We start from the raw sequence: 57,671 nt of genomic DNA on the forward strand, positions 1-57,671 counted from the left end.
TGTCATTAAAGGTCGTTACGGGAAGCAGCTTGATATCTCCCAGCTTTTCAATCTGCATTTCATCTACTTTAGGGGCATCAAATAGCAAGGCTAAATCCAGATGACGCTCTAATACTTGTCTTGCTATTTGATCTTTACCCATCGACTCAGCGCGCCACGAAAGGCCCGGTAAGGCGTGCTGAATGTTAATAAAGCCTTGTAGTAAAAAGGCATCCCAAACATTCGCTGTTGCAGCTATAGACAACTGTATAGCCTGTTCTGCGCTAACAGCAACCTCCTGCTTTGCACGCTGCAACGCGGTCAACATAGCTTCAGCATGAGGCAATAGGCGCTCGCCTGACGCCGTTAGCTGTATGTTATTGCGATAGCGGCTAAACAAGTTTACACCTAGCTGTTGTTCCAGCTGACGGATGCGAAAGCTAACGGCAGACTGAGTTAAATATAGATTTTCAGCGGCTTTACCAAAATGTCGTGTGCGTTGAACTTCAATAAAGGTCTTAAGCAGTTCGGTATCCAAATCGAATCCTTTTATAAATTTATGGTGTCGATAAAAAATTTTTGTTTTACGACAGTAATTTTGTTAACCATACTCCGCACAGTTTAAACAGGCTGGCTTGATATTCAACGAGATTAGAGGAAAAAAGTGATGCAGCAAAGTTTTGTCGCTAACCGTCGCTTTTTCGATGACGGTAATTTCCCAAAAGGATTTACGCGGTCCGGGCGCTTTACTCTGGCAGAAGGCAACATGCTAGAGAAACATGGGGTGGCAATGCAGGATCTGGAGCAGGGTAAACGTGCGCCAGTGAATGATGAAGAGCAACGTTTCATTGCAGTGTGTAAAGGCGAAGAGCCTGCTACTTCAGCGTTTGAAAAAACCTGGATGAAGTATAAACAGCGATTGGCGGAGAAGCGTAAGTTTCATACCGTGTTTGGTAAGAAACGTATTGCTGATGGCAGTGACGATTTTTCTTACGTCGAAACAGACTCCGACTAACTAGCTTAAAGCCCCTCTGACAGGGGCTTTTTTGTTAGTGCGAGTCTGCAAACACTAACTGGAGGCTGGAACTGCGGTGAGTTTAGTGCGCTTGTGCTTCTGCTCAAGCAAAAATTGTTTAAACCCATCTTCTGATAGGGGCTTACTGTAGTAATAGCCCTGTATTACGTCACAGCGCAGTTTACGCAGTATCTCAAGCTGGGTTTCAAGTTCAACCCCTTCGGCAACCACACTCAAGCTCAGGTTATGCGCTATCGTCATGATGGTATCTACCATATTACGACCACGAGCGGTGTTCATATCGTCGATAAAGGCTTTGTCAATTTTAAGAGTATTAAGCGGAAATTGCTTTAGGTAAGCTAATGAGGAATAGCCAGTTCCAAAATCGTCCATGGCAAGATGAATGCCTCGTGCCCTTAGTTTTTTCATTACCTCAATGGCTTGAGGTGGCGATTGCATAACTGTTCCTTCAGTTATTTCCAGTTCCAAATGGTAGGAAGGGAGCTCTGTTTGCTGCAGCGTGTCATCAATTAGTTCACATAAAAAAGGCAGACTAAACTGGCGTGAAGATAAATTAACCGCTACCCGTCCCTGAAATAAACCTTGATCAATCCAGCTTTTAACCGCAAGACACGCTTTACGTAGAACGACTTCGCCAATCTCAATAATTTGGCCGGTTTCTTCGGCCACAGGAATGAAGTTGGCCGGGCTTATAATACCGCCTTTTGGTGTAATAAATCGTACCAGTGCTTCCATGCCAACAAGCTGTCCACTGAGAATATCCATTTTGGGTTGGTAGTAAACAACAAAATGATCCTCTTTTAAGCCGTGACGGATTAAATTTTCTAGCTGTAACCGTTTAACCGCCTGCTTGTTCATTGAGTCATTAAAAAATAAATAGCGGTTTGCGCCCTGGCTTTTGGCATGGTACATAGCCGTGTCAGCGTTACGCAGCAACGCTTGTGGATCTGCGCCATCGTCGGGGAACAAGACTATCCCTACGCTACTGGTAATGGCGAGTTCATGCTGAGAAACCAATAATGGTTGATTAATTTGCATCAACAACTCTTTGGCCAGTGTGGTGATTTGATGCAGGTCATTAGTTTGATCGAGTAAGATAGCAAATTCATCCCCACCTAACCGATATAGCTTGTTGTGGTAACTGCTGTAGCCAGTAAGCCGATTTGATAACTTGCACAGTAAGTTGTCACCTAGTTCGTGTCCAAGTGAGTCATTGATTTTTTTAAAGTTGTCTAAATCGAACACCAACAGTGCGTGTTCTGTTTCTGCCTTAACCAGTTCAGCGAGTTTTTGCATAAACAACGCTCTGTTTGGTAAACCAGTGAGTGTATCAGTACTAACAAGCTGCTTGAGTTCTGCTTCTTGTTGCTTACGTTCGGTAATATCAGAGAATACAGCGACGTACTGGTTGACATTGCCTTGCTCATCTTTAATTTGAGCAAAGGTCAACTCTGCCTGATACAACTCGCCATTGACATGTTGTTCCTGAATTTCGCCGCTCCAGGTGCCTGTTATTAACATTTGCTGGCGAATATCTTGCATAAAACGGCTGGGGTAAAGACTTAGCTCAAAGCGTTGATTAAGGCTTTGTTCCCGGCTTTTACCTGTGATTTTACTGAATGATGGATTCACTTCGAGGATTTGAAAATCGGTGTTACAAATCACTACGGCATCAGAAATTGTTTGTAAGCAACGGGCAAATAATTGCAATTGCTCTTCAGTTTGCTTGATCTGGTGAATATTTTTTAAGGTACCGGTCATTCTGCTGGGTTTACCATTGGCCGTAAAGGCGACTGCTTTACCTCTATCCAGTACCCATGTCCAACTGTTGTCTGCGGTTTTAAGCCGGTAAGTTGCTTCAAAATGACCGGTTTTACCATCAAGGTGATTTTGCAGCAGCTCTGCAACCCGTGATAGGTCTTGTGGATGAATTTGGGCTTTATTCGGTGGAAAGTCTTGTGCACGTGGGCGCAGTTCAACGGGATCTAACCAAGAGCTAGATCGATATAACTCGCCGGAGCTTATTTTCCAGTCCCAGAGTTCGTCACCGCTGCCCCACATAGACAAACGCAAACGCTCTTCACTATGCTCAAGTTTAAGCTGATAGCGTCGCATTTTAATGATACTGACATGCGCCAGTATCAGGGCCGCGAATGAAAACAGCAACACAAGTGTCAGTGTGTAATTTTGTGAATAATCCCAGCCGATGGCGTATAAACCAAAAGAAAAAGTGCCCAATAAAAAGGCACTGATTACTATGGTTATTTTTGTTTTTAATATCACTTATAACAACTACGTGACGATAACTACACTCACGTTATATAACTTTACTATTAGTGTCAAAAGCAATTTGTGTTTTCTGTAATTGTTGTTTTAGGCTGGCTGCATCACAAAATTGTAGATGGCTATGTTTCGGTTTACCATCGGTTGCCAGAAAAATTGCATCGTAATCGGGTAGCAATAACTGCTGCAAAAATTCAATAAATTTTGTCAATGTAAGTTGGCGCATCGCATCAATAATGCGATCGCTTAGTGCAAAACTATAATCTTGTTGCCCCAGCGCCAGCCAATAGCGTTTAGCCCTTGCACCCAAGCTGGTATCACGTTCATTAAGCTGAGCTAACACACCCTGTTTAATTTCGATAAATTCTTCCTGGGTCAATGCCTTTGTATCCGCCAGAAAAGAGCGAAAAAATGTTACCGTAGCCTCATACAGTTTTTCGCAGTCTGCATTAGGTGACTGAATATAAAATGCTATACCAGGCAACGTATTTATTGGCACATAACCGGTACCTACCAGATAGCCCAGTTGCAGTTCGGTTCTTAATTGATGGAAGTACTCTGGGGACAACACATGGTTTGCTAACATAAAGAGTGCCATTTGCTCCGGGGTGGCCTCTGGTGCCGGTAAATAAATGACTAATGCATGATCGTTATGATCGACATCCTGATTTAACCAAACGGGGCCGTGCCCCTGTATGTTAAATGCTGGATTGGTCAGTTTAGGCCCGGTACTAACGAGTTGAGATTGCCATTGCGTTAGCATTTTTTCTAACTGCAGTGCATGGTCATTCGTCCAGTTGCCCAGCAGTAAGCTTTCAATATGCACCTGGCGTAATAATTGCTGATGAAACGCGATAAATTGCTCAAAGCTCAGCTGTTCTAATGCATCAGCTAGCAAATCTATTTCTGGGTTTAAGGGCTGTAAAACAGCCGAAAGTTGGCTGAATAACCGTGCTACCGGCTTGTTTTTAGTGCTGTTGCGCCAATGACGACCCAGCTGACGCTTTAATTCTTCAAAACGCGGTTCAGAAAAGTGTTGGTGCAACATCTGGCCAAGTAAGTCTTGCAGCAAGCGTAATTGATTGGCTGCCAACCCGCTGGTATGAAGGCTAATACCCTGGCGTTGTACATGCAGATGATACATAAGTCCTATGGTGGTAGCGGCGTAAAACTGCTGGTTAATATTATCCTGAAACAGTTCTACCCATAATCGTGTCGCGGCAAGCTGTTTGCAGTCGCCGATGCTGCCCGGCAGACTTAATTGCACGAAAATATGGCCTTTTGGACTGGCAAAATCTGTGTCAGCTTTGTACCACACGCTTAACACGTCAGTTTCTCTGATACAGCGAGGACTGTCCATGTGTTCGGTATCTGTTAATAATGAAATGTCACCGTCGATATAAGGGTTAGGTGGGGGGAGCTGCAGCTGGGGTATGGGCTTAGCCATATCAAGTTGCTTTAACAGCTCGGCGGGTAAGGGCATGACGCTATAGGGCGTGTTATACCAACGGGCTTGCTGATCAGTTTGTACGCCAGGCGCAATTAGCATTAAACGCATATTGCTACTGGTTAAATAGCTCAGTATTTGTTGATAAAGTGCCTCTGTGGGCAGTTCCATCCTGTAGTCGCCAAAAATGATATCTTCTACCGGATAGTGCTGCATGCTAACCGATAAATGGTTAGCCGTTTGCAGTGCTGTTGCAGGTTCCTGGTACAAATAGGCCCAGCGCAATAGCTTTTGTCGCTCTGCAAACAGTGCTTCAGGAAGAGGCTGTGCTTTAAGAGCGGCCAGCGCGCTAAATAAGGTTGATAATATGTCATCGCGGGCGTTAAGGCCTTTTTCAGTAAGTTCAAAGGCGATGGTAAAGTCTTTGTAATTGCTTCCATCAATACCCCCACCGGCGCTGAGTTGGTTAACTAAATCTTGTTCTTTTAAGCAACTTAACAGTGAGCCAGGGCCTTCATCACCCAGTAAATGTGCGATAAAGCTAATCAATTTATGCTTATACCAGCGCTGAATATCCGGCATGGCGAAACTAACCACAAGTTTTTGCGTGTCTCTATGTGGCTGAATATTGAGTTGAACGGCCTGATGTTCAGGCAAGTACAACGGCACATCTAATGCGGTTTTTGCGGGTAAATGCGCAGGCAGGGCGCTGAAATACTGTTCAACCAGACGTTGTTGCAGAGCTAGCTCAAGGGATGATACCAGTGTCAACGTCATGCGACTGGTACTGTACTGCTGCACAAAAAAATCCAGTAACGCCTGCTGTAAACTACTTTGTTCGTTGTCGGCCAGTGTAAGTAAGTTGCCAACAGAAAATTTCGAAAACGGGTGTTCGGGGTTGATAGTCTCTTTGTGGACTTGATAAATACGTCTACCGTCATCTTTTAACTTAAGCGAAAACTCTGCCTCAATGGCATGCCGTTCTTTTTCAACATATTCACTACTAAACAGCGGCTGGCTAAACATGTCTGCAAAACGGGCTAAGGCCTCGTCATAAAAATGTGTATCAATATCAAAGAAAAAGCTACTGTGTTCAGTGCCAGTCCAAGCATTATGACTACCACCATGATGATTGATAAATTGCTGATAGTCGCCTGCGCCCGGATAATTTGCCGACCCCAAAAATAACATATGCTCAAGAAAATGCGCTAAACCTTCCCGACACACCGGATCATCAAAATGCCCTACATTAACGGTTAACGCTGCTGCACTTTTTTCACTGTCTGCCTGATGGACCAACAGCACTGCCAACCCATTTGCGAGTGTCAGATATTTATAGCTGCTATTGTCGTTAGGGCTTTGCAATATTTGGTTATTTTCCAATAGAACTCCCTTTTTAAGCTATGGTTATGCAAGCAGATAACCACAGTGTCATAGCAATAAGTAATAAACAACTTAAGTTTTATGCGTTAATAGCAGTTACGCTTGGAGACAACTTTCATTATCATAGCGCACAATTTTTACCCGGCGTATTGTTATCTGTCTACTGTCAGTTAACAGGGAACCTTGAGCAGTATGGTGTCTATTAAATGGTAAATCTCGTTATTATGCGTCACGGCGAGGCTGAACCGCTATCGTCACAAGACAGTCAGCGTCAGCTAACTGCTCGTGGTCAGCAAGAAGTCAACCAGATGGCCGTATGGTTACATCAACACTATGCTCTGTTTGACTGGGTATGGGCCAGCCCGTATCTGAGAACCCGTCAAACCGCCGAACTAATGGTAGCCAAGCAAGGTCCGTTTAGCCAGCTTGAAATTTTGCCTGAATTAGTGCCCGAAGGTAATGCGGCCCTATTTAAAGCGTATTTTGACGCCCGTATCAGCGAAAAACCTGATGCCAGAGTATTACTAGTGTCACACATGCCATTGGTTAGCTTTTTGGTTGAGGCTTTTACTCTGCCTGATCAGGCGCCGATATTTAGCACTGGGCAGTTGGCTTGTATTGATTACCGGCCGGGGGTATCTGGTCGCTTGTTAGAGCGTTTATCACCCCAGGAACTTTCACTGCTTAGCGTATAGCTGCACATTTACTCTTCCAGGCGTAGCAACAACAATACTGCACCGTGCTTGCCCCAGCTTTTTGGGGCAGTATGAAAAGCTCGGACATGTGGATGTTGAATTAACCAGTTAGGTACTTTTTTGGCTAGAATACCTAAACCTTTGCCATGCACGACACAGGCACAGTTTAGGTGTTGCTTATGACAATAGGCTAATAAACCAGCGAGTTCAGTTTTGGCTTCTAATGTTGTCATACCATGCAAATCCAGCACAACCTGAGGCTGAAACTCGCCACGACGTAAACGGCCCGGCAAATGAGGGTCTTCGCCACTACTCAACCAGCTGAGATTTGGGCCATTTGCAATGTAACCTTCAAATTCATCAGAAAAATAGAACAAATTATCGCCAAGCTGTTTACTTGAGACGTCTGTACGTCTTTTTAGCTTGCGAGGGGCGGCAACAGGCGGTATCTTGTCTTGCGCCATAGGGCGTGCGCCTGTTATCGACTGACGAAACAGCTGGCTGTCTTCGGCACTAATGCCTGCTGTAGTAACATTGACTTTTTTTTGCATGGCGCAAGTCTACTCAAACTGACCGGTTTTTACAAAAAGAGCTTAAATCCATCATGTCCGATACTGGCGAATTGCTGTTTACCCCCGAACTGATAAGCGACGCAGTCGCTGAACTTACTACTGTACATGACTGGCTGCGTTTTGCCGTTAGCCGGCTGAATCAGGCTGATGTCTATCTTGGTCATGGCACGGATAACCCCTGGGATGAAGCAGCCAGCTTGTTGGCTCATGTTCTTCATTTACCGCCATTTACCGATGAAAAACTGTTTAATGTTCGCCTAACCCGGTTAGAGCGACAGGCGTTTGTCGGTCTGCTGCAGCAACGGGTAGAACAGCGATTGCCTGCCGCTTATTTAACGCAACAAGCGTATTTTGCCGGTTTACCATTTTATGTTGATGAACGGGTGCTGGTGCCGCGTTCTCCCATCGCAGAGCTTATTGCAAACAAGTTTATTCGTCAGCTTGGCAGTAACACACCAAAGCATATTCTGGATTTATGTACGGGATCGGGCTGTATCGCTATTGCCTGTGCTTACGCCTTTGACGACGCTGAAGTCGATGCCGTAGATATTAGTGCCGACGCATTAGAAGTGGCTCAGTACAACATTGAAAATCATGGCCTTGAGCATCGTGTGTTTCCTATTTTGTCTGATGGTTATCAAGCGCTTGCGGGCGCTAAGTACGATTTAATTGTAACTAATCCTCCCTACGTCGATGCCGAAGACATGGCCGACTTACCCGACGAATATCGACATGAGCCTGAATTGGGTTTAGCGTCGGGTGAAGATGGCCTGGCACTGACGCGGCGCATTTTACGTGAAGCCGCAGCTCATTTGTCTGACGCCGGCGTTCTGGTGTGTGAGGTAGGAAACAGCATGGTGCAGTTACAACAGGACTTCCCTGATGTCGATTTTGATTGGCTTGAGTTTGCCCATGGGGGCTTAGGTGTATTCGCAATTACTAAAGCAGAACTTGAGCGTTGTCAGCATTTATTTAAGGAGTAGACATGGCCGGGAACACGATTGGACAGTTATTTAAAGTAACGACGTTTGGTGAAAGCCATGGCCCTGCCATCGGCGGTATTATTGATGGCTGTCCGCCTGGTATGGCGCTGACTGCCGAAGACTTACAACTTGACTTAGACCGGCGTAAACCTGGCACCTCGCGCTACACCACGGCACGTCGGGAAGAAGATGCCGTAAAAATTCTATCGGGCGTGTTTGAAAACACCACCACCGGTGCCAGTATAGGGTTGGTTATCGACAACACAGATCAACGCTCACAAGATTACTCCAACATTAAAGAACAGTTTCGCCCTGGACATGCCGACTATACCTATTGGCATAAATTTGGTATTCGCGACTACCGTGGTGGTGGCCGCTCTTCTGCGCGTGAAACAGCAGTGCGTGTTGCCGCTGGCGCCATTGCGAAGAAGTACCTGCGTGAACAATGCGGTATTGAAATTCGCGGATATTTAGCCCAGCTTGGCCCGGTTAAAGTGGAAACATTGAACTGGGATGAAGTGCACAACAACCCGTTTTTTTGTCCGGATCCAGCAAAGTTAGCGGCATTGGACGACTATATGCGTCAACTGAAAAAAGACGGAGACTCAGTAGGCGCCAGAGTTAACGTGGTCGCCAGCAACGTACCCGTAGGGTGGGGCGAGCCGGTTTTTGACCGGCTGGATGCCGATATTGCGCACGCCATGATGAGCATCAACGCGGTAAAAGCGGTAGAAATTGGCGATGGCTTTGCGGTAGTGGAGCAGCGCGGTTCTACCCATCGTGATGAGCTCACGCCACAAGGGTTTACCGCGAACCACTCCGGCGGTGTATTGGGCGGTATTTCGTCTGGTCAGGATATATTGGTTAGCATGGCGCTTAAGCCCACCTCTAGCATCAGTATTGCCGGTAAAAGTATAAATATTCAGGGTGAAGTTATCGATGTGGTTACTAAAGGTCGGCACGACCCTTGCGTAGGCATCCGTGCGGTACCTATTGCTGAAGCGATGTTGGCGATAGTGCTGATGGATCATTTTTTGCGCCACCGTGCACAAAACATGCATGTACAGGTTAATACGCCAGATATCGCCCGTTTCAATAGAGACTAACCAGACAACATGTTCGGTATTTCAGCCCGGCCAGCCTTAGTACTGGCGTACTTTACGTATTTTGGTGTGCTGGGCATTTTTGTACCGTACTTCGGCCTGTTTCTCGATGGCCGGGGGTTAAGCTCGGCAGATATTGGTCTGCTATTGGCAATAGTAACCGCCAGTCGAATTGTAGGGCCTAGCGTTTGGGCGCTGGTGGCAGAGCGTAGCGGTAAACCGTTATGGGTCATGCGTATCGGCGCATTGCTGGCAAGTGTTGGCTGGCTCAGTAGCTTTGCCGACTATGGTTTTTGGCCATTACTAGCAGGGTTTGCCTTGTTTAGCTTTTTCTGGACGGCTATTTTGCCGCAACTGGAAGTTTCTGCTTTTACCTTCCTCAATGATGATACGCAAGCTTATAGCCGCATTCGTACCGCTGGCAGTGTTGGCTATATTGTATTGGTCATGCTGGGGGGCTGGTTGTTCGAGCGTTATGGTAGCGAGTTTTTGCCCATATCGGCGTTATTATTTTTACTGCTGTTGTTAGCCAGCCTATTCTTGTTGCCTCATGTCAGCGTAGCTGCCGAACTCACTAGTGAAACCGTATCCTTTAGTAAATTATTGCAAAACAGTGTGTTACTGCGTTTTATGCTGGCTGCGTTGCTGTTGCAAATGAGTTTTGCTCCGTTTTATGGTTTTTTTACTTTATATAGTCGTGATTTGGGTTACAGCGGTACCGAGACAGGTTTGTTTATAGGCTTGTCTATCGCAGCGGAAATAGCGGCGTTTTATTTTGCCGGCAACCTGATGCGAAACCGCAGCTACCGTTTGCTGCTTGGAATATGTTACGGCGTTACTGTGCTGCGCTGGTATCTGTTGGCCACTTTTGCCGACAATGTGTGGTTACTGTGTTTTAGTATGCTGCTGCACGCGGGCAGTTTTGCCATTGCACACAGCTGTGCCATGCAGTTTATCCAGCAGTTTTTTCCGAAGAAATTACGCAGTCGTGGCCAGGCATTATATGCCGGTATTATTTTTGGCGGCGGCGGCGCCATTGGCGCTTACTTCTCTGGAATTCTTTGGCAAAACGGCAATGGTGCCAGTTTAACGTTTAATATTGCTGCTTTATTAGCGCTATTGGCAACAATATTGGCACTAAGCTTACCCAAACAAAAGCCGGTCGCTTAACCGAACTAAACCAAACCAAACCAAAACACAGCCCAGCCAACTTACCAACTAAATGTTTTGCTTAATGTCAGCAGAATGGCGGCATCACCCCAGCGGTCTTTTAAACTGGTGTCATGATAACCAAAAGCGATATCTAATCCTGCATATTGAGTTTGCAGCATAATTTGCCAGTGTTCAAAGCTACTACCACCTTCCCAGTTATACTTGTCGGTATCGGTTGAAGTAGATTGGTCAACACCCAGTAACAATGACCAGTTATCGTTAAGCGCAATAGTTTTATTTAGCATAATAACGTAATGGCCACCGCCAAAACCAAAGTAGTCGTAGCTGTACCATAGGTTCAGGTTAAAACCACTGTGAGCCAGTTTCAGATAAAGCTCTGGAAAATTCAGTTTATCGCTTTCGCTCATGCCATGATAAGTGTATTGGGCAAAACCGGCGTCAATACCCAAACCATTGCTCAGCTCGGTGTAGTAGCCAGCATAAACATCCCACTCCAGGTTAGTCCCTTCACCAAAATCAACATTTGATGCCCAGCTGCCGGCATAAAAACCATTGCCGGCATCCCAATTCAAACCTGGCTGTAGTGCAGGATTTTTGTCGGTCTGGCTTACGCCATTAAACAAGTAATTATTGGCACCCGTTAAAGTAAAGCTCCAATTTTCTGTGGCCGCTGCGGTACTGCTTAATAGCGCGGTAGCTAACAACATTGCTTTCATCGTGTTTACCCTAATTGGCTAATATTTGAATTAGCGACATGCCCTCAACTGCGTAACTTGTTCAGTTGTGTCTCAATTTTCGCTGTGACCTTATCAATAGAATTGCTGATCCCCAGGTTTTGCTGAGCCAATGCCTCTAACTCTCTGGTGGCATCACCAATGGCGGTAACATTACGGTTAATTTCTTCACTAACCTGGTTCTGTTGCTCTGCAGCAGCAGCTACCTGGAATGCATTGTCTGAGATTGTCGACATACCCGCTGTAGCCATAGACAGCTTTTCATAGGCTACTTCTGCTTCAGCAACGGTTTTGTCTACACTTGCCGTGCTTACACTGATTTGTTGAACAGTGTCTTTAACCTGACGTTGCAAACCGTCGATTAACGTTTTAATTTGATCAGTCGAGCTGTGCGTCCGAGCGGCAAGAGAGCGCACTTCGTCAGCCACAACGGCAAACCCACGGCCTTGTTCGCCGGCACGGGCCGCTTCAATGGCCGCGTTCAATGCCAACAGGTTTGTTTGCTCGGCTATAGCCTGAATAACTTCAGTGATCTGGTTAATTTCCTGACTGCTGGTGGCTACTGCTGCCACTTTCTTACTACTGTTATCAAAATTGCGTGCAACATCTTTAAATTCATCCACCGTGTTTTGCAATAAACGGTTGGCTTCATTCAGATCTTGTATTGATTGCTGAGCACCCGACGCTGTACTACTGGCAAGACTGGCAACTTCATTTGCTGTGGCGCTCATCTGGTGCATAGCGGTAACCACATTTTGAATTTCACTGGCCTGTACTGAGGTAGATTGGCTGGTCTTGTCGATGGTGCTAACCATTAAATGGCTTTGTTGCTGCAATTCACCCGATGCACTTTTTAGCGATTGGATCATGTCGCGCAATTTAGCTGCGAAAGCATTAAAGCCCTCAGCCATCAGGTTTAACTCGCTGTGGCTGGTAGCCGAAAGTTGAACCGTTAAATCGCCATCTGCCCCAGCCAATTGATGCATTAATTGGCTCATATCTGCGATTGGGCGTGTGGCAGCGCGTAACCAAATAGTCAAAAGTACCATGATGCCTAATAGCAGCAATACACCAAAACTGACCATGGTTAGCGCTGTGCTGCGCGCATCAGCAGCTAGCTGCGTCGCCAATTCGTCGGCCGCGCGCAATGCCAGTTTTTTGGGTACGGCAATAATGCTAAACCATTGTGAGCCGGATGCTTCAATGCGAATGGGGCTTTTAATCACCAGTTGGTCGTTATATTCAAATACATCTGTTCCCGCGTTTTGTAGCTGGTTATAAAGATTGTTATCGAGTTTAGGCATCGCACTGCCAAGTTGGTCGGCAAAGCGGTTACTGGCTAATAACATGCCGCGCCCGGTAATTAAATACATCTGTGCTTTGCCGTCGTATAGTTTGCCAGCCTGTTGCATCAGTCCCTGTTGTAATACGGGCAAGTTCATATCAACACCAGCTACGCCACGGAAAGTCCCTTTTGTGACAACCGGATACACCAGTGATGTTAAAAGCGCTTCATTGCCGGGTTCAATTTCAAATACATAGGGTTCCATTAAACAGGGTTTTAGCGTATCGCGGCTGCATAAATACCACTCTGCCTCTCGTAGCCCCAGTTCATTACGGTTGTCTAAATATTTAATAGACGGGTCTTCGGTTTGAATAAATTTCAGGCCATTGTTTTCCCTGATCCAATATACTTCCAATGTGCCCTGTTTTGAGCTGTGTGGGGTATTGGCGTCAAACTCGCTGTCGCGGTTATCGTAACCATTAGGTTCATATTGGCTGTATATCGACGAAATACCGTCATTTACCTGGAGTATGTTGCCGGCAATTGCCTGAGCTTGTTCACGAGAGTAGGGTGTCTGGCCGCTGCCAATAGCCGTATTCGCCATTATGCTGGCTAAATTCTTGGCAATGTCATAATTACGGTTCAGCAGTGCAGCAGTTTCTAACGCTGTTTTTTCTGCTTCGGCACGAAGAATATTTTGTGCCGCTTGCCCTACGGCCTGACGCACGTTATTTACGGCAGACTCGCTTGAGCTGTTCATTGAGTACCAGCCAATTAACGTCATACTGCCAATGCTAATAGCGGTCAATATAGCCACGCCAGCGGTTAATTTAAATCTTAGAGAATTCAATAACATCACACTACCTCTGCTGGGGCAGCTGCTTCGCCCACGGTGTAAATGAGTAAAGCTTAAACCTATTAGATATGCAATTAAGTCCCTGAAAAAACACTTGGATTTACGGTGTTCTCGCAGGATATTGCTTCTAAGCTGTGAAAGTTGTAGTGAAGGCATTACAATAGCGACCTTTTTCTATGCTGTAAAAGGTGTCTGGCTATGGCAAGTCGGTTTCAACTGGGGCTTATTATTAACCCACTGGCGGGGTTAGGTGGCAGTGTTGGCTTAAAAGGGTCTGATGGTCAGGCACAGCAGGCTTTGGCACTGGGTGCAGTGCCGCAGGCGATGAATCGGGCCAAAACGGCTTTGGAAGCGTTACTAGAGCAACGCGATAAATTTGAAGTGCTTACCGTAGCTGGCGACATGGGTGAGAACGTCTGCATTGAGCTGGGCTTAACCTATAAAGTGCTTTATCAGCCGCTAAGTTCACCTTCTACGGCACAAGACACCGAAGCTGCAGCGAAGGCCTTATGCCAACAAGGCGCCGACTTATTGTTGTTTGCCGGCGGTGATGGCACTGCGCGTAACATTTGTGCGGCAGTTGCTGAACACACTACTGTGCTGGGGATCCCTGCTGGAGTGAAAATTCACTCTGGTGTCTATGCTATATCGCCGCAGGCTGCCGGTAAGCTGGTAGCAAAATTGGTGGCAGGGGAGCTGGTTTCATTAAGTGAAGCCCCCGTAATGGATATTGATGAGCAAGCGTTCCGAAGTGGGGTAGTAAAAGCCCGTCGCTTTGGTGAAATGCGTATTCCTGCTCAGCTGCGTTATGTACAAAGCGTTAAAATGGGCGGGCGTGAGTCTGAAGAGCTGGTGCTTGCAGACTTAGCCGCCTACGTTGTTAGTCAACTGGAAGACAATGTACGTTATGTCATGGGGTCGGGCTCAACGGTTGCTGCGGTGATGGCCGAGTTGGGTTTAGACAATACCTTGCTGGGCGTCGATGTGATTGAAAATGGCAAGCTAATCGCCAGTGATGTTACAGCTAAGCAACTGGCCGACCTGGTGACAAATTATCCCAGCAAATTGATCATTACCTTAATTGGTGGGCAGGGACATGTGTTTGGCCGAGGAAATCAGCAACTCTCGCCTGATGTGATCCGAGCGGTAGGTCGCAACAATATTCTGCTTATTGCCAGTAAAGCCAAATTACAACAACTGGATGGCAGACCACTGCTTGCTGATACCGGCGATGTGGAATTGGATAAACAATTAACCGGGCTTATCAATGTGTTGACCGGATATAACGACTATGTAATGTACCGCTTAGGGTACGAAGATGAGGAATAGCATGACAGCCCTATCTACACTTGAAGCTACACATGAAACCTTTATTGATGCTGTAGCAAACTTATTTGATGCCCTGGTTCCGGTAGCAACAGATGACGAACTGTTCGCATCGGGGTATTTGCGCGGCCATTTTGATTTAGCTGTAGGCACCTTGCAGGTAGCCGGCGAGCCGTTTATTGCACAAGATGTTGTTAGTCAGGTTAGCAACAGCTTACAGTTTGCCATTGAGAATGGTGAGTTAACTGAGCAAGACCAGCAACATGTCAATCGCATTTGGCTACAGGTACAACAACTGGCCGGTTGAGCTGGCAAGACATTCGAATGCATTTGCGCTAACATATGCGCACTTTTAACCTGAAGCTTTGCGCTTCAATAGTATAAGTGGAACTCATGTCAGATAAATATACAACGCTTGAACAACACGCCAGCTATGGTATTGGTTTACAAATGGGTCAGCAATTAGCTGACAATCCGTTTGAAGGTTTAGACATTGACGCGGTAGCGGCGGGTGTCATTGCCGCATTTACTGAGCAAGCACCTGAGGTAACGGATGAGCAAATTCGTGCTGCCTTTGGTGTGATCAGCGAGCGCATGCAAGCTGAGCAAGCAGAAAAAGCAGAATTATTAGCCGGTGCCGGCGAAGCTTTCCTGGTAGAAAATGCCAAGCGTGCTGAAGTAACCGTAACAGCGTCTGGTTTACAATACGAAGTATTGGTTGCAGCTGAAGGCGATAAGCCATCGCAAGCGTCTACAGTGCGCACGCATTATCACGGTACCTTAATTGACGGTACGGTATTTGACAGCTCTTACCAACGTGGTGAGCCGGCAGAGTTTCCGGTATCAGGTGTTATTGCTGGTTGGACTGAAGCACTGCAAATGATGGCCGTAGGGTCAAAATGGCGTTTATATGTACCGCATAACCTTGCCTACGGCGAGCGCGGCGCGGGCAATGCTATTGCACCGTTCAGTGCACTGATTTTTGATGTAGAACTGTTAGCTATTGTGTAATCGCTAGAGTCTACGTTTTTTACAAGGCCCTGCATTGCAGGGCTTTGTTGTTTTTAGCTGCAGTTAAACCATTCAGCTATATGTGGCCACGATGAGAAGTGTACGCTCTGCAAGTACAAGCCCCGATGCCCATAAGACTGATGGCACTGTCGATATCCGTTGGGCCGACGTCATTTTGGTGATGGAACAAAAGCATAAAAATAGGTTAGCTGCTGAATTTAGTCGTCTTTTAGATGGTAAGCCCATTCATGAGTTGGATATCCCAGACGACTACAAATACATAGCCCCTGAGCTGGTGAGCATATTACAAGATTCGGTCGCGGCTTATCTTGTTAGGTAATACTGTATTGCTGTCGGGTGAATGTCGGGTACATTACGTACCTGACAGGCAAAAAAATAACCCATACTGCTGGTTCAGGAGCACAGGAGCAACTTAATGGTTTTAAAACAACTGCGTCTTAGCCGACACATCTCTCAAGAACAATTAGCGCAAATGTCCGGGCTTAATGTTCGCACCATTCAGCGTATTGAGAGCGGCCACAACGCCAGTGTCGAATCGTTAAAATGTCTTGCTGCTGCTCTTGATGTCGATGTAACTACACTGAACCAGGAGACATTTATGATTGATAAACACACCAATGATTGGCAAAGATTACCGCTATTTTTAAAAATATGGTTTTGGTTAAACCTGTTACAAGTGCGGCCAGAACGCAATACAGCAAAGCGGGCAGAAATTATGTCGCATTGTGCTGGTTTTATTTTTTGCTGCCTTGGGTTGGTAAATGAAGCGGCTTTAGCCGGTGGCCTTATCATGCTGGGCGTAGCCTACTTTTACTCAATGCTAAAGTGGCAGGGCGATAAATACGGCATCTGGTATGAGACTGAAGCCGCAGCGAATACGTCAACGAAGTAACAAACGGCTGTTTGCAAACACGAAACCAATGTAGTTGCGGCAAAACAACGTTTGACATTAGCCCGCCAGGTTGTAAAAATGCGCAAGTTGTAAAATTTATGTTTAGAAAAAGCGCTTTTTATAAACAAGGTGGCAGGATGCAAGACCAGCAATACAATGGCGTAGTTCTGGAAGATAAATGGGGTAAAACCTATCTGTGCAGCAGTTGTTTGCTCGCCAGGGCGGATTTAGGTGACGACTGTCTACCAGATGTCAGAGATAGAGAGTTTGGCCGCTATTTTCTGCACGATCTTGAACCGTCCGGTACTTTACGCCAGCTGTGGGTAGACATGTATCAGCATGCTAAACCCTGGGTGCACGACTTATCTAAGTTAAACGACTTTCAGCTGCGCGATGTGCTGTTGCAACTCTTTGCGGCGGATGAAATGCGTATTTGGCAACTCAGCGACGGCTGGGGCCAGCCACCAAAAGGTAACGGCATAGGCGACGGCGGCTTAGTTCCAGCCAGCGGCAGCAGCGCAGGCCCGGCACCGGTAGCTAAAACCGCCAAGCCCAAAGGCGGTGGTGTGGCAACAGAGGCGCCTGTAGCGGCTAAAGCAGCTTCGCATGAGGCGAAGAGCCCACCAGCAGCTGCAGCCAAACCTGCTGCATCAAAAAAAGTGGAACCCGAAAGCCTGGAACACGCGCAGCAAATTCTGGCCGAACGGCGTGAGCAGATTGAGCAAAGTGGTTATCAACCGAAATATTCTGATGCAGAGTTACTAGCGATGGCGGAAGCCGGTGATATTGCCAATGACCGTTTCCATGTTCGCTTGATAAACAAGACCGCAGAGGATATTAAAGCTTCTACACTCGGTTTTAAACGCCCCACGGACAGAGCACCGTATTGGGCAACAACCTTTGATATGGTTGAGGCTGCAGATTCAGATCCAGAGCTACTAGCATGCATTTTGGGCATTAAAGACTATTCACCTGATAACGAGTATTCTCTTGTTATCATCGATACACACAACATGCCACCGAAAGCTGAACGACAAACTTTTGTGCCAACCTTCGATAAGATGACAGAGTTTTGTAACAATGAGCTGACAGCAAAAGAGCTGGGGGCTATTGGTGATGTATCTGCAGTATTAAATGATGAGTTTTCTGCAGAGTACGAAGCATTTATGGCGGATTATGCAACTACTGGAAAAAGCGAGCACAACGCCGATGCAGTAAAAGAACATTTGATGGCAGTGGATGCCGATGACGAGAAAATTAACACAGTTATGTTACGACATAAGGTTCAATCTGAGTGTGGTGCTAACTCTTTGTATTCAGGAAATGGTCTAACGAAAGTTAACAGTAAGAATCGCTATGGTAAAGACGTGCCTCAACAATTTGGAGCTGCAGAAACATTTACCTTCGAACGTGATCCATTAACTGTGAATGAGCTAGGTTCTTCTATAGCCATATCACCTGCAACCCCTCTCAGAGGCTAAGCTATGTTACTTCATACTGACAATTTACCCAGCGGCTATCAAGTTAAAGCTAGCATGGATTATTTACTGTTTGACGATGAAAAACTGTTTATTGTCGCGTCTGACGATGAGTTGGTTTTAATTAAAAAATCTCCCTCACCATATGAAAACAGACAGGACGAACCAGGACTATTGCTTTACCAAACCGAATTTCCGCGTGTTGCAGCCTCTTGGCTAATTAATACTATCGAAAATCGGTTATGGAAGTCTGCTACTGAAGGTGGCGAGCCATCAGGCAAAAATTCCGTTACAGAAGTAGTTGCGGGTGAAGAGTTGACCGTGCGTCGGGTAATGGCAGTTGGTGACGACCGCAGCAAAGGTTTTGTTTTCATAAATGCCAGCCGTGATAACGTAAAATTTAGAGAAGATTTCCAGGAAATTCAGGTTTCCGACCGGCTGTTAAAAGAAGGCGGCTTGCTTGACGTGCTGCGCCAACTTTAACTTTTTATCCTGACTTAATGCCGTCGATAAGGCCGCTTATAGACCTGATCCTCTGAGTAATAACTAAAATCCCCGGCCAGCGCGTCGGGGCTTTTTATCGCTTAAATTGGCAATTGCGGTGCGTATTATTTAAGGCTAAGCTGTTCTAATGTTTCAAATATGCATACATTGGTTAATGTGGTTGCCGGTAAAGAGCCTGTTATGAAAAAGCTAACTATCAGAATGCCGGATGATAAAGCCAGCAGGCTTAAAGCCCGGGCGAAAAGCCGCAAAATCAGTGTTAATAAGCTTATAGAAGAGCTATCTACTATTGCGCTGACTGAATATAACGCCCAAGTCAGGTTTGAGGTACGTGCAGCGCGAGCTGACGCAGGTCAGGGACTTGCATTGTTTGATGAATTAGAAAAGCTGGAACTGGCTGACTAACCGTTCGGCGGCCATTCTGCAACAGACAACCTGACCAGTGGCTGGTTTCTATTATGCAGTGCTGAGGATTTTGGGTTAGAAATAACAATGGACCAGCCTGTTTCGTGCCGTATTTTTTATGCAATTAATCAGGTCTTACTCTTAAGGTTATGATTTAAAGATGTTAGCTCACTATAACTTACACCTAATAGCCTATAGAAAAATGAGAAATAATATTTAGTTATGCTATTTTTTGCTTTCTCAGAATTAATAAATTTATAGGCGCCTAAAAAACCAATTAATAATAGAGCTTTGTCTAGTAAATATGCGATCGGTTCCAGTGAATCCCAATGTTTGGTCGCATAATCTACAACATAAGGTGATATATAAGTTAATAACCAGCATATTGCTAAACTTCCAATAACAGTGAAAAGTAGGTTTAGTCTTTTAATCATCTTTTCATTGATCACGCTGATTTTTTTGTATATATCTATGCTTTCTGATTTTTCATATTGGGACCAGATTAAAGAAACTGCCTGTTTTACAACGAATAAGTCAAATAGGTCTGTTATCTTTGTCACGCAATTTCCAATGTCATTCTGAGTAATTAATTCATTATTTAATATTTTTTTTGCAACGCTGTCGACAGTGGTGTTAGGTTTCAGATCTAGATTGAATTCTTTATTTAATGCTTTGCTAAATATCAAAAGATCTCGACATGAATGCAAGTTCAGGTATTTATATACATTTGAAGATTCGCTTTCCTCTGATGTCAGTGAGGCAGCTATTAAAGTGATTAAATTGTTTGAATAATGAAACCCCTTGAATGGTTTTATCTTCTTAAGTTCTTCAAGTTCAGATATAGCATCTTCACAGGAAAATGCTTTAGAACACAGCTCGTCTTCTAAATCATTTGGCTTAGCTTTAAAAGAATGTCTTTTCCCTTCTAAAAAGCGAAAGAGAGCGAGCTCTCGATCTGAAGACTTGTTTAACAAAGTTCTCTCAATCTGTTCTATATGAACCATAATTTGTCTCTCATGCCATACAGCGAATCAATATCCCAATGGTTAATAGCCAACAAGTCGCTAGTCAGCTGAGCTAGTCTGTGGGGATAAACCACGGTTACTGGATTTTTTCCGGGAGAAAATGATCTGTGAGATAGATGAGAGAAAAACAAAATTTGTTTAGTTAATTCAAACAAATCTTTATATGTTGAACGTGAATCTAGTTTTACAAGTAGAGGCGTACTTCCTTTTCCTCCCATGGACATCAGCGCTTGGTTTGCACTTAACTTAATAAAGCATCCTCTATCCAGTTGATCTTTTATGTTCTTGAATAGTTTAAATGGATGGTTATAGCTAACAGACAAAATTGCGAATTCAATTTCATAGTCAGTGAATTCTTCTAGGCATTGATTTATAGCCGATAGTTCATACTTCCTGCTTGCGTCTTTAAAAAGATGAAATGTAAGTCTTATTTTTGAACCTTTAGGTATGCTTCGAACTTCAACTACTTCAGTGATTAACTGAGAAATGTAGTTTTGCAAATTAGCGCGATAATCACTTATTTTGCATAGAGGGCTACAACTACCAACTATATATGAACCTAAGTGATCAAAAACACTGGCAAACCCAATATTTCTTGTACCTTGTTCATCAATAGTGGATCCAACTCCAATCACAAATTCGTTAATTGTTGAACTATCCTTTTCTATTGACCAAGGAGTGCCACCAATTTTTGCGTATACGTTTAACGACAAGTTTCTCAATGTATATTCGTTGTTGGTTCTAGCGTTTTCTACAAGAACAGTTTGGGACGGAATCTGCTTGCTAATTAGTTTTGCTTTAAGTCTGTTGTATGCAGATTTTGATTTCTGTTGTTCTTTATCATTTCGGTATAAGAAAATTATTGATAGATCAAACTGCTGACTACTGAACTTTGAAATTATGTCAGCATGTTCTCTTCTATCCTCATCAACATAAATATGATCAATATTGATGTCTGTTAAGTGAAATATGTTGACTAAATTCTCATGAAGAGTGCTAAGCATTCTTTCACATTGCTTTGCATCTGATTTTGGTATAAATGCGCAGATAGATACAGGTTTTCCATAGAATTGATCAAAGCTAAGTGGTTTTAACTGGCTGATTGCAGTGTGTGTATAGCCTTTGGTGGTGTTTTTGTTGTAATAGTATTGGATCGGCTTTTGGATTAAACTTATGTCAAATTTGGTGTTTGGAAGAGACAAGAAATTTACTTTTGATATATTTATTCCCCCGATACCTATGTTGCTAGAATTTTTTGAAATGAATTCGAATGTTTTTTCTATAAAATGGTGCTCATTTGTTTTGCTTGATATTCTTTCCATTTCACTGTCATACTTTGCTTGCATGTTTGTTCTTTCAAGATATTTTTTTACGTTAGATCTTGAAGCAATTACTCTGTCGTTTTTTATATCAAAATCTCTAGTATCTACACCTTGCTTTTCAATTTCATTGAGTTCTTTTACAAACAGAGGCTTGTACTCTTTTGCTAGTGTGAATATGAATATTACCTTATTATTTGCAAAGACATGATGAACAGAAAAGTAACAGTTTGGTGTAAGTTCGAGAGCATCTAATTGGAATGGCGGCTCTGAAGCAATGTTAAAGGTGTAAAGCGATGAATACTTCACCTTAAATACTTTCCGGTTGTGAAGCTCGAAAAAGTGCTTCAGTGACATTGCAATAAGTTTTGAAATGACACCGGGAGAAGATTGACAATCTATTAACACCGTGTCAAAGCCTATCGGCCTATCGGCCACTTCAGGTTCGGGTAAAGCGTAGAGATACCTGCCATCCCTATAGTAGAAGTATGATTTGTTATCATCGCCAATACATTCGTCGAACAACTCCTTCGAGTATTCTGTCCTAAACACTGCCACTTCGTCTTTTGATAATTCTATTTCTGCAAAGTTTGGTTGAAGTAGGTTACTTGAAATTATATAGCTCAATGTAATGCCTCGATTTTTACGTATTTATCATGTTGCGCCAAAATATTAAATAATTTATATAGCCCATTAAATTATTTTTAATAAAAAATTTAGTTTCAGCTCATCACCTTACACTTACATTTAAGGTATGAATATACATGACCCATTTCTTAGGTTGCTAACTTCTCACCACAATCTTTAACCGCTCATTCTCACAAACCAATATACCTTTATCGCACTGAGTCTGCGCCAGTTTACTCATCCGTTCTGTTGCCTGAGCCGTTGCGCGTTGGAAGCCTAACAGACCCAATGCTGCTGAAGCGGCATCCGCTACGCTGATTGCGTGGGCGTCTTGCACTGTTAGCAATAAGGCATTGGTTAGCTCGGCATCGCACACATTTTCCAACTTGCGTGTGGCAATATCTGCGCTGTTCCAGTTTCTTAGTTTGACTGTGCTGCGGCCTTGCGGCCATAGCACTTCGTCTGCATCTACCTGGATCAATCCTTTTGCGGCAGCGCTTGCTATTGCTTGGTCTACAGTGCGTTTAATTTTGGCGCCAACACGGGTTAAGCCTGCGGCATTGGCTAAACGGGTAGCAACCAAAGATGAAAATATCGGGTATTCGGTTTCAACAATACGCTCTACGGCATAAACCAAAGTGCTTAAGGGGATGGCACTGAAATCATCCACGTGGGGAATATTTAGTTTAGACACATCAGCTTTTTTATACGGCGTAGTGCAGGCTTCAAATTCCGGTTGTTCTTCTTCAACCCGCAGAATAGGCGCTGCAACGGGCTCTGGCGCGGCAGTTTTGTATTTCACTTGCTGGGTATTGTTAGCTTGCGCAGCCATCGATACCATCAGCTCGTCGTGTTGTGCGATTGCATGGTCTATCAGCACCTTCAGCCTGTTTAGCTCAGCCTCAGGGTCTCTGAACCAATCGGTAGACCAAATGCGCTCAAAGCTCCAGCCCAGTCCTTCGAGCACACTCTGGCGCAGCCGCTCACGGTCGCGTGCCGACGCTGCCTCGTAATAGCCTGCGCCGTCATACTCCAGTGCCAACACAAATTTATCAGGGTTGTCCGGATGCCTTATAGCTAAATCGATGTAATAACCCTGGCTGCCGACCCTGGTGGCTACCTGATAACCTAAGCGTTGGATTGCCTGATGCAGCAGTGCACCAAACGCAAAGTTTTGTTCCTGTTCTTTTTCATGAGATTTGCTTAACTGGCCTGATTCGGCAAATTGCAAAAAGATTTGCAGTGAACGAACTCCGAAAGGGCTGTCAGCTCCAACTTTCAGTTCATCACCTTTGAAATTGGCAAACACTTCCATCGCCAGTCGCGCACGTGAGATTAATACGTTTAACCGCCGTTCACCGCCGGGTTTGTTCAGCAGGCCAAAGTTCTGGCTTAGCTGGCCGGTACTTGTTTTGCCGTAACAAATGCTGATAAAAATAACGTCGCGTTCGTCGCCTTGTACGTTCTCCAGGTTTTTTACAAAAAACTCATCACCACCTGCATGTCTTGCAAAGAACTCATCGGTTTCAGGGTGCAGGCGGCGCTCTTTTTCCAGTTCCAGCAATATGGCATCACGCTGCGAAAGACTAAACGCGACCACGCCTAAAGATAAATGCGGTTTGGTCAAAGCATGGTTCAGCACTTTTGCTACTACTGCTTCTACTTCGCCTGCATTGGTACGGGAGCCGCCCTTGTCGTAGTGGGTGTCCGGTAAATAATGAAATTTAAGCCCTGTTGCATCGGGGTGAAAGCCAGGGCTTGGAAAGGCCAGCAGCTTGTTTTTATAGAATTGGTCATTTGATACGGCAATTAATGAATCGTGGCGAGAGCGGTAGTGCCAGCGCAGCATTTTACTGGCTGCACCGCGAGCTTCCATTAGCGCCAGAATACTTTCCATTTCTGCAGTAGCGCTGTTTTCCAGCTCTTCTTCTTCCAGTTCAACGGCTTTACCAAACAAGTTGCTTGGCGGCATCTGCTTACTGTCACCCACCACAATTACTTGCCGTCCGCGTAGCATGGCGCCTAAAGCATCGGGTGCCGGAATTTGGCTGGCTTCATCAAAGATCACCAAATCAAAATCTAAAGCACCTTGTTTCAGGTAAGTGGCTATAGACATAGGGCTCATCATAAAAATGGGCTTTACTTGCTGGATAACGTTACCGGCTTCCGCCAGAAGTTTTCTGATCGGAATATGGCGTTTTTTCTTACCAAGCTCGCGCAGCACCAGTTCCATTTCACCTTTAGCTGTCTTCTTGGGCAAGCGCTCGTAAAGGCGGTTTACCAATAGCTCTTGCGCGAAAAATAAACTGTCGCCATCTATGCGTTTAAAATCGCGCAGGCTTTGCTCATGTTTATTGCGGTCAAATCGGCGTATTGCTTCCGAGCTGTCGTAGGCATGATCAACTAAATCGCGATAATAGCTAAGTTCGAATGCTGTCATTAGCTGTTCCGGGGCGGTATTCCATGAGTAAGCCAGTTCAGTGAGAGCCTTGATTTTATAAGGTTCAAGTGCCTGAATAATCTGGTTATACCGCGCGAAATCGTAAAGTAGAGCTGAGTTCTTCCAGCCTTCTAACCAGACATTGAGTTGCGAAAATTGCAGTAACGCTAAGTCGCAGTTTGGATTGCTGTTATCTATCTGTATCAGGTCTTTCAGCGTTTGTACCTGTACAGCAATGCCGTCACAAAGTGTTGTCAGAGCGTTTGCCTGGTCGCGTAGCAGTTTTTTATCAACGCCTGTATCAATCAGCTTTGCCAGTGACTGAGGCAATTCAAGACGGGCAACTTTGGTATAAAAGGTACTGATCCAGCTGTGAATTTGAGTTAAGTCACTGTGCTCTGAATATTCGCCTTGCCACTGAGAGCCAAAAACTTCAGCTAACAGCGATTGGTAACTGGCGAGCTCTTTTTTGGCGCTTTGATAGGCTAAAGCAGTGTCTAACGAGGTTAGCCACTCTGCAGAGGAAGCGGGTATAGTGCCTCGCCAAAGTCCGGCTAACTTTGCTTTTGCTTGTCGGTAGTCAGATGACAGGAAACGCCACCATTTATCTGTTTTTCCAATCAGCCCTTGTCGGATACTCAGTAGATCGGCATCCAGTGCCTGAGCGATAAAGTGCTCTTCACAACTGGCCTTCAGTGTTAAGAAATTAGCTAAACAGGCTAAGCCGTTATCGATCCTTTTTTGCTCAGAGCCCCATAGCAGGTTATCCACTTTGACGCCTTTGAGATCCGACACTTCCGATAGCCAGGCTGAAGTTGAAATCAGAGGTGTTACTTGCTGCAGGTTTTGTGGTTTCTCAAGCTGCAGAAAAGTACTGGCTGTTTCAGTTTGCACATCAAGTTGGCTAAGTAACTGGCTTATTTGTGCCAGAGTTAAGGTTAATGCCTGCTGCAGTGCAGGAGAAAAGTCAGTGCGGCCCGACATAGCAAACGGATGCACTGCAGGTACGCCAACTCGCTCTAATTGCTGCACTAATTCCGCAACAAGCTTTTTGGCATTGCTGTATTGCTCTGCAGTCCATTGTTCGAAACAGCTAAAGGGTAAGACAGGTAATGAACTGTCTGGATCTTTTATCTTTAGTTGCAGCAGGGAACCTAAAGCTTCAATGTAATTGACAGCGCTGTGCAGAATCGGAGCCCGGATCGCATGCACGTAATCATCAAGTGAGGCTTTCGATTCGGCTAAATCCAAAAACTCCTGTTCACGATTTTTTGTTTGCGGCCGTCCTTGCTCAAGTGATTCTGCGATAGAACTCAATACAGTTTTTTTGGTGCTTTTATGACTGTGCAGCTCGAGTACGGCAAAGCCCATGTGAGTTTCATCAAGGCGTTTTTTCACCACATCAAGCGCGGCCATTTTTTGCGCAACAAACAGTACTTTCTTACCCAGCGCAACCGCTTCAGCAATGATATTAGTGATGGTTTGCGATTTTCCCGTGCCTGGGGGGCCTTGAATAATCAAGTCTGCGCCAGACTTCATCGCTAAAATAGCTTCAATTTGGCTGGAGTCGGCATCTTTTACCAGATGGAGCTTTTCCGGGTGATTGAGATCTACCGGATTGATGTCTGCAGTCTGGTCAAAACCATCACGGAACAAGCGGTCAATTAAAGGCAACTGCGATGGTTTCTTTCCTTCAGGCCAGCCAGCCGGGTCAAGGTCCATATACATCTGAAACTTGCCGAAGGAGAATAGCCCTAAACCAATTTTATCCTGATGCACCCGCCACGATGGTTGTGCGGTAATCGCATCTGATACCGCCTGATAATAATCCGAGATTGTCATTTCATCGGAATAGGCAGGAAGCATTAACTTGAACTCTGTTCTTAGTTTTGCCGCTAAAGTCAGATTTGAGCCCAGATCTTCGCCGGTGTAACGTAACTTGAAGCTGTCTCTGGCCGAAGAACGGTTAAGCTCAACAGGCACAAGAATCAAAGGTGCGTACCTTGATACAGATGAGTTTGTCGGTTCATTCCACTGCAAAAAGCCAAGTGCCAGATACAACACCTCCACACCTTGCTCCTGCAGCATAGTATGAGCTTCAGTCTCAAGTTTTAGCAGCGCCTTATCCAGCTTGGCGGGTATCAAACCCGTCTGCAGATATTTGTCGCTAAAACGGGATACACCTTTCTTTTGTTCTAAATATAAATCAAGCGGGGGGAGTTCGGACACTTTATCAGACTGAAAGAATGTTCCTTCGTCCTCGTTGTCGGCAATTTTTTGTTGGTACTCTTCAGGAAGTGGTAAAAAACTGAGCGTAGTTTCTTGCTCAACCAGTATTTCAAAAATTTTTGCTGATTGTTCATCAATAATATCGAGAGATTTGCTGCCGCTGCGGTAATTTAGTTGTGGGTTGGATCTAAGACCCATATCAAGTAATTCAAGACGCGCACGCTCCAGTTGCTGCTCAACAACCATAAAATTCCCTCTTTGGCTTTATTGATGAACCATCGCCTTTATTGTTTGTTATGGTGGATGGTTAAAAAACTAACATAACACGGTTGTTTCTAAAATCAATATTGGTGCTTGTATAGAGCTTAAGATAAAGCAGCAGCCTTATGTTGTTATCGCTTCACCAATCCTTTAACCACTTCCAGCCGGTAAGCAGCAATTGCTTTAGGTTTACCGGTATTAAAACCAATAGCGCTGTGCCTTGGGCGAAGTTGGGGTTTAGCTGGCAGTAAAACGCAATTTCGGCTTTAGTGCTGGCCTTTAACCTGCTGATGTCTTCAGCGGTGTAATTGCTGGCGCGGCCTACGGTTTTTAAACAGTTAAGGTTTTGCCAGCTGCTGGGTTCGGCATTGGGTACCAGGGCTTGATACCTGGCAATATCAGCTTTGCTCATGTAGGGGTTGGGGTAGATAAAGGCGACTTTTTTGCCCATTGCCCGGTACATGGCCGGGCTTAGCATGGTGTCAAGGTAGTACACCTTATGCCTAAGGTGGCGCAGCCAGGTGCGGATTGCCGCAGAGAATGAAAAGCCAAAGGTACTGTTGTTGCCGCGATAACCCGGTGTGAACGCCGCTGAAGCACCCATTACAATGCTGTTATTGGCCTCTTTACAAAATGTCAGTAAACAATAACCCAGTAACTGTTCGCCCTGATAAAACAGCCGCACGCGCCTTTGGTAATGCGCTTTGTTGGCAAAATACTTGTTGAAGTACTGCTGGCTGTCGACGCCATTAAAGCTGGCGGTAATGAGTAGCCTGATCTGCTCAGCTTCTTTGGCCGTAAGCCAGTTTTTGCTGCTGGTTTTATCTACCTGATAGCGGTGCATAAGGGTTCACATAACGAAAAATTGGCTTAATCAGGCCAGTTTTTGCAATTATTGGCAATTATTTTTTTTGAGCGCTTGTTATTGTACCACTTGGTACACATATAGGTTTAAGCCGTAGCGTTTGCTGCGATAACTTATACACTGCTGTGCAGTAAATTTTAACATTGAATTCAGGACGTACTATGCCCACTTTATTTGACCCCGTCAGCGTTGGCGATTTACAGCTTGCCAACCGCATTATTATGGCGCCATTAACCCGCTGCCGTGCTAGCGAGGGCAGGGTGCCGAATGACTTAATGCTTGAATACTATGTGCAGCGCGCCAGTGCCGGCCTTATTTTAACTGAGGCCACGTCGGTAACCCCGATGGGCGTAGGTTACCCCGATACACCGGGCATTTGGTCTGACGAGCAGGTGGCTGGCTGGCGTAAAATAACCGCTGCTGTGCATCAGGCTGGCGGCAAAATTATGCTGCAACTGTGGCATGTTGGCCGTATTTCAGACCCACATTATTTAGATGGCCAGCTGCCGTTAGCGCCAAGTGCTATTGCTGCCGATGGCCACGTTAGCTTAATGCGGCCGAAAAAAGCTTTTGTCACGCCGCGCGCACTTCAAACTGATGAAATTGCTGGCATTGTAGAAGCGTACCGTTTGGGCGCAGAGAACGCGAAAAAAGCCGGTTTTGATGGCGTGGAAATTCATGGTGCTAATGGCTACCTGCTGGATCAGTTTTTACAAGACAGCACCAATAAGCGCACGGACAACTATGGCGGCAGCATTGAAAACCGCGCTCGCTTAATGTTAGAGGTTACAGATACCGTGATCTCAGTATGGGGTGCTGGCAGGGTAGGTATGCACCTGGCGCCACGGGCCGATGCGCACAGCATGGGTGACTCGCAGCGCGCTGATACCTTTGGTTATGTGGCAACAGAGCTGGGTAAACGCGGTATTGCCTTTATTTGTGCTCGCGAAGCACAGGGCGAAGATAGCTTAGGGCCCATGCTGAAACGCCAGTTTGGCGGTGTTTATATTAGCAATGAGAAATTTGATAAAGCCACTGCTACAAAAGCACTGGCCGACGGTATTGCTGATGCAATCGCCTTTGGCGTACCTTATATCGCGAACCCGGATCTGGTGCAGCGATTGAGAGCAGATGCGCCTTTGAACGACGCTAAGCCAGAGCTGTTTTATAGTAGTGGTGCTGAGGGATACACTGATTATCCGCAGTTAAGTCGTTAGACAGTTAACACACGAACCGGTTTCGTCCCTGCAAACCGGTTCTCGTTCCTAAGCTCCTAGCCCCGATAAGGGTTTGAACTAAGCTTGGCAACCTGGGCGATAAGCAATAACGCAGCAACTGCAGCATAACACCACAGGGTTAGCGCACTCCAAAACGCCATACTTTTGCCCAAAAACTGCCAACTGGTGTCACCACAACTGCCGGTCGGTTCGAAAATAGCCGGTAACCATTGATCTAACGGCATCCAGCTGGGGAATTCGGCAAACAATGAACAGCTAAAAAAGCCACCTTCAACCAGCAATTGCTCAATACTCAGTAATTCATGCGCTTGTAACGCACCAAATACTGCGGCAGCACCGACGCCTAACAAGGCTACAATACGTAACAGTGCGTTTTTCGGTGCCAGCAAGCCAATAATGCCCGCTAATAAAATACCGGCAAAGCCACTGCGGACATAGATACATTTAATACAGGGCTGTAGATTCAAACCGTATTGAAAGTAGAGTGCTGTGCCAAGTAAGCCAAGGCTGGACAACACAACAAGCGCCCAGCCCCAACGCTGAGTAGTTAAAAATTTTAATGTTTGAAGCATCTTATATCCTTCTGACGGGGATTTATTACTAGCCTCGGTTAATCTACGGTATTTAGCCTTAATGTACAATCTGACTGTTGTATTAGCCTAATTTAAGGCTGCGGCTTGTTAACTGATGGCGCTCTGGTACAATCAGTGCAAATTTTTCACCAAGAAGACGGATAGATCCGCATGACCAATCTGATTAAAGCGCAAAGCCCAGCCGGGTTTGCAGAAGAGTATATCGTAGACTCGATATGGAACGGAAAGTTTGCCCCCGGCTCAATATTGCCTGCAGAGCGTGAATTGTCTGAGCTTATTGGTGTTACGCGCACTACGCTGCGTGAGGTATTACAACGTTTAGCACGCGATGGCTGGCTAACCATTCAACACGGTAAACCCACTAAAGTTAATAATTTTTGGGAAACGTCCGGCCTTAATATTTTGGAAACCTTAGCGCGGCTAGATGAAGAGCGTATGCCAGAGCTAGTGGACGAGCTGCTGTCTGCCCGTACCAATATCAGTGCTATTTATATTCGTGGTGCCATTAAAAACCATGCACAGCAGGTAGTAGAAATTTTTGCTGGTGCAGAAGCGCTGGAAGACACTGCCGAAGCCTTTGCCGAGTTTGACTACAATTTAAACCATGAGCTGGCACTGCATTCAGCCAACCGCATTTATGTCCTTATTTTAAATGGTTTCCGCGGTTTGTATAACAAAATTGCCCGTTTTTACTTTTCGCACCCTAAAGCCCGAGAGCTGGCGCGTAAGTATTATCATCAAATAAAGCTGTACGCTGAAAACGGTAAATTCGATGAAGTGGTATTTGCAGTTCGTAAATACGGTAAAGAAAGTGGCATGGTGTGGTCAGAGTTACGACCGCAGATCCCCAAAGATTTAGTTGAATAAACATTTATAAATAAACCGCCTACGGGCGGTTTGTTGTTTCTGCAACAAACACTAAGCTTGAGCTATGGGTTTATGCCAGTTATTATTGCGTGGAATAACATATTCTTTTTGGTTATAACGCTAGGGGCCTTAGCATGTTTAGTCAGTTGCATCGTGAAATTTACCTCGATAATAATGCCACTACGCCGGTACTTCCTGCTGCTGCTGAGGCGGCGATGCACATTATGCAGCGAGGCTTTGGTAACCCGAGTAGCAGCCATGCCACCGGCATTAAAGCGAAAGCTGAGCTGGAAACCACGCGTGCGCTGGCGCGCCAGCTAATAGGTGCGCGTACCGGTGATATTGTATTTACCTCAGGTGCAACAGAAGGTATCCAAACTTCTATTGTCTCGGCACTGCTTGCAGCTCGTGAACAAGGTCTGACGGGCGCCGACACTTTGCTACTATACGGTGCTACCGAGCACAAAGCGGTGCCGGAAAGCTTGAAACACTGGAATAAAGTATTACAGCTTAACGCAACTGTTATGGCGATACCGGTTAACCAGCATGGTTTACTGGACACAAAGTTTATGCGTGATAACTTGCCAAAAACGGCAATGATTTGCACCATGGCAGCGAATAATGAAACCGGCGTAAAGCAGGATTTAGCTGCGCTTGAGCAGTTAATCCGCAGTTGTAACCCAGAAGTATACTGGATGGTAGATTGTGTACAGGCACTGGGGAAAATGTCACTGAACATTGCTCAAACCAGTATTGATTATGCTCCCTTTAGTGGACACAAATTATATGCCCCTAAAGGGATCGGTTTTTTATATGTGCGAAAAAACGCACCTTATCAGCCATTTATTGCCGGTGGTGGTCAGGAAAGTGGCTTGCGATCGGGCACTGAAAACTTGCCAGGCATAGCCGCATTACATGCTATTTTCACTGAGCTGGCAAAACCGCAGGGATCCGTATTTCAATCGTCAGCGGTATTATGGCAATACCGACAGCAGTTAATTTGTGCTTTAAAGCAGGTATTTCCTGCGATGGTATTAAATAGTGACGCCCCCTATATTGTGCCGACGACGATTAACTTTTCTGTGCCGGGTTTTTACAGCAAAGATATTATGGATTTGTTTGATGCGGCCGGTATTCGTGTCAGTTCAGGGTCGGCGTGCAGTTCAAAGGTACCCAGCAGTTTTGTACTTGATGCCATGGGACTTGAAAGTTGGCGTTCGCAAGGCGCCATTCGCCTGTCGTTTGGTCCAGCAATGACCACAGTAGAGTGTGAGCAAGCTTGTGCTGCAATCGCCGCGTTGGCGGAGGTGGTAGCGAAACATTGCTTAGTGTTAACCGACGCCACCCCTACGCTGGAGCTGCATGCTACAGGGCTGCTACAGTTAAAGCATGAAGCCTTATGCAGCTATGTATTAATTTGCCCACATAGCCGTGATGCGGTCGTGATTGACCCTGTTTTAGCGTTGGCCGGGCGCATAGCGAACATTATTCAGGGCTTGGGTTTGCATGTTAAAGCTGTGCTGGATACCCATTTACATCGTGATCACATGTCGGCCAGTAAGGAAATACTTGCCTTACTGGGCAATGCATATAGCACAGCAGCGTGTGATGTGTTGGGCTGGCCAGAACAGCAAACAACCATTGCGTGTGGCGACTATCAATTAACTAAAATTGCAACGGCAGGGCATACGCCTGAAGCGGTTAGCATTCTATTACACCGGCAACAAGAGCTCTGCGCCGTGTTTGTTGGCGATCTGATGTTGCCAGGTGGGGTAGGCCGCACTGACTTACCCGGCGGCGACATATCTGCATTGACCGAAAGTATTCGTTTATTAGCAAGTCACATTGATGATGCGACGTTAATATTGTCCAGCCATGATTACGCACAGCGGTTTTTTACTACGCTAGCATTGGCGCAGAAAGAGCAGCCCTTGTTAACAGGATTAATTGAACATCATCATATTGATAGCTGGCAACAACAGTTGCAACAACACGCTGTTACGTTACAGCAGCAAACTCAGCATTTGTGTGGCTTGGTCGAGGTAAGCCCATCGGACGCAACGGATGTTATTGCGGTTGAACAGCTAGAAACCTTTATGCTGAAGTGGCCGCAACTGCAAGTTGTCGATGTGCGGGAGCCACATGAACAAAGTGCTGGTGCGCTGTCACAATATTTACCTAAGCCTTATCCGGTATTGGAAATTCCGTTGTCGAAACTGGCTGATGCACTTATTAACAACGTGGTGCAACCAGAACAGCCGCTGTTACTGGTATGTCGCTCAGGCAATCGAAGTTTGGTGGCGTGTAAAGTGCTGGGACGCTTAGGGTTTAGCCAAGTGTTTAACTTAAAGGGTGGAACCGCATTACTTCGTTAAAAAAGCGCCGGTACTGCCGGCGCTTCAATATCACGATTGACAATGTTACTAATATCAAAAAGACGATATTAACGTAAAGACTAGTAGAAAAATTGCTGCAATGGATTCAATAGCCGTGTCAGGCCCTTTTTAAAATGTAAAGGTGCGCTTAGTACGGATAAACACAGGCAATCTTCATCAGCCATAGTTCGTGGTGTATGGGTGTCATCGGGCGAGTTAATTAATAAGTCGCCAGCGTGGTACTCACCATTTTCGTCAACAATTTTGCCTGCCAGTACCAGCGTCATTTCCAAACCCAAATGAGTGTGCTGCGGCACTTCTGTGTCTTTACTGATGTAAAGTAATGACACATGGTGATCATTACCCGTAGGCAGTTTCGCTGTGGCAATACCCCCTAAATGCAACCACTTACCGTGGTTTGCACCTAACCGGCGCAGCGCACGGGGAAGCTCAAACTGACGTTGTGATACTTCAATCAGCTGTTGCGGACGTTCAGCTTGCGGTTTGTCTTGTTGCGACATATCCGTATTAGCTACGATATTGCTTAACATCGCGTTCCAATCGGTATTATCGGCTTTCACCGGTTGCAACAGAACCTGGCTTGCTAAGTCTGCAGTAACGTCGTTGTGAAGTTGCTGGCAATGCGGGCACAAGTCAATGTGGGCAGCAACCGCCAGCGCTACATCAGCACTTAAACAGCCTTCTGCAAACTGCTCCAATAACGACATACCAGGATGAAACTTAATTGCGTGCGCCATCTAATGCCTCTCTTAATCTATCCAGCGCTAAGCGGATCCGTGATTTAACTGTGCCTAAGGGTATTGCCAATTCGTCAGCGACTTCTTGGTGCGTTTTTTCCTGCAAATACACTTTTTCCATCACTTCTCGTTGTGCCGGTGGCAACTGATTAAAGTGGGGAGCTAACTTTTCCGTTAACAACTGGTTGTCCCACTGTGCTGCTGCATCATCTGCTGCTGGCTCAGGGTATTCGCCGTTTAACCACAAATCGTCAGCGCTTATATCATCTTTACGACTTTGCTTTTTTCGTAACATGTCAAAGCGAACATTACGGGCGATGGTAAAAATCCACGTAGAGGCACAGCCTCTGGACGCATCAAACAAAGCCGCTTTTTTCCACACATTCAACATGGTGTCTTGCACCATTTCCAAAGCCTGTTGTTCATTGCCAAACATCTTCATACCAAAAGCTCTTAGCCTTGGCGCGAAATAATTAAAAAGGTCGGCATAAGCTTGCTGGTCGCGTTTAAGTGCAACAAAAGTAAGCGCTTCATCCCACGGCTGGGCCGTTGTAGTTGTGCCTGTCATAGGCTCTGAGGTATCCGCTAAAGAATAATGACCTCTATCATGCCTTGATGCTGTAGCTAACTTCAACATGTTTCAGGTTCCTGATTAGGCGGTTGGCCTGCTGGCAATATTGTTGTTGTGACATTTACGCAATAACTCTGATTGTGGATTAGTTTTTTAATCTGCCAATAAATCGAATGGTTTATGCGTATTAATGGTGTTTTTTTTCTAAAAAATAGCTTTATGATGTTTGTATTAACAGTAGGAGACCAACATGAAAAAAATTCTTTTTATCAGTAGTTCAATTAGTGGCGATAAAGGTCACTCTGTCCAATTAGCGCAGCAATTTATTGCAAAATTACCGCAACAAAGTGTCGCGCTGGATACGTTAGACTTAAATGCAACACCGGTACCCCATCTTGATATGGCCGAAATGGCTGCCTGGATGACGCCCGTTGAACAACGTAATGATGAGCAGCAACGTTTAGCAGCGGTGTCTGACGATATCGTGGCACGTGTAAAAGCGGCGGACGTTTTAGTACTTGGTGTTCCCATGTACAACTTTGGTATTCCGTCACAGTTAAAAGCCTTATTAGACCGTGTTGCACGTGCGGGGATTACGTTTAAATACACTGAGCAAGGCCCAGTGGGGTTGCTTGAGGATAAACCGGTTGTTATTTTTGCTACCCGTGGTGGTATTTATCAGGGCACCTCAATGGATAGCCAGACGCCGTTTTTACAAACATTTTTTAATTTTGTCGGTTTGAAAGACATACATTTTGTTTATGCCGAGGGATTAAATATGGGAACTGACGCACAACAAACGGCACTTAACGCAGCTAAGGCGCGTTTAACAGAAATTAGCGCTAAGCTCGTGGCTTAACTTCTCTACAGCTGTTCGAATACCTCGTATTCACTCTGTTTTAACCGGCCGTTACAGGCCGGTTTTTTTATGTCTGTTAATCTTGTTTGTTACGCCGTCAGCCGCATCTGCTGTCGCGACAGTTGCGTTGCAGGCACAGGCTTTGTATAACAAGGCGTGTTTTCTCATTATAAGAATTTTGATATGACCCATATTCGTTTTTCTGTGTTGGCTATAGCACTATGCAGCCTGACACTTTCTGTGCCGTTACAGGCAAAAAAAACTGAAGTACAAACTTATCAGACAACAACCGTTAGTGTGCCCACGGTATACGCTGGCAATAGCGAAATATCGCTCAGCTTAGAGCAAATTATGTCAGATCCAGATTGGCTTGGCCGCCAACCGGAAAATGCACATTGGAGCTTCGACAGTCAACAGGTGTACTACCAGCGAAAGCAGGCAGGTTATCAGCAGCGAGACTGGTTTGCCCGACCACTTTCAGCTACAGACAACGGCTCTGAGGTTGCGCTGTCACAATTACATCAACTAGGCAGCAGTGAGCGGGTATTTAACGCCGATCGCACTTTGCAAGCCTATGTGTTTGAAGGCGATGTTTTTGTTCGAAACGCATTGACTGCAGAGCTAACTCAGGTAACACGAGACAACGAAGCACAATTTGAACCGTCTTTTTTAGCCGATGGCCGCTTATCTTATCGCGAGGGCTGGACCTGGTACGCTGAGGATTTAGCCTCAGGTAAGCGTAGTGAGCTGGTCAGCTTGAAAACTGAAGATAAGCCTAAAGCACCCGCTAAACCGGCAGGTTACCTGGCGCAGGAGCAGCACAAGCTTATCGAATTTGTCGCACTGCAACAAAGCAATGCACAACAGCGTTTTAGCGCTCAAGCACAGTTGCAGCAGCAAAATGACAGTATTGCACCCGACGCATTTTATCTGGGCAAAGGGTTGCAGGTAGTAGCTGCCAGTTTGTCACCTCTGGCTGATTATATGCTGGTGTCGGTGCGTAAAGAAGGCAAACGCAATGACAAAGACATTATGCCAAACTACATTACCGCAAATGGGGATATTGCAGCGGAAAAGGTAAGGGCCAGGGTTAATGATGTTACTCCGGAGCCTCAGCGTATTGTTTTGTTAAACCTGCTTGATGGCAGTAGCACTGAACTTAGCTATACCAGTTTGCCAGGCTATAACGAAGATGTACTAGCCGAGGTTAAAGCAGAAAATGCTAAAGCCCGGGGTGAGAAATACAAAAGCGAAAAAATCATCCGCAACATTGGTCTGATGAATGATTGGTATTGGCGTCAGGGCCCGATACGCTGGCATGCGTCAGGTCAGCAGGTTGCACTAATGCTGCAAGCGCAGGACAACAAAGATCGTTGGATTGCTACCGTTGATTTAAAAAATAAAACCCTGGTGCCGCAACATCGTCTACATGATACAGCATGGGTAAATTACGCTTTCAATGATTTTGGTTGGTTAAACAATAGCGACAGTCTGTATTATTTATCGGAAGAAACCGGTTACTCACACTTGTATGTTAAACCTTTGAAAGGCAAAGCCAAAAAACTCACCAGTGGCACTTTTGAAGTCAGTGAGCCTATGTTGAGCAGCCAAGATGATTACATTTATTTTCGCGCTAACATGGCGCACCCTGGGAATTACGAGGTGTACCGTGTGGTATTAGCCACAGGTAAAACAGAGCAGTTAACTCAGTTAGGCGGCAGTACAAGTTTTACGTTGTCGCCAGACGAACAAAAGCTGTTGCTGCAGTTTTCAACTAACTTGCTGCCTACCGAGCTATATGTAGCTGATGCCAAGCCCGGTGCTGAAGTTAAAAGGCTAACCGACACCATCTCTGCTGAGTTTAAGCAGTTACCTCTGCGTGCGCCACAGATAGTGGCGGTACCCTCAAGTCATGGTAAGCAACCTGTTTTTGCCAAGGTTTATTTGCCAGACAATTATCAAGCGGGTGATAAACGGCGCGCGGTAGTATTTAATCACGGTGCAGGTTACTTGCAAAATAGTGATTTGGGCTGGTCTGGCTATTTCCGCGAATTTTTATTTCACAACTTGCTGGCTCAACAAGGCTATGTCGTGATGGATATGGATTATCGCGCATCAGCTGGCTACGGCCGGGATTGGCGTACCGCTATTTACCGTAGAATGGGCACACCTGAAATTGAAGATTTAGCTGACGGCGTAAACTGGATGGTTAATAATGCTAATGTTGATCGTCAACGTATAGGAACTTATGGCGGTTCTTATGGTGGCTTTATGACCTTTATGGCGCTGTTTACCCAACCTGATTTATTCCAGGCAGGTGCGGCGCTGCGTCCGGTAAGTGACTGGGCATATTATAACCATGCTTACACGTCGAATATTCTTAATACACCGGCGATTGATCCCATTGCTTATCAGCGCAGTTCACCTATTTATTTCACGCAGGGATTAACAAAACCTTTGCTGATTAATGCGCCGATGGTAGATGACAACGTGTTCTTTCAAGATGTTGTGCGTTTAGTACAGCGTTTAATTGAACAAGAAAATATAAACTTTGAAACGGCTATTTATCCGGTTGAACCGCATGGTTTCCGTCAACCGAGTAGCTGGCTGGATGAGTACCGTCGTATTTACAAATTGTTTGAACAACACTTGTAAGGTAACGATAACTCTCTGCCCAACTATGTTTACCCGCAGCAATAAAAACGTCTCCTTAGGGAGACGTTTTTATTTAACTGCGTTAGCTGGAATGCTAAGCTTGTTTTTTCAGTAAATCGCGGATTTCAGTCAGCAAAAGAACATCAGCTGGTGTGGCTTCAGGTGTCGGTTCAGGTTTCGCTTCCTCTTTCTTTTTCATCGAATTCATTGCTTTTACGCCAACAAATACGGCAAATGCAATAATGATAAAGTCGATTATTGTTTGCACAAACATGCCGTACTTAATTAGCACTTCGGCCTGGCTTTCAGTGGCTTGTTGGATAACAACGGCCAGATCGCGAAAATTAACACCGCCCAGCAGCACGCCAATAGGCGGCATAATAACGTCGCTGACAAACGACGATACAATTTTGCCAAATGCCGCTCCGATAATAATCCCCACCGCCATATCCACGACATTACCGCGCATGGCAAACGCTTTAAATTCATGTAGCATGCTCATTGTGACGCTCCTATTTTATTGTTGTTATCTGCAAGCAGGTCAATTGCGCGCAGTAATAGCACTATAGCTAGATGTTTACTATTTTCCAACAAGGATTATTGTTTAATCAAGTCAGATAATTAGCTTGCCATCAGCAGTAACAAAATCGTTATCCGCGTCAAACCGCAGCCATTCACCGTTGTAAGGTTGATGAAGCGCTAAACTGGCAGCGTGTAGCTGCAAACGTGGCGCAGCGTGCAGTGCGTCAAGGTGGGCATAAAATGCATCGCCCAAAATAGGGTGGCCAAGGTGCAACATATGCATACGCAACTGATGCGAACGCCCTGTAATGGGCTTAAGTTCAACCAGCGCACGGTCTGTTAACTGTTGAAGTACTCTGTAGTGAGTAATAGCCGGTTTACCTCTGCTTAGGCAGATTTTTTGCTTTGGTGCATTGGCCGTATCCGCAATTAATGGCATATCTATTGTGCCTTCGGCTTGCGCCAGTGTGCCCCATACCACAGCCAAATAGCGTTTACTGACACGACGCTCGGCAAATTGCTGTTTTAGCGCCGCTTCTGCTTTGCGCCTAAGCGCCATAACCACAACGCCAGATGTCGCCATGTCCAAGCGATGCACCAATTGCGCTAGAGGATATTGCTGTTGTACACGACTGAGTAAACAGTCGGCCAGATGTGCACCGCGGCCGGGATTCGTTAATAAGCCACTTGGCTTATTTAGCACGATCAAATCTTTATCCTGATAGATCACGTCAAGCCATGGTTCGGTAGGGGGCTGGTAAACAAAAACGTCAGTCATGCTTAGACCATTAAGGCGATAAAGTGGGTAGCTTAGCCGAATTTAATCGGCAGACAAATGGTTTTACGGCATAATGGCCGCCGTTTAAAGAATGGAGAAGCTTATGAGCGCCAGCCATGAGAATGATAGCCCCGTGAATGATAGCACCGTGAATGATAGCCCTGAAGATTTAACCATATTGCCAGCAACAACCGAGCCGTATCATATTGCTTATGAAGATGATGTTTTGCTGGTAGTGAACAAACCCGCTCATTTGCTGACGGTTCCAGGAAGACATCCTCAAAACCAGGATTGTCTGATTCGGCGGGTGCAGCGCGAGTTTTATAATGCTGAGGTAGTGCATCGCTTAGACTACGACACTTCAGGTTTAGTCATATTGCCATTGACCAAACGTGTGCTGTCTGACATCAGCAAACAATTTCAAGCCAGAACAGTGCAAAAACACTATATCGCTATTGTTGCAGGCAAAGTGGCAAAGGCCAGAGGGACTATTGAATTACCTATTGCCGCAGATGAAGCCAATCGGCCACTGTATAAAATTTGCCATGCAACCGGCAAACCTGCGGTAACCCGCTATCAGCTGCTTAGCTATGACAGTGCAACACACCAAAGTCGAGTGCAGTTGGAACCTATAACGGGTCGCTCACATCAATTAAGATTGCATATGCTCGCGCTGGGTCATGCCATACTCGGCGATACCTTGTATGCTACAGCAGACATTGCCGCTAAAAGCTCGCGTTTAATGCTGCACGCGCAATATATACGTTTTAACCATCCGCTGAATGGCGAAGTGTTAGCGTTTAGCGAGCCTGCACCGTTTTAACCCGGCAAACACACCAACGGGCAAGACAAAAGAGCAGGCCACTGATAACACCATAAAGATGCGCATCTATAGCGACATTGGCGTTAATCAGCTGTGCCAGCTCGGCATCAGGGCCTTGCCATTGCTCCCAACTTACTTTACCAATAATGCCAAGAAGCAGCAGCCAGCCGGTGGTCATGTTAAGCTGAATATCTTTTATCGCACCTAGTATTAGCATGCTATGCAGCAGGCCTGACAAGCCGACATAAATCTGAATATCGATAGAGAAAAAATACAAGCCAGCACTAATTGCTAAGCCACATAGCAGCCATTGCAGTGCAAGCTGTCCGTAGCTGAAATATCTACCATGCAACAGCATAACCATTGCTAACCCGGCACTATTCATTAATAAATGCCAGTAGTTGCTGTGTAACAAATGGCCGGTTATTAAGCGCCAATATTGGCCTTTATCAATACCAAGATGGTCAAAATACAGTGTGGCTTGCCAAGATCCTGGTAATAAAGCAAGCAACAGCATTGTAGCGGCTAGCAAAAAATAGGGTACAACGGGTTTCATCAAAGGTATTTGCACGGGTAACGACACAGCTTCAGCACAGGATTAAGTGTGCCTATGCAAAACTATCTGCGTGATATGGTCAAGCAAAATATATTTGGAACTGGTTGTTATGCGGCAAAAGTGCAAACAGGCCCGTCCAGTGGCGGTTGTCAATATTGATCTTGTGCAGCGAAGTGGTTAGGGTGTAGTTAAATACTGATCATACGATGCTCTTTTATGTTTGCAAACTTAATTCACCACCGAACACTGCTATTTTGGGCATGTTTATCAAGCCCACTGTTGGCATATTCCGCTGCGGTACAACAAGAAACCCGTGAGCCAGAAGCTGCAACTGGGATTTATCATCAGCAGTTAGTTAAAGGCAAACAGTATATGGTGGCCGCCGCGCATCCTCTTGCCACTGAAGCGGGCCGGGCGATATTAGCCAAAGGTGGCAGTGCCGTTGATGCCGCAATTGCTACCCAGCTTATGCTGGGACTGGTAGAGCCACAGAGCTCAGGCATTGGCGGTGGTGCTTTTATGCTGCATTGGCAGGCAGACAAACAGAAATTAACTACCTTTGATGGGCGCGAAGCTGCGCCAGCATCAGCCACGCCACTGCTGTTTACCGATAACCGCAAAACAATGGATTGGCGAGAGGCTTATGTCGGTGGTAAATCAGTGGGGGTGCCAGGCGTTGTAGCATTGCTTTATGCTGCCCATCAACAACACGGTAAATTGCCTTGGGCAGAGTTATTTGTCGATACCATTACCGCTGCGGAGCAAGGTTTTGCTATATCAAGCCGCACGTCCAGCCAATTGACTCAGGGCTGGAATAAAGGCGTGTCAGTATTTTTTGATTCTAAGCAATACTTTTACCCCAATGGCAAGCCTTTACAGCAGGGCGAAATAGTTAAAAATCCAGCTTATGCTGCAACATTAAAAGCCATCGCAAATGAAGGGCCGAAGGCGTTTTATCACGGTGAGTTAGCCAAGGCGATAAGCGAGCGGGTGCAAACAGCGCCTATTAATCCGGGCACACTAAGCGTTGCAGATCTTGCCGATTACCAGGCAATTGAACGTGAAGCTATCTGCATGCCATATCGGCTGTATAAAGTGTGTGGTATGGCGCCGCCAAGTTCTGGCGGTGTTGCCATACTACAAATTTTGGGTATTTTGCAGCAGTACGATTTAACAGCACTACAGCCAGTCAGTGTCAAAGCAACACATCTGTTGGCACAAGCCGCCAAGCTAGCCTTTGCCGACCGAGAACGTTACCTGGCTGATCCGGCATTTTCTAATGTGCCCATCAGCGGTATGCTTGCACCGGATTATCTTGCCAAAAGAGCCGCATTAATCGACTTAGCTAAAGCTGGGCAGCTGGCACAAGCCGGTGTGCCTGAAGGCGCACAAGCGCTACTATCAGCCAGTTCGCCAGAGCTACCTAATACCAGCCATTTCTCCATTGTCGACAGCCAAGGTAATGCTGTCAGCATGACCACCAGCATTGAAAACGTATTTGGTTCAGGCTTAATGGTTGGGGGCTTTTTACTCAACAATCAGTTAACCGACTTTAGTTTAAGCCCGATAAAAGATGGCCAACTCGTTGCCAATAGGGTAGAGGGCGGTAAACGACCGCGCTCATCCATGGCACCAATGATGGTATTTGATCAGAACAATAAGCTGATATTACTCATTGGTTCACCTGGTGGTAGCCGAATTATCAATTACGTTGCTCAAAGCATTGTCGCAGTTTTGGATTGGAAGTTAGACATACAGCAAGCGCTTAACTTGCCGCGTATTACCCACCGTAACGACTATCTTGCGCTTGAAAAAGGTAGTGCACTGACTCAGCAGCAAGCCGTGCTGGAAGATATGGGATACAAGGTACAGATTCAGGATTTAAACAGCGGGCTACATGCCATAATGATTACACCTAACGGCCTGGAAGGCGCAGCAGATCCGCGCCGCGAAGGCAGTGTTGCTGGCAAATAGCAGGAAGAACAATGAGTCATATTTTACAGCAACAGGACCAGGGCGTATTACACATTCGTCTTAACCGGGCAGAGAAAAAAAATGCCCTAAGTCAGCAAATGTACCGTGAACTGACAGAGGCACTTCAACAAGCAACAAATGATGCGGCCATTAACGTTGTCTTATTACAGGGGACTGAAAGCTGTTTTAGCGCGGGAAATGATTTACTGGATTTCTTAGGCGCAGGTGAATTAAACGCAGCGCATCCTACTGTGCAGTTTTTGTATCAGTTAGCTAAGTTCCCCAAGCCGTTAATTGCCGCCGTCAGTGGCCTGGCTATTGGTATTGGCACCACAGCGTTATTGCATTGCGACTTGGTGTATGCCAGTGATAATGCACGTTTCCAGTTGCCCTTCACGCAATTAGGCTTGTGCCCTGAAGCGGGGTCAAGTTTGTTACTGCCCAAGTTGGTGGGGTATCAGCATGCTGCGCAGTATCTCTTATTGGGGGAAGCATTTACTGCCAATGAAGCCCAGCAGATGGGCTTTGTGAATGAGGTTGTTTCTGCTGACAACTTAACTGAGTTGGCTAGACAAAAAGCACTTAAGCTGGCATCACTGCCTGCTGACGCTGTACAAACCAGCAAGGCCTTGATGAAAAGAGGTTTCCAGCAGGTTACTCTGGAGACGATCGCTGCAGAATTACAACATTTTCAGCGTCTTCTCGATGGCGATGAGTGCCAGCAGCGCATTGCCGCATTTTTCACTAAACGCTAGCATTAAGTGTTAGCGTGCGCTACTGCTGAATTTATCTATTTTAACTGACTGAACAACCCAGTTGCCATTTTGTTGGATCATCTCTACAACCCGCATTTCGTCAACTTTTTTGCCGTTATGCTGGCCTGTTAACAACAATTCAATGTCGGCTTGATCTTCATACTGTTCGCGTAAATTGCCGCCGCTACGATTCACCCTAATTTCGACGCTGTCGAATGATAAATTGATCAGTGTGCGCTCCACCTGGCGAACAGAGCCGTAGGATTCCATTAAATCGGCATATTTTGGCGTACTGAGTCGTTTCGCTTTCTCCAGATTATTCTCAATATACAGTGCATGAAAAAACTCTGTAGCAATATATTCGGGAGAGCCCCACTGCGCGTTAACGCTAGGTTGTTCTTCGCGGCATGCTAGCAGCAGCATTAATAGAGGTAGAAACCAAACGCGTGTCATAAAGGCGGTATCCGCTTACACAGTCAGTTTCTAGTGTGGCTTTTTTTTGAAAGACTGTAAAGAAAAGGGCTGAGATTTCAGCCCTGGGATGTACCTAATATTTTGATTAAGCTTGTAATTCTTGTTCAGTAAAGATGTCGGCAAACAATGGGCTGGTTAAATAGCGCTCGGCAGCACTTGCCAGTATAACTACAATATTTTTACCGGCGTTTTCTGGTTTTGCCGCCAAACGTTGTGCTGCGACCAGTGCTGCACCAGATGATATACCGGCCAGAATACCTTCTTCACGCATTAATCGATGCGCACCGGCAATGGCGTCGTCGCTGCTAACTTGTTCAACGCTGTCTATCAGGCTTAAATCGAGATTACCCGGGATAAACCCAGCGCCAATACCCTGAATCTTGTGTGGGCCTGGTTTTAATTCTTCACCGGCTTTGGCTTGCGTAATCACCGGTGATTCAGCCGGCTCAACAGCTACACTTAACAGTGGCAGTTGCTTTTCGTGTTTAAGGTAGCGGCTAACGCCAGTGATGGTACCACCTGTGCCTACGCCGGCGATAAAGATATCTACTTTGCCATCCAGATCATTGAAAATTTCTGGGCCAGTAGTATCAAAGTGAATTTGTGGGTTGGCTGGATTTTCAAATTGGCCCAATAGTAAATATTTATCCGGGTTTGACGCCTGAATTTCTTTAGCTTTTTCAATGGCGCCTTTCATGCCTTTAGGACCCTCGGTGAGAACTAAATTAGCCCCCAAAGCTTTTAACAGCTTACGACGTTCTAAGCTCATCGTTGCAGGCATAGTCAGCGTTAATTTATAGCCACGGCTGGCAGCAACAAATGCTAAAGCGATACCGGTGTTACCCGAGGTCGGCTCAACAATTTCTTTATCGGCAGTTAGGGTACCTTTTTTCTCAGCATCCCAGATTAATGCGGCACCCAAACGACACTTAACACTAAAGCTTGGGTTACGCGCTTCAATTTTTGCATATACATTTGCGCCACCTTCGATGGTCCGGTTTAATTTGACCAGAGGGGTGCGACCGATAGACAATGTGTTGTCTGCATAGACGTTTGCCATAAAAAAACTCCGTTTACGATAAATTGGTTATAAGAATACGCCAGCGTGGCAAAAATAACAGTAGCTTTTGGCTATAAGATATTACGTTTCACCACAAGCATAGAGGGTAACAATGGCCTTTGTAAGTACCGATAACTATATCGTGTCAGACGAATTAGCTCTGGCGGTAAATGCCGCTGTGACATTGGAAAAACCACTGTTAATAAAAGGCGAACCTGGCACCGGAAAAACCCGGCTGGCAGAAGAGCTGGCAGCAAGTTTAGGCACCGAACTTATTCAATGGCATGTTAAGTCTACCACCAAAGCACAGCATGGCCTGTACGAGTATGATGCGGTGTCACGCTTGCGCGACAGCCAGCTTGGCAGCGATAAAGTGCACGATATTAATAATTATATCCGCCCTGGTAAGCTTTGGCAGGCCTTTACGGCGGCTAAGCGGCCGGTGTTGCTGATAGATGAGATTGATAAAGCCGATATCGAGTTTCCTAATGATTTACTGCACGAGCTGGATCGGATGGCATTTTACGTGCACGAAACGGGTGAGCAAATAAGCGCGGTTGACCGGCCGATTGTGATTATTACCTCGAACAATGAAAAAGAGCTGCCGGATGCGTTTTTACGCCGCTGTTTTTTTCACTATATTCGTTTTCCCGATGCTGAGACTTTACGCGCTATTGTTGCGGTGCATTACCCGCAGATACAACAACAGTTGCTAAGTACGGCGTTGGAAGTATTTTTTGAGCTGCGTGAACTGCCAGGCATAAAGAAAAAGCCTTCTACGTCTGAACTACTGGACTGGTTAAAGTTATTGCTGGCCGAAGATATCCCTGCTGATGTGCTTACTGATAAACAGCAGAAGGGCGGCTTAATGCCAATGTTTGGTGCACTGCTGAAAAATGAACAAGATGTAGCATTGGTAGAAAAACTAGCATTTTTGGCAAAGCGGCAGGGCAGGTAACAAGTGGCCTATGCTGAATTGATAGAGCGGGTACTGTGTAGTCCTCTGGCTCGACTGCAATACTCCTTTTGGCTCGTCGCAGCAACTCGCTGCGGCTTGCGCCTGCGCTCAGACACTCTGCGCCGACCAAAACGAGTTTCCAGTCTCACCCTGATACATGAGCAAGCCAGACTGCGGAACCTGCCATGCTAATTGATTTCTTTTTTACCCTGCGCAAATACGGCTTAAAAACCAGCATCACTGAATTGCTGGATTTACTCAATGCACTAAAACAGCAGGTTATTTTTGCTGACACCGATGCCTTTTATCAGCTGTCCCGTTTGTGTTTGGTAAAAGACGAAACGCAATACGACAAGTTTGACCGGGCGTTTGCGGAATATTTTGAAGGTGTAGCTCAAGTAGACCTGGCTGCAACCATTCCGCCTGAATGGCTTATCCCCGATGTGCTGCGCAATTTAACAGAAGAAGACAAAGCCAAGTTACAGGCACTGGGCGGATTGGACAAACTATTAGAAACGCTGCGCGAACGTTTAGCCGAGCAGCAAAAAAAACACAGTGGCGGTAATAAATGGGTGGGTACTGGCGGCACCTCGCCGTTTGGTGCCTATGGTTATAACCCTGAAGGCGTAAGGATAGGGCAGCAGGGCAGCGGTGCACGTCGTGCGGTAAAAGTATGGGATAAACGTGAGTTTAAAGACTTAGATACAGACACCGAACTCAATAACCGCAGTATTAAATTGGCACTAAAACAGCTGCGTAAATTTGCCCGCAGCGGTGCAGAAACCGAGCTGGATTTGTATGGCACTATTCAGGCGACGTCAGAGCAAGCCGGTTGGCTGGATTTGCGCTTTATGCGTGAGCGCCATAACGCAATAAAACTGCTGGTATTTTTCGATGTTGGCGGTTCGATGGACGATCATATCGAACAATGCCAAAAGCTGTTTGCTGCCGTAAAAACGGAATTTAAACACTTAGAATTTTTCTATTTCCATAACTGCGTCTATGAAGGTGTATGGCGAGACAATAAGCGCCGCTACACCGAACAAATAAAAGTTGATGATATTATTCATACCTATGGCGCTGATTATAAACTGATATTTGTTGGTGATGCGACGATGGGACCATACGAGATAGAATATCCGGGCGGCAGTGTAGAGCATTACAATGAACTACCGGGTAAAGTTTGGTTGCAACGCTTGTTAGCACAATATCCTAAAGCGGTGTGGTTAAATCCGCAACCGCTGCCGTGGTGGCAGCATTATTATTCGATAGGCATTATTGAGCAATTAATGGCTAAGCGTATGTATGGATTGACGCTAGATGGCTTAAGTGCAGCGATTAAGGTTTTATTATAACAACTCAGCAATTCATCGTTGGTGTAATAGCCCTGACAACAGGGCTGTTACAATCATAATGTCACGGGCTGTTAGTTCAGGAACTCTTCGATACCCTCATCCAGTTCAGGTACATTTTCAAATTTAGCAAAGACATCTGACAAGGTTAGGTGCATTGAATGGACGAGTTTGGCAGGGAAGTCGTCTAAATTGCCGTCTGCAATTTTAGCCTCGTTTTCAACCATATAATGAGCAATATGTACGCAAGCGGCATAGCTTGATAGCTCTGGGCTGCCTGTAGGATTTTCCTGCCAACGAATAGCTTGTACTATTTCTTGTGGGAAATGCCAAAAATCAGTAAGTTCTGCACCAGCTTGCGTGTAATCAAAACCTAATAATTGTTGCTCTAAGCGCGAGCGGCTTTCACCGGTGTTCACCCTTTCATCGATAACAACAGCTTCTGCTGGCTTTACCACATGAATAAGATATTCACCAATGGCGTGCAATAAACCGCAGGTAAAGGCCACTTCGGCATCAATTTTCAGGGTTTTGGCTAGCCATTTACACCGATTCGCCATTTTAAACGACTTTAACCAGAACTCTCTAATATCAAAAGCTGCCGGACCGTCTAACGCTGAAGTAAAACCAACCGATAAAACCATTGTTCTAAGCGAGTTAAAACCTAACATCACCACGGCATCTTTAATTGAGCCTACTTTGCGATGCCCCCCGTAACGCACAGAATTTGCCATGCGCAACACCTTTGCACTTAAGGCTTGGTCGTTAATGAGAATTTGTGAGATGTGATTACTGGTTATATCTGGGTTACTGAAACTGGCGATGAGTTCTTGTACTACTTTGGGAATGCTTGGCAGATTTGTTGCGTTTGAGATCAAGTGCTTCATAGTTTGGCCTAAAAGAAGTAGTTTGACATATTAGAAATATTTTATTTAAGAAGTATAGGCAAGTTTTTATTCAAGGTGTTGTATTTGTTTTATAAAACGCTATTTTCACTCATTATGCAAGGGTCAGTTGTGGGTTGTGATGATTAATTGTATAAGTGACTAATATTATTTGGTTTTTTTCATGTGTTGCGTTAAACTTTTTTCAATCACGCCCCTGCGATGAGCATCCTTAATAAATATATCAAGCTGTTGCTTCAGTCCTGCCCATTTAGGGTTAAGCGCCAATGTTAAATCAGCTTGGTCTGCTTCAACGTTATTTCGATGAAACACCATAGTGCTGAAGTGATTATTAATTAGCCAGGTTGCGACATGTTCATTCATATAAGCTAAGTCGCAGCGCTGGTTCACTAACATGTTAAATTGGTCAAACTCTGAGTCAGAATCTACCCTGATAAGGCTACCCTTATCCAGCTCGATGTTTAAAGCGTCGTATTTATAATAGCGCCTTAAGCAAATACTATTCTTATCCAAATTGGCTAAGTTCTGTTGCAGCGGCTTTAAGGAATATAAAAAGTCACGATGATTTACAATAGGTTGAGAAAAGAGTAGGGCGCTAGCATCAATTGTCCATTTCGCCGCTAAAACGGTTGCGTCATACTTACCTTCATATACACCAAGCTCGGCACGTTGACGGTTCTCAAATACATACTGTAATTGATACGGTTGCCCGAGAAAAAATGCATTTAACAACTCGGGCACAACACCTTGTGGCACATTATCGTCTGCAGCATACATATACGGAGGGACTTGTGGATAATATATTGCGATTTTAAACGTTTCAACGCCCAATACCTGAAACGAAAATAACAAAATAGTTAGCATGAATTTTGTAAACACCCTGTGTTCCTTCGAAATGTTGCTGTCCAAAGGTTCACTGTCACTGCTATGTGGCTATTAATATATTCGCCAGATATGACAGTTTTTTAATGTGGACTACCTGATTTTATCACCACATGCCAGGCTGAAATATGCCAGTTAAACCGGTTATTTTGCAACATATACTTTAACAATTTTGACAATGAGTGTGCGGTCAAGATGCCTTAGTGCATAAACGTAGGGTTGGCGCTGCGGGCATGTTAATGCCAGCGGTAAAGCAAAGATAATGAAAAATGACGAGGCCTACCGGGGAAATAGCGGTCGCCGTCAAAAGCACTGAAGTCGGCACGTTCGGCGTAGGCACGGTTATTAACATTGATTACCCTGCCATAGAGTGTCAGAGCTGGGCTTATTTGCCAGCTGCCGCGCAGATTAAACAGGTTATGACCCTCATACTGATGCAAGTTTTCAGGGTCGGTAAAGTAGCGGCTGGTGTAATGCCATTCCAATCCTAACTGCGTGTTATCCGACGGTGTCCAGCCTAGTTGAATATTAGCAAGTAACTTAGGCGCGGTATCAATGTCATTGCCGTTAATATCGATGCCATTTAGCACTTGGCTATAGTTGTAGGTATGACGTGCTGAACTAGCTGCAACGGCGATATCAACTGTGTTACTAATATCGTACTGTAATTCCAGTTCAATACCACGGTGGCGTGATTTACCATCATTCACATTAAAAAAAGCACTGTCGCGAAAAATAAAGTTATGTTTAGACATCTGGTACACGGCGAGGCTGTAGCGTAGATGCGGCAGGCTTAAACGATATCCTATCTCCAGATTATTTGCGGTCTCGGCTGTTAAATCTGCTACGCTTTGATCGCGCTGCAATTGATACAATTCAGCGGTTTGTGGTGCGCGATAGCCTCGTGACAAATTGGTATAAAGCAACGAATTAGCCGTTAACTGATAACTGACGCCAAATTTAGGTGACAGATTATCAAATTGCTGAACACCGTTTTCCGGCCGATTAAAGCGACACCCGCCCATTGCGCATTCGCTGCCATCGTCTTTGGTGCGACCGGAGAGCATATTGTTGTGATAATTGTATCGCACGTGTTCATAGCGTAGTCCACCATGCACCAGCCAGTTATCAAACTGCCAGTTAAGTGCGGCAAAGGGCGCGTACACTCTGGCTGATACGTCATAGTCGTAATGTTTTCCCGTTGGCACGGTTGCCACAACAAAGGGCGAACCGGTGGCAGGAAAATCTTGCTGTTCCAGCATGTCACCGCGAGTGTATTCGCCGTCAAAACCCAATTGCAGTTGAAACGCAGACGTTAAATCCCGTTGCCATAATGACAGGATCCCTACACCTTGCTGGCTGTTTTGTTCCAAGGGTGTGCCGGGTAAGAAATGCTTGATAAAGGTCATTTTCTGGTCACGCAGATATGGGGTAACCGTCAACATATCACCGCTTTTTAAATCCCAACTGGCTTTACTCCATAACCTTAGTGCGTTGGCATCACGGTATGGTTTAGGTTGTTGCGTGTTGTCGGCAGGTTGTTTGGTGTGTGCATAGTTGCTGGCGTAACCTGAAGTGTCTTGGCTTAGATTGGTTAAAGTTACACCTGTTTGCAGCGTAAACTGCTGTGCGCTATAACGATGACGCAGGTTGATTTTCTGCTGCTCTACGCCTTCATCGACACGATAACCACTGTCTGACGTGATGCTAGCGTTGATGCCAAGCCCGGTATTGCCGAAATCTTTACCGGCACGTAGTTTGTAGCGGCTATAGCCATAGGAACCTAAATCCAGCCCCAGCATGGCATTACCATAGGTGGTGTCGGGTGTTATTACGTTAATGACACCGTGCACGGCATTAGAGCCATACAGAACTGAACCCGGTCCTTTTAATACTTCTAAGCGCTGTGCCATTTCGCTGTGCGCTTCAAACAATTCGTTAATGTTACAAAAACCCGCTGCGCGCAGTGGAATACCGTCTTCAGCTGTTAAAATGCCACCACAAGCGCCGGCGCCGGACAGCACTTGTGAACGCAGCGCCGGCAAATATTCCTGACCATTGCCGCGTTGCAGGTTGGCACCAGACACTAGCTTTAACGCTTCTTCAATGTGTGTTGGCGCAATCAATGCCAGGTCTTGCTGAGCTACCTGACTTAATGTCTGTGGCAGATTACTGGTTGATGCTGCTGTGCGAGACGCTGTTGTATTAATACGTTCTATTGGCTCTTCTTTTGCTGTGGCTTGTGCCGTAAGCATGGCACCTAACGTTGCTATTATAAGTTGTGAAACGTTCATAACACCTCATTAGCTGTGTTTTACCACGTTGACCTAAATTGTATGCCTACGCCGTTTAGCCCCGCTGTAGGTGTAACTTGCACACCATAAAAGGGTTCGGCAAAGTAAAAGCTGGCAGCAATACCGATTAATGCACCGGCTAGCACATCTTGGCTGTCATGATGGTCATTATTTACCCGGCTGTAACCGACATAGCTTGCTAACGCGTAAGCGGGGGCACCGTATTGCCAACCGTATCTTCGCTGTAAAAAGGCGGCACCCTGAAATGCCATAGCAGTATGGCCGGAGGGGAAGGCGTCATTGTCTGAGCCGTCCGGCCGGTTTTTATGGATTGCGCTTTTTAATGCGTAGGTACTGGCAATGGTGGTGGCAAAACTATAATAAAATTGTTTTGCGCCGCTATCATCGTTCAGATACTGCGTCATCCCCCACGCTGCAGCCGGGAGGGCAAGGCGCAGCACATCAGCCCCAGTGTCATCGGTGTTAGCCATGGCACTATGCAGCGGGGTAGTACTCAGTAGCGCTGCGACAGCGAAGCTAATAATGCGTGTATTCATCAATATTCCGTTAACGTTGGCAATAAAGCCGCATTACAATTCAATATATTGCGGCCAGCCCAACAGAGGATTAGTTAAACCTTGTTTACCTTCTAACGCATCCAGCTTTTCCGGGCTAGCATCAGTATGTGTTAATGCTTGATAGCTTTTGGCAAAATTTAAGGTGCGTAACAGGGCAGGTATAAAATGCTGACCTAAGTCTTCCCGAATGGCATTGGCATTCGCTTCTGGAAGTTCAGTTAGTGTGGCTTCGGTTTGCAGTTGAAAAAACGCATCGCTAAACCAATGAGGCTGCAGCGTAATGTTACGAATGCGCTTTTTTAAATCTTGTCGTACTTTATCACCACCGGTCAACGTACGGTAAAACACCACTTCTGCCAGCACTTCTTCTAATGAAAAGTGTTCAAATTCGTCAAAATGCGTGCGGGCGTAAAACTGTTGCTGTAGCAGTTGCATTGATTGAGTGCGGCGATGCTCTGTTAGTGCATGTTGATAATGGGCAACACCGGTCCATTCTTCGGCGTCTGGTGGGCTGGCAATATGTTGCAGTAGTTGCTCTTCTACATCACCATACAATGAGGCTTTACCGGTTTTTTTACTAACGGTTACCAGCATGTTCCAACCTTTTTGAAACGGTTTTACTAAGCCTTCCGGCGCTAACAATAGCGTTAATGCCTGATGTATATCGCTGTTGCTCAGCTCTTGCAGCCCCAGGCTTACCACACCAATAACGTCATGTGACGCCTGTTCAAGCAAATGCATTTTGTGTTTATTATAAAACTTGTCGGCAAACTTCAGGCTCATTAGCACTGCTTTACTTTTGATGTGTTTGAGCTCGTCTTCGCTAAGTTTATCTTCGGCTTGTGCTGTGGTAATCACCTGCGTTAGAAAGGGGCCCAAACTGCCATCGCGTAGCATTAGCTGCATGAAGAAGCTCCTTAATCCAAAAAGCTGAACATATCGTCCACTTCGCTGTATTCATCGTCTGTAGTTTGGTTTTTCTCTTTTGCTTGCAATACCAGCTCGCTGGCAAATTTATTGATAATACCTTCCCACGCTGAATTTTCGTTACGGATCAGAGCTTTAATTGCAGTTTCAACGTCTGGTGTTAACTGCTGAATAAGCGCCAACAAGCTGCGTGGATCGTCTATACCCAAATTATTGGCATCTTCGGTCTGACTACGCTCTGTATAGGCTTCAGCTTCTTCCAAATGTTCTTCATCTTCATACAGTTTGTCTTCCCAGTAATTTTCATACTCGAGAATTTCACCGCGGTAAATTTCAATAAAAGGGATGCTTAAGTAGAATAAACCAGCCGGATCGTCTGCTATACAACTCAAAATTGCGGCCTGTTTGTCTTCCGTATCCTGGGTGCGAATAAGGTAGGTAAGAAAATCAAACGTATGCTGTTTCAGTTCTTCAGCATTGTTTTTAATTTTTTCTTCCCAGTAAAGTGGTTGCTGACACACAATATCGCGAATGCGTTCTGGGCTCATTAACTCAGAAATAATAGATGGGAAAGATATATCATGTTCGCTGTTAATTTGGGTAAGCGTGACAATATCAATATTTTCAATAACCTCTACCAGCTGGTCATCACTCATAGTGTTGGCGATTAGCTCAAATTTCTTACTGGCTTGTTTGGGTTCGATAAGTGCCAGTTGCTTAATTTCAGCTACGGCGATTTCAATTAAATTCGTACTCATTACACTTACTCTCCCTTAAAGCGAATATCATCGAACTGATCATCGTAACCGTCTTCGTCGCTGTCTTCATCGGCGTCGTAATCGTCGTTGCCATCAGCGCCATAGCTATTATCGTCATAATCATCACCGTTTTCGTCTTCGCGTGTGTCGCTACTGCTGGCATCCTCACTGTAGGTTTCACTGCCATTGCGTCGTTTGGCCGTAATTTTTCCGTTAACTTCAAGTAAAAATAATACGGCACAGGCTTCAATCAGTACGGTTTCAGAATAAGTGCGAATGGCCTTTACCAGCTCGACATCGGCATTGTTAAATGCGACTGAGGTTTTAAACTCGTCCCAGCTGGGCGCGGTGGCGCTGTTGATCCATTGTTGCCATTGTGGCACGACTGCGGCGGGAAATTTTACCCGACCATATAGCGCCATCGGTAAATATTCCGGCAGTGATTCAAGCATTTGTGGGTCGGCCAGTAATATCGCTTTTATCTTAGCGGTAAATTGTGCCAAGGCGTTGGGGGTATCAGGGTCCATATAGGACTCAATGTTTTCCAATGCGTCTGTTTGCAATGCACGAATTCGTGCCATATTTAGTTTGGTAGTCATATCACTCTCAGAACGGTAATGTGCTTAGGAATAGTACTGATCCCATAACTCTTGCATCGCAGAAGTGGGGTCGGTAACAATGACATTATTGAAATCTTTAATAAACGCCGCTTTTTGTTTTGGATCTGACAACACAGTATAGGCGGCAGTGACCCGTTGTAGTTGCGCTGCAGCTTGTTCTTTTTCAACGTCGCTTTGCCCATGCAGTTTATCCGGATGGTATTTATTCGCTAAGCGCCGATAGGCCTTTTTAATGTCGTCATCGCTAGCATTGGTTTTTACGCCAAGTACGCGAAAGTGATTTATCATAGGTTGTCCTGAAAACTAAGAAGAGTTGCACCCGCCCACTGATTTTTACCGCTTAAGGCAGCCGTGAATAATAACAGATCGTGCTTAGCTGTGCAGCTTATGCTTAAGTATGCGCTATTTCTGCTGGTGAATAAACCATAGGGGGTTTACCGGTAGCGTAAACATTAACGGCGCAAACTTATTAAAATTTTCGGCATTATCAGGGCACTGTATATTGTCTGGATAGTGTTTTTTCCAGGCATCGTTAACCAGAAACAATGTATCGCTATGCACGGCAACGCCTTCAACCGCGGTTTGCACCATTTTTTCATATGCCGGGCAGGTGCTATTAGGTGTGGTTGGTGCGTAGTAGGCCATCTGCTGCACAAAAGGCCGCTGGTGTTGGCTGATGTCAATTATCCAGATTTGGTCATCGTTGCGCGCAACGGCTACCAAATATCCCGGATGGCCAATTTTGGGGCTGGGTAGATAATCAAGGTCATTAATCGGGTGATCTTTGGTATCAGGCAGCGGTAAGGCAAATGCAGAGTCCTGAACCTTGACATAGTCATCTTGTTGCCAGAAAGCACTGTCATATTTCGTTTGAAAAATCATCGGTGCGTTAGCCGCATTTTGCTCTAATGCCAGATAAATATTGCCGGCATTATCAAACGCTAAACCTTCAATACCATCATTGGGCGCATTACCAACCTCTGCTGAGGCTGGAAATTGGACAGGACGTACAGCGGTGATCTTTGCGAAACTTAATGCTTTATCGGTATTAATCTTCACCAATAATGTTGGGTAATCTGTTGAGTTGGTAACGCCATAACGTGCTTTGCACTCAGGGCTTAAAGTGATAAACGAGGAATCTTCGGTCACGGTCACAAGAACGGTATCGTCTAATCTGTCCCATGTCAGTGCTTCATAATCGGGATATTGGCTAAACAGCTCTCCAAAGCAGCCATTCAGTATATTGTCAGATACGGTGATTGATATTGGTGCCGCATTGAGCTGTGCTGTCTCAGGGTTTACCCGCAACAATTTATTGCGCATATGCTCTGCGGCACTGTTATCGCCCAAATGAATAATCTCATTATGCCGCCAGGTGAAGCCTGAGCTTTGCGGGTTAACCAATGTTTGGTGTTGTTGATCCATAAGCCACTTACCTGCTGCATTAAACGTCGTCACAGGGTGCTCGGCTGATACAGAAAAGGTTGTACACATTAATGTTGTTAGAGTTAAAACTGAAGCGAATACAGTGTGTAAGCTTTTCATAAGTTCATTCAAGTCGGTGATCTCCCTATCATTGTGCCAGTGAACGCATGCAAATTAAACCAGGGCTTTGCCAAGGTTAGCCAGGAAGTGCGTTTTGTAAGATGAAATTCGGTTAAGGTAGGTTTAGTGGCCTACCGCCATCGAGTTCAAGTACCTTTCCGGTTATGTATCGGCTATTTAGTAAATACGTAACGCAGTTAGCCATTTCATTTGCTCCAGGCTCAAGCTGCAACAGAGACTTATTTAGTGCCTTGGTTTTGTAAGCATCACTGTCGTCCTGATTAAACATCAATAGGGCTGGTGCAATCGCATTTACTTTTACTTTTGGCGCTAGTGCCCGGGCAAAACTAAAGGTTAAGTTGGTTAACGCGGATTTTGACGCGGCATATGCCATATGTTTACTGCTTCCTACACTGGCAACAAAATCGGTAATATGAATAATGTCAGCAACGGAATTGTTGGCCAGCATTGGCGCTAAAGCCCGGTTAATAATGTAAGGCGCTTTAGCATGTACAGCCTGCATCGCATCATAAATAGCGGCATCATTTGACACATTGTTGCTAACATCGGTTATAGCATCCGCACGCCAGTCAGAAGCATTGTGGATTACCGCTCTAAGTTTTTGATAATGCTGTTTAATATGTGAAATAAACTCACTGAGTTGCTCAGTATCACAGACATCGAGTTGATAACAGTTTATGCCCGCGTCCCGCATTTGCTGCACACCTGCCTTTTCACTGCGATAGGTTGCTAACACCTGAAACCCAGCTTGTTTTAGCGTTAAGGCGCAGTGCAAACCCAGCCGTTGGCCCGCACCGGTAATAATAATAACGTCAGACATGAGTATTCCTGTAATCGAGAAATCTGAACAAGCTGTAACCAATACGTTACGCGGCTGCTTTGGTTTAGTGTATGGCAAAGAAACTTGGTTTAAACCAATATTCAACTAAAACAGTATTAGTAATCAGTTAACAAAAATAGTAAGCGCTGTCTCAGTGCAATGACAAACAGAGGACACATTATGACGACAAGCAGACGACGTTTTTTAAAATTATCAGCCGGTGGTATTGTTGGCTTGAGTGTGGGGGGCCTGAGCTTAAGAGCGTTTGCCGCTGAACAAGTTGACCCGGAAAACCCGCAGGCTAAAGCACTACAGTATGTACATAAATCAGCCAAAGAGGGACAAAATTGTTCAAATTGTATTTTGCTACAAGGCGATGCCAGTGAGGCATGGCGGCCATGCGGTGTATTTCCAGGCAAACTGGTAAACGCCGAAGGTTGGTGCGCCGCCTGGGCGAAAAAGCCTGGTTAATATATTCCACTGATGGGCAAACCGGTTCGATTTGTTAAATCTGGCCGGTTTGCGCTCTACTCAGCAATCAACACTCGATAATATTTACCGCCAAACCACCGCGGGAGGTTTCTTTATACTTGGTTTGCATATCTTTACCGGTGTCCCACATGGTTTTAATCACTTTATCCAGCGAGACTTTCTGATCGCCACTACCGCGAAGTGCCAACCGTGAGGCATTTATGGCTTTAATTGAGCCCATGGCGTTGCGCTCTATACAGGGCACCTGTACCAAGCCACCAACCGGATCGCAGGTTAAGCCCAGGTTATGTTCCATGCCAATTTCCGCTGCGTTTTCTACATGTAACGGTGTGCCGCCCTGAATCTCTGTTAACGCAGCGGCTGCCATTGAGCAAGCAACGCCAACTTCGCCCTGACAGCCTACTTCAGCACCGGAAATAGAGGCATTTTTCTTATACAAAATACCAATAGCTGCTGCAGTAAGCAGATACTGTACGGCGATATCGGGAGTTACCGGTTGAATAAACTTGTCGTAGTACATTAACACGGCGGGAATAATACCCGCTGCACCGTTGGTTGGTGCGGTTACAACGCGGCCGCCTGCGGCATTTTCTTCATTTACTGCCAGCGCAAACAGGTTAACCCAGTCCATAACCTGTAACGGATCGCTGCTTTTCTCGGCCATCAGCTTTTTAGACAACGCTGGCGCGCGGCGTTTCACTTTTAAACCACCAGGTAATATACCTTCAG

At 45.5% G+C, this 57,671-nt stretch carries 53 protein-coding genes (2 of these 53 only partly in view); 24 read left to right on the forward strand and 29 right to left on the reverse strand.

All coding sequences use genetic code 11. The annotated features are described in order from the left end of the window. Window positions 1-517: the 5' portion of an HTH-type transcriptional regulator HdfR gene (gene hdfR, locus ORJ00_RS02385; RefSeq protein ID WP_306138878.1), read on the reverse strand. It extends 356 nt beyond the left edge of the window; 517 of the gene's 873 nt are visible here — the first part of the coding sequence; its start codon is at window positions 515-517; its stop codon lies off the left edge, out of view. A gap of 129 nt (window positions 518-646) precedes the next feature. On the opposite strand from hdfR, the gene ORJ00_RS02390 reads away from it, so the two are divergent. Next, a complete protein-coding gene (locus tag ORJ00_RS02390; protein WP_027670846.1) occupies window positions 647-994 on the forward strand; it encodes a MaoP family protein in 348 nt (115 codons plus the stop codon). Window positions 995-1,048: 54 nt separating this feature from the next. On the opposite strand, the gene ORJ00_RS02395 is transcribed toward ORJ00_RS02390, so the two are convergent. After that, window positions 1,049-3,298 carry a putative bifunctional diguanylate cyclase/phosphodiesterase gene (locus ORJ00_RS02395; protein ID WP_306125373.1) on the reverse strand — a complete coding sequence of 750 codons (2,250 nt, stop codon included), beginning with the start codon at window positions 3,296-3,298 and terminating at the stop codon, window positions 1,049-1,051. A 34-nt stretch (window positions 3,299-3,332) separates the two neighbouring features. Next, complete coding sequence (locus ORJ00_RS02400) at window positions 3,333-6,128, reverse strand: insulinase family protein (RefSeq protein WP_306138879.1); 2,796 nt, start codon at window positions 6,126-6,128, stop codon at window positions 3,333-3,335. Between the two features lie 206 nt (window positions 6,129-6,334). Between ORJ00_RS02400 and sixA the strand changes: the two genes are divergently transcribed. Next, window positions 6,335-6,823, forward strand: a complete 489-nt coding sequence (gene sixA / locus ORJ00_RS02405; RefSeq protein ID WP_305973345.1) for a phosphohistidine phosphatase SixA — start codon at window positions 6,335-6,337, stop codon at window positions 6,821-6,823. An 8-nt stretch (window positions 6,824-6,831) separates the two neighbouring features. Here the strand turns inward: sixA and smrB are convergent, their stop codons facing one another. Next, window positions 6,832-7,374: an endonuclease SmrB gene (smrB, locus tag ORJ00_RS02410; RefSeq protein ID WP_305973343.1), complete on the reverse strand. Its 543-nt coding sequence runs from the start codon at window positions 7,372-7,374 to the stop codon at window positions 6,832-6,834. 53 nt (window positions 7,375-7,427) lie between these two features. Here smrB and prmB point away from each other — a divergent pair, with 53 nt between their 5' ends. The 3 genes from prmB to ORJ00_RS02425 are packed head-to-tail and all read left to right on the forward strand — an operon-like array spanning window position 7,428 to window position 10,651. Continuing rightward, the gene (gene prmB, locus ORJ00_RS02415; protein ID WP_306125375.1) at window positions 7,428-8,378 is read left to right on the forward strand and encodes a 50S ribosomal protein L3 N(5)-glutamine methyltransferase; all 951 of its coding nucleotides are present in this window, start codon (window positions 7,428-7,430) and stop codon (window positions 8,376-8,378) included. Window positions 8,379-8,380: 2 nt separating this feature from the next. Continuing rightward, window positions 8,381-9,484, forward strand: a complete 1,104-nt coding sequence (aroC, locus tag ORJ00_RS02420) for a chorismate synthase (RefSeq protein ID WP_306125376.1) — start codon at window positions 8,381-8,383, stop codon at window positions 9,482-9,484. Window positions 9,485-9,493: 9 nt separating this feature from the next. After that, on the forward strand, window positions 9,494-10,651 hold the full coding sequence (locus tag ORJ00_RS02425; protein WP_306138880.1) for an MFS transporter: 1,158 nt from the start codon (window positions 9,494-9,496) through the stop codon (window positions 10,649-10,651). A 41-nt stretch (window positions 10,652-10,692) separates the two neighbouring features. On the opposite strand, the gene ORJ00_RS02430 is transcribed toward ORJ00_RS02425, so the two are convergent. Both ORJ00_RS02430 and ORJ00_RS02435 read right to left on the reverse strand, forming a co-directional pair. Next, on the reverse strand, window positions 10,693-11,370 hold the full coding sequence (locus ORJ00_RS02430) for a TorF family putative porin (protein WP_306138881.1): 678 nt from the start codon (window positions 11,368-11,370) through the stop codon (window positions 10,693-10,695). Window positions 11,371-11,414: 44 nt separating this feature from the next. Next, window positions 11,415-13,529, reverse strand: a complete 2,115-nt coding sequence (locus tag ORJ00_RS02435; protein WP_306138882.1) for a methyl-accepting chemotaxis protein — start codon at window positions 13,527-13,529, stop codon at window positions 11,415-11,417. 198 nt (window positions 13,530-13,727) lie between these two features. Between ORJ00_RS02435 and ORJ00_RS02440 the strand changes: the two genes are divergently transcribed. The 8 genes from ORJ00_RS02440 (at window position 13,728) to ORJ00_RS02475 (ending at window position 19,166) form a co-directional block, all read left to right on the forward strand. After that, window positions 13,728-14,858: an ATP-NAD kinase family protein gene (locus ORJ00_RS02440; RefSeq protein ID WP_306125379.1), complete on the forward strand. Its 1,131-nt coding sequence runs from the start codon at window positions 13,728-13,730 to the stop codon at window positions 14,856-14,858. Window position 14,859: 1 nt separating this feature from the next. Further along, window positions 14,860-15,162 carry a YfcL family protein gene (locus tag ORJ00_RS02445; RefSeq protein ID WP_306125380.1) on the forward strand — a complete coding sequence of 101 codons (303 nt, stop codon included), beginning with the start codon at window positions 14,860-14,862 and terminating at the stop codon, window positions 15,160-15,162. An 86-nt stretch (window positions 15,163-15,248) separates the two neighbouring features. Further along, window positions 15,249-15,866: a BamJ family beta-barrel-assembly machinery protein gene (gene bamJ, locus ORJ00_RS02450; protein ID WP_027671609.1), complete on the forward strand. Its 618-nt coding sequence runs from the start codon at window positions 15,249-15,251 to the stop codon at window positions 15,864-15,866. Between the two features lie 91 nt (window positions 15,867-15,957). Beyond that, window positions 15,958-16,206: a hypothetical protein gene (locus ORJ00_RS02455; RefSeq protein WP_306138883.1), complete on the forward strand. Its 249-nt coding sequence runs from the start codon at window positions 15,958-15,960 to the stop codon at window positions 16,204-16,206. A 96-nt stretch (window positions 16,207-16,302) separates the two neighbouring features. Further along, the gene (locus ORJ00_RS02460) at window positions 16,303-16,779 is read left to right on the forward strand and encodes a helix-turn-helix domain-containing protein (RefSeq protein ID WP_306138884.1); all 477 of its coding nucleotides are present in this window, start codon (window positions 16,303-16,305) and stop codon (window positions 16,777-16,779) included. 137 nt (window positions 16,780-16,916) lie between these two features. After that, entirely contained in the window at window positions 16,917-18,260 is a 1,344-nt protein-coding gene (locus ORJ00_RS02465; protein ID WP_306138885.1) for a hypothetical protein, read from the forward strand. A gap of 3 nt (window positions 18,261-18,263) precedes the next feature. Then, window positions 18,264-18,740, forward strand: a complete 477-nt coding sequence (locus tag ORJ00_RS02470; RefSeq protein WP_306138886.1) for a hypothetical protein — start codon at window positions 18,264-18,266, stop codon at window positions 18,738-18,740. Between the two features lie 201 nt (window positions 18,741-18,941). Then, window positions 18,942-19,166 carry a toxin-antitoxin system HicB family antitoxin gene (locus tag ORJ00_RS02475; RefSeq protein ID WP_306138887.1) on the forward strand — a complete coding sequence of 75 codons (225 nt, stop codon included), beginning with the start codon at window positions 18,942-18,944 and terminating at the stop codon, window positions 19,164-19,166. A 128-nt stretch (window positions 19,167-19,294) separates the two neighbouring features. On the opposite strand, the gene ORJ00_RS02480 is transcribed toward ORJ00_RS02475, so the two are convergent. From ORJ00_RS02480 to ORJ00_RS02495, 4 genes are all read right to left on the reverse strand, one after another. Next, complete coding sequence (locus ORJ00_RS02480) at window positions 19,295-20,170, reverse strand: hypothetical protein (RefSeq protein WP_306138888.1); 876 nt, start codon at window positions 20,168-20,170, stop codon at window positions 19,295-19,297. After that, the gene (locus ORJ00_RS02485) at window positions 20,158-22,137 is read right to left on the reverse strand and encodes a Piwi domain-containing protein (RefSeq protein WP_306138889.1); all 1,980 of its coding nucleotides are present in this window, start codon (window positions 22,135-22,137) and stop codon (window positions 20,158-20,160) included. Before ORJ00_RS02485 ends, ORJ00_RS02480 begins: the two co-directional genes overlap by 13 nt. Window positions 22,138-22,294: 157 nt before the next feature. Then, window positions 22,295-27,052 (reverse strand): DUF3320 domain-containing protein, encoded by a 4,758-nt coding sequence (locus ORJ00_RS02490; RefSeq protein WP_306138890.1) that lies wholly within the window; start codon window positions 27,050-27,052, stop codon window positions 22,295-22,297. 154 nt (window positions 27,053-27,206) lie between these two features. Next, window positions 27,207-27,911 carry a hypothetical protein gene (locus ORJ00_RS02495; RefSeq protein ID WP_306138891.1) on the reverse strand — a complete coding sequence of 235 codons (705 nt, stop codon included), beginning with the start codon at window positions 27,909-27,911 and terminating at the stop codon, window positions 27,207-27,209. A gap of 182 nt (window positions 27,912-28,093) precedes the next feature. On the opposite strand from ORJ00_RS02495, the gene ORJ00_RS02500 reads away from it, so the two are divergent. Then, window positions 28,094-29,149, forward strand: coding sequence for an alkene reductase (locus tag ORJ00_RS02500; RefSeq protein ID WP_305973304.1), 1,056 nt, complete (start codon window positions 28,094-28,096; stop codon window positions 29,147-29,149). A gap of 56 nt (window positions 29,150-29,205) precedes the next feature. On the opposite strand, the gene dsbB is transcribed toward ORJ00_RS02500, so the two are convergent. Further along, window positions 29,206-29,742, reverse strand: a complete 537-nt coding sequence (dsbB, locus tag ORJ00_RS02505; protein WP_306126709.1) for a disulfide bond formation protein DsbB — start codon at window positions 29,740-29,742, stop codon at window positions 29,206-29,208. A gap of 171 nt (window positions 29,743-29,913) precedes the next feature. On the opposite strand from dsbB, the gene fadR reads away from it, so the two are divergent. Both fadR and ORJ00_RS02515 read left to right on the forward strand, forming a co-directional pair. Beyond that, window positions 29,914-30,630 (forward strand): fatty acid metabolism transcriptional regulator FadR, encoded by a 717-nt coding sequence (fadR, locus tag ORJ00_RS02510; RefSeq protein WP_305973302.1) that lies wholly within the window; start codon window positions 29,914-29,916, stop codon window positions 30,628-30,630. Window positions 30,631-30,764: 134 nt separating this feature from the next. Beyond that, window positions 30,765-33,005, forward strand: coding sequence for an aminotransferase class V-fold PLP-dependent enzyme (locus ORJ00_RS02515; RefSeq protein WP_306138892.1), 2,241 nt, complete (start codon window positions 30,765-30,767; stop codon window positions 33,003-33,005). Window positions 33,006-33,085: 80 nt separating this feature from the next. Here ORJ00_RS02515 and ORJ00_RS02520 read toward each other — a convergent pair whose 3' ends face one another. After that, window positions 33,086-33,763, reverse strand: coding sequence for a ChrR family anti-sigma-E factor (locus ORJ00_RS02520; RefSeq protein ID WP_305973298.1), 678 nt, complete (start codon window positions 33,761-33,763; stop codon window positions 33,086-33,088). After that, window positions 33,747-34,400, reverse strand: a complete 654-nt coding sequence (locus tag ORJ00_RS02525) for a sigma-70 family RNA polymerase sigma factor (RefSeq protein WP_305973296.1) — start codon at window positions 34,398-34,400, stop codon at window positions 33,747-33,749. The genes ORJ00_RS02520 and ORJ00_RS02525 overlap by 17 nt, the downstream gene beginning before the upstream one ends. A 184-nt stretch (window positions 34,401-34,584) precedes the next feature. On the opposite strand from ORJ00_RS02525, the gene ORJ00_RS02530 reads away from it, so the two are divergent. Together ORJ00_RS02530 and ORJ00_RS02535 are read left to right on the forward strand one after the other, a co-directional pair. Continuing rightward, complete coding sequence (locus ORJ00_RS02530; protein WP_306138893.1) at window positions 34,585-35,193, forward strand: FMN-dependent NADH-azoreductase; 609 nt, start codon at window positions 34,585-34,587, stop codon at window positions 35,191-35,193. Between the two features lie 183 nt (window positions 35,194-35,376). Further along, on the forward strand, window positions 35,377-37,848 hold the full coding sequence (locus ORJ00_RS02535; protein WP_306138894.1) for a S9 family peptidase: 2,472 nt from the start codon (window positions 35,377-35,379) through the stop codon (window positions 37,846-37,848). Between the two features lie 94 nt (window positions 37,849-37,942). Here ORJ00_RS02535 and mscL read toward each other — a convergent pair whose 3' ends face one another. Both mscL and ORJ00_RS02545 read right to left on the reverse strand, forming a co-directional pair. Next, entirely contained in the window at window positions 37,943-38,350 is a 408-nt protein-coding gene (gene mscL, locus ORJ00_RS02540; protein WP_027671585.1) for a large-conductance mechanosensitive channel protein MscL, read from the reverse strand. Between the two features lie 111 nt (window positions 38,351-38,461). Beyond that, entirely contained in the window at window positions 38,462-39,148 is a 687-nt protein-coding gene (locus ORJ00_RS02545) for an RluA family pseudouridine synthase (RefSeq protein ID WP_306138895.1), read from the reverse strand. A gap of 103 nt (window positions 39,149-39,251) precedes the next feature. Between ORJ00_RS02545 and ORJ00_RS02550 the strand changes: the two genes are divergently transcribed. Then, entirely contained in the window at window positions 39,252-39,971 is a 720-nt protein-coding gene (locus tag ORJ00_RS02550) for a pseudouridine synthase (protein WP_051219884.1), read from the forward strand. Here ORJ00_RS02550 and rrtA read toward each other — a convergent pair. After that, a complete protein-coding gene (gene rrtA, locus ORJ00_RS02555) occupies window positions 39,949-40,527 on the reverse strand; it encodes a rhombosortase (protein ID WP_306138896.1) in 579 nt (192 codons plus the stop codon). The genes ORJ00_RS02550 and rrtA overlap by 23 nt on opposite strands. A gap of 216 nt (window positions 40,528-40,743) precedes the next feature. Here rrtA and ggt point away from each other — a divergent pair, with 216 nt between their 5' ends. Next, a complete protein-coding gene (ggt, locus tag ORJ00_RS02560) occupies window positions 40,744-42,501 on the forward strand; it encodes a gamma-glutamyltransferase (protein ID WP_306138897.1) in 1,758 nt (585 codons plus the stop codon). Between the two features lie 11 nt (window positions 42,502-42,512). After that, window positions 42,513-43,256, forward strand: coding sequence for an enoyl-CoA hydratase (locus tag ORJ00_RS02565; protein ID WP_027671581.1), 744 nt, complete (start codon window positions 42,513-42,515; stop codon window positions 43,254-43,256). 9 nt (window positions 43,257-43,265) lie between these two features. Here the strand turns inward: ORJ00_RS02565 and ORJ00_RS02570 are convergent, their stop codons facing one another. Together ORJ00_RS02570 and cysK are read right to left on the reverse strand one after the other, a co-directional pair. Next, window positions 43,266-43,709: a hypothetical protein gene (locus ORJ00_RS02570; protein WP_027671580.1), complete on the reverse strand. Its 444-nt coding sequence runs from the start codon at window positions 43,707-43,709 to the stop codon at window positions 43,266-43,268. 106 nt (window positions 43,710-43,815) lie between these two features. Further along, complete coding sequence (cysK, locus tag ORJ00_RS02575; protein WP_027671579.1) at window positions 43,816-44,790, reverse strand: cysteine synthase A; 975 nt, start codon at window positions 44,788-44,790, stop codon at window positions 43,816-43,818. A 112-nt stretch (window positions 44,791-44,902) separates the two neighbouring features. On the opposite strand from cysK, the gene ORJ00_RS02580 reads away from it, so the two are divergent. Beyond that, the gene (locus tag ORJ00_RS02580; protein ID WP_027671578.1) at window positions 44,903-45,748 is read left to right on the forward strand and encodes an AAA family ATPase; all 846 of its coding nucleotides are present in this window, start codon (window positions 44,903-44,905) and stop codon (window positions 45,746-45,748) included. A gap of 185 nt (window positions 45,749-45,933) precedes the next feature. Then, a complete protein-coding gene (locus tag ORJ00_RS02585) occupies window positions 45,934-47,103 on the forward strand; it encodes a vWA domain-containing protein (protein ID WP_306138898.1) in 1,170 nt (389 codons plus the stop codon). A 71-nt stretch (window positions 47,104-47,174) separates the two neighbouring features. Here the strand turns inward: ORJ00_RS02585 and ORJ00_RS02590 are convergent, their stop codons facing one another. The 10 genes from ORJ00_RS02590 to folM form a co-directional block, all read right to left on the reverse strand. Further along, entirely contained in the window at window positions 47,175-47,987 is an 813-nt protein-coding gene (locus ORJ00_RS02590) for an HDOD domain-containing protein (protein WP_305973280.1), read from the reverse strand. A gap of 165 nt (window positions 47,988-48,152) precedes the next feature. Further along, window positions 48,153-48,914 (reverse strand): substrate-binding periplasmic protein, encoded by a 762-nt coding sequence (locus tag ORJ00_RS02595; protein ID WP_306138899.1) that lies wholly within the window; start codon window positions 48,912-48,914, stop codon window positions 48,153-48,155. A gap of 209 nt (window positions 48,915-49,123) precedes the next feature. Further along, window positions 49,124-51,181 carry a TonB-dependent receptor gene (locus ORJ00_RS02600; RefSeq protein WP_306138900.1) on the reverse strand — a complete coding sequence of 686 codons (2,058 nt, stop codon included), beginning with the start codon at window positions 51,179-51,181 and terminating at the stop codon, window positions 49,124-49,126. Between the two features lie 20 nt (window positions 51,182-51,201). Next, the gene (locus ORJ00_RS02605) at window positions 51,202-51,738 is read right to left on the reverse strand and encodes a phosphatase PAP2 family protein (RefSeq protein ID WP_027672405.1); all 537 of its coding nucleotides are present in this window, start codon (window positions 51,736-51,738) and stop codon (window positions 51,202-51,204) included. A gap of 33 nt (window positions 51,739-51,771) precedes the next feature. Beyond that, window positions 51,772-52,665 (reverse strand): cold adaptation protein AtcC, encoded by an 894-nt coding sequence (gene atcC / locus ORJ00_RS02610; protein ID WP_306138901.1) that lies wholly within the window; start codon window positions 52,663-52,665, stop codon window positions 51,772-51,774. Window positions 52,666-52,676: 11 nt separating this feature from the next. After that, window positions 52,677-53,444, reverse strand: coding sequence for a cold adaptation protein AtcB (gene atcB, locus ORJ00_RS02615; RefSeq protein ID WP_027672403.1), 768 nt, complete (start codon window positions 53,442-53,444; stop codon window positions 52,677-52,679). Between the two features lie 5 nt (window positions 53,445-53,449). Further along, on the reverse strand, window positions 53,450-54,043 hold the full coding sequence (gene atcA / locus ORJ00_RS02620) for a cold adaptation protein AtcA (RefSeq protein WP_306126723.1): 594 nt from the start codon (window positions 54,041-54,043) through the stop codon (window positions 53,450-53,452). Window positions 54,044-54,067: 24 nt separating this feature from the next. Beyond that, a complete protein-coding gene (gene atcJ / locus ORJ00_RS02625; protein WP_027672401.1) occupies window positions 54,068-54,352 on the reverse strand; it encodes a cold adaptation protein ActJcold adaptation protein ActJ in 285 nt (94 codons plus the stop codon). Window positions 54,353-54,466: 114 nt separating this feature from the next. Beyond that, window positions 54,467-55,489 (reverse strand): hypothetical protein, encoded by a 1,023-nt coding sequence (locus ORJ00_RS02630; protein ID WP_306138902.1) that lies wholly within the window; start codon window positions 55,487-55,489, stop codon window positions 54,467-54,469. 232 nt (window positions 55,490-55,721) lie between these two features. Further along, window positions 55,722-56,450, reverse strand: a complete 729-nt coding sequence (folM, locus tag ORJ00_RS02635; protein ID WP_306137994.1) for a dihydromonapterin reductase — start codon at window positions 56,448-56,450, stop codon at window positions 55,722-55,724. Window positions 56,451-56,630: 180 nt separating this feature from the next. Here folM and ORJ00_RS02640 point away from each other — a divergent pair, with 180 nt between their 5' ends. After that, window positions 56,631-56,921, forward strand: coding sequence for a high-potential iron-sulfur protein (locus ORJ00_RS02640; protein ID WP_306138903.1), 291 nt, complete (start codon window positions 56,631-56,633; stop codon window positions 56,919-56,921). 67 nt (window positions 56,922-56,988) lie between these two features. Here the strand turns inward: ORJ00_RS02640 and ORJ00_RS02645 are convergent, their stop codons facing one another. After that, window positions 56,989-57,671 carry the end of an L-serine ammonia-lyase gene (locus tag ORJ00_RS02645; protein WP_037055221.1) on the reverse strand. 700 nt of this gene lie beyond the right edge of the window, so 683 of the gene's 1,383 nt are visible here — the last part of the coding sequence; the start codon falls outside the window, past its right edge; its stop codon occupies window positions 56,989-56,991.

Source organism: Rheinheimera baltica (assembly GCF_030731985.1).
Lineage (GTDB): Bacteria > Pseudomonadota > Gammaproteobacteria > Enterobacterales > Alteromonadaceae > Alishewanella > Alishewanella baltica.

What these genes read in the sequence shown, in the direction of transcription:
- ORJ00_RS02495 (WP_306138891.1), bottom strand. Translation starts at nt 27,911, where the DNA reads ATGCACCGCTATCAGGTAGATAAAACCAGCAGCAAAAACTGGCTTACG.
- ORJ00_RS02515 (WP_306138892.1), top strand. Translation starts at nt 30,765, where the DNA reads ATGTTTAGTCAGTTGCATCGTGAAATTTACCTCGATAATAATGCCACT.
- ORJ00_RS02600 (WP_306138900.1), bottom strand. Translation starts at nt 51,181, where the DNA reads ATGAACGTTTCACAACTTATAATAGCAACGTTAGGTGCCATGCTTACG.
- ORJ00_RS02570 (WP_027671580.1), bottom strand. Translation starts at nt 43,709, where the DNA reads ATGACACGCGTTTGGTTTCTACCTCTATTAATGCTGCTGCTAGCATGC.
- ORJ00_RS02445 (WP_306125380.1), top strand. Translation starts at nt 14,860, where the DNA reads ATGACAGCCCTATCTACACTTGAAGCTACACATGAAACCTTTATTGAT.
- ORJ00_RS02525 (WP_305973296.1), bottom strand. Translation starts at nt 34,400, where the DNA reads ATGTTGAAGTTAGCTACAGCATCAAGGCATGATAGAGGTCATTATTCT.
- ORJ00_RS02465 (WP_306138885.1), top strand. Translation starts at nt 16,917, where the DNA reads ATGCAAGACCAGCAATACAATGGCGTAGTTCTGGAAGATAAATGGGGT.
- ORJ00_RS02530 (WP_306138893.1), top strand. Translation starts at nt 34,585, where the DNA reads ATGAAAAAAATTCTTTTTATCAGTAGTTCAATTAGTGGCGATAAAGGT.
- ORJ00_RS02545 (WP_306138895.1), bottom strand. Translation starts at nt 39,148, where the DNA reads ATGACTGACGTTTTTGTTTACCAGCCCCCTACCGAACCATGGCTTGAC.
- ORJ00_RS02425 (WP_306138880.1), top strand. Translation starts at nt 9,494, where the DNA reads ATGTTCGGTATTTCAGCCCGGCCAGCCTTAGTACTGGCGTACTTTACG.
- ORJ00_RS02580 (WP_027671578.1), top strand. Translation starts at nt 44,903, where the DNA reads ATGGCCTTTGTAAGTACCGATAACTATATCGTGTCAGACGAATTAGCT.
- bamJ (WP_027671609.1), top strand. Translation starts at nt 15,249, where the DNA reads ATGTCAGATAAATATACAACGCTTGAACAACACGCCAGCTATGGTATT.
- ORJ00_RS02500 (WP_305973304.1), top strand. Translation starts at nt 28,094, where the DNA reads ATGCCCACTTTATTTGACCCCGTCAGCGTTGGCGATTTACAGCTTGCC.
- cysK (WP_027671579.1), bottom strand. Translation starts at nt 44,790, where the DNA reads ATGGCAAACGTCTATGCAGACAACACATTGTCTATCGGTCGCACCCCT.
- ORJ00_RS02585 (WP_306138898.1), top strand. Translation starts at nt 45,934, where the DNA reads ATGCTAATTGATTTCTTTTTTACCCTGCGCAAATACGGCTTAAAAACC.
- atcB (WP_027672403.1), bottom strand. Translation starts at nt 53,444, where the DNA reads ATGAGTACGAATTTAATTGAAATCGCCGTAGCTGAAATTAAGCAACTG.
- ORJ00_RS02520 (WP_305973298.1), bottom strand. Translation starts at nt 33,763, where the DNA reads ATGGCGCACGCAATTAAGTTTCATCCTGGTATGTCGTTATTGGAGCAG.
- sixA (WP_305973345.1), top strand. Translation starts at nt 6,335, where the DNA reads ATGGTAAATCTCGTTATTATGCGTCACGGCGAGGCTGAACCGCTATCG.
- atcJ (WP_027672401.1), bottom strand. Translation starts at nt 54,352, where the DNA reads ATGATAAATCACTTTCGCGTACTTGGCGTAAAAACCAATGCTAGCGAT.
- atcA (WP_306126723.1), bottom strand. Translation starts at nt 54,043, where the DNA reads ATGACTACCAAACTAAATATGGCACGAATTCGTGCATTGCAAACAGAC.
- ORJ00_RS02605 (WP_027672405.1), bottom strand. Translation starts at nt 51,738, where the DNA reads ATGAATACACGCATTATTAGCTTCGCTGTCGCAGCGCTACTGAGTACT.
- ORJ00_RS02470 (WP_306138886.1), top strand. Translation starts at nt 18,264, where the DNA reads ATGTTACTTCATACTGACAATTTACCCAGCGGCTATCAAGTTAAAGCT.
- dsbB (WP_306126709.1), bottom strand. Translation starts at nt 29,742, where the DNA reads ATGCTTCAAACATTAAAATTTTTAACTACTCAGCGTTGGGGCTGGGCG.
- rrtA (WP_306138896.1), bottom strand. Translation starts at nt 40,527, where the DNA reads ATGAAACCCGTTGTACCCTATTTTTTGCTAGCCGCTACAATGCTGTTG.
- ORJ00_RS02430 (WP_306138881.1), bottom strand. Translation starts at nt 11,370, where the DNA reads ATGAAAGCAATGTTGTTAGCTACCGCGCTATTAAGCAGTACCGCAGCG.
- ORJ00_RS02435 (WP_306138882.1), bottom strand. Translation starts at nt 13,529, where the DNA reads ATGTTATTGAATTCTCTAAGATTTAAATTAACCGCTGGCGTGGCTATA.
- ORJ00_RS02455 (WP_306138883.1), top strand. Translation starts at nt 15,958, where the DNA reads ATGAGAAGTGTACGCTCTGCAAGTACAAGCCCCGATGCCCATAAGACT.
- ORJ00_RS02440 (WP_306125379.1), top strand. Translation starts at nt 13,728, where the DNA reads ATGGCAAGTCGGTTTCAACTGGGGCTTATTATTAACCCACTGGCGGGG.
- ORJ00_RS02550 (WP_051219884.1), top strand. Translation starts at nt 39,252, where the DNA reads ATGAGCGCCAGCCATGAGAATGATAGCCCCGTGAATGATAGCACCGTG.
- ORJ00_RS02490 (WP_306138890.1), bottom strand. Translation starts at nt 27,052, where the DNA reads ATGGTTGTTGAGCAGCAACTGGAGCGTGCGCGTCTTGAATTACTTGAT.
- ORJ00_RS02480 (WP_306138888.1), bottom strand. Translation starts at nt 20,170, where the DNA reads ATGGTTCATATAGAACAGATTGAGAGAACTTTGTTAAACAAGTCTTCA.
- fadR (WP_305973302.1), top strand. Translation starts at nt 29,914, where the DNA reads ATGACCAATCTGATTAAAGCGCAAAGCCCAGCCGGGTTTGCAGAAGAG.
- smrB (WP_305973343.1), bottom strand. Translation starts at nt 7,374, where the DNA reads ATGCAAAAAAAAGTCAATGTTACTACAGCAGGCATTAGTGCCGAAGAC.
- ORJ00_RS02590 (WP_305973280.1), bottom strand. Translation starts at nt 47,987, where the DNA reads ATGAAGCACTTGATCTCAAACGCAACAAATCTGCCAAGCATTCCCAAA.
- aroC (WP_306125376.1), top strand. Translation starts at nt 8,381, where the DNA reads ATGGCCGGGAACACGATTGGACAGTTATTTAAAGTAACGACGTTTGGT.
- ggt (WP_306138897.1), top strand. Translation starts at nt 40,744, where the DNA reads ATGTTTGCAAACTTAATTCACCACCGAACACTGCTATTTTGGGCATGT.
- ORJ00_RS02640 (WP_306138903.1), top strand. Translation starts at nt 56,631, where the DNA reads ATGACGACAAGCAGACGACGTTTTTTAAAATTATCAGCCGGTGGTATT.
- ORJ00_RS02630 (WP_306138902.1), bottom strand. Translation starts at nt 55,489, where the DNA reads ATGGATCAACAACACCAAACATTGGTTAACCCGCAAAGCTCAGGCTTC.
- ORJ00_RS02460 (WP_306138884.1), top strand. Translation starts at nt 16,303, where the DNA reads ATGGTTTTAAAACAACTGCGTCTTAGCCGACACATCTCTCAAGAACAA.
- ORJ00_RS02565 (WP_027671581.1), top strand. Translation starts at nt 42,513, where the DNA reads ATGAGTCATATTTTACAGCAACAGGACCAGGGCGTATTACACATTCGT.
- atcC (WP_306138901.1), bottom strand. Translation starts at nt 52,665, where the DNA reads ATGCAGCTAATGCTACGCGATGGCAGTTTGGGCCCCTTTCTAACGCAG.
- ORJ00_RS02390 (WP_027670846.1), top strand. Translation starts at nt 647, where the DNA reads ATGCAGCAAAGTTTTGTCGCTAACCGTCGCTTTTTCGATGACGGTAAT.
- mscL (WP_027671585.1), bottom strand. Translation starts at nt 38,350, where the DNA reads ATGAGCATGCTACATGAATTTAAAGCGTTTGCCATGCGCGGTAATGTC.
- folM (WP_306137994.1), bottom strand. Translation starts at nt 56,450, where the DNA reads ATGTCTGACGTTATTATTATTACCGGTGCGGGCCAACGGCTGGGTTTG.
- prmB (WP_306125375.1), top strand. Translation starts at nt 7,428, where the DNA reads ATGTCCGATACTGGCGAATTGCTGTTTACCCCCGAACTGATAAGCGAC.
- ORJ00_RS02535 (WP_306138894.1), top strand. Translation starts at nt 35,377, where the DNA reads ATGACCCATATTCGTTTTTCTGTGTTGGCTATAGCACTATGCAGCCTG.
- ORJ00_RS02475 (WP_306138887.1), top strand. Translation starts at nt 18,942, where the DNA reads ATGAAAAAGCTAACTATCAGAATGCCGGATGATAAAGCCAGCAGGCTT.